Annotated in this window: 50 protein-coding genes and 3 pseudogenes (2 of these 53 cut by a window edge); 30 read left to right on the top strand and 23 right to left on the bottom strand. The window is 73.5% G+C overall.

Annotated features, from left to right (window positions below; translation table 11 throughout):
• From pucD to MID12_RS02325, 6 genes are all read left to right on the top strand, one after another.
• A protein-coding gene (gene pucD, locus MID12_RS02350) for a xanthine dehydrogenase subunit D (RefSeq protein WP_263164556.1) crosses the window boundary here: on the top strand, positions 1-1,254 show its 3' portion. The gene continues 1,146 nt to the left of window position 1, outside the view; the window shows 1,254 of its 2,400 coding nt (coding positions 1,147-2,400); the start codon falls outside the window, past its left edge; it ends in the stop codon at positions 1,252-1,254.
• A 43-nt stretch (positions 1,255-1,297) separates the two neighbouring features.
• On the top strand, positions 1,298-2,440 hold the full coding sequence (locus tag MID12_RS02345; protein ID WP_263164555.1) for an XdhC family protein: 1,143 nt from the start codon (positions 1,298-1,300) through the stop codon (positions 2,438-2,440).
• A gap of 1,191 nt (positions 2,441-3,631) precedes the next feature.
• Positions 3,632-5,983, top strand: a complete 2,352-nt coding sequence (locus MID12_RS02340; RefSeq protein WP_263164554.1) for a glycosyltransferase — start codon at positions 3,632-3,634, stop codon at positions 5,981-5,983.
• The gene (locus tag MID12_RS02335) at positions 5,980-7,221 is read left to right on the top strand and encodes an acyltransferase family protein (protein WP_040246404.1); all 1,242 of its coding nucleotides are present in this window, start codon (positions 5,980-5,982) and stop codon (positions 7,219-7,221) included. Before MID12_RS02340 ends, MID12_RS02335 begins: the two co-directional genes overlap by 4 nt.
• Positions 7,222-7,388: 167 nt before the next feature.
• Positions 7,389-7,817 (top strand): SRPBCC family protein, encoded by a 429-nt coding sequence (locus MID12_RS02330; protein ID WP_040246402.1) that lies wholly within the window; start codon positions 7,389-7,391, stop codon positions 7,815-7,817.
• A gap of 27 nt (positions 7,818-7,844) precedes the next feature.
• Entirely contained in the window at positions 7,845-8,162 is a 318-nt protein-coding gene (locus MID12_RS02325; protein WP_040246401.1) for a hypothetical protein, read from the top strand.
• Positions 8,163-8,243: 81 nt separating this feature from the next.
• Here MID12_RS02325 and MID12_RS02320 read toward each other — a convergent pair whose 3' ends face one another.
• Positions 8,244-9,086 (bottom strand): DUF1206 domain-containing protein, encoded by an 843-nt coding sequence (locus tag MID12_RS02320; RefSeq protein ID WP_263164553.1) that lies wholly within the window; start codon positions 9,084-9,086, stop codon positions 8,244-8,246.
• A gap of 243 nt (positions 9,087-9,329) precedes the next feature.
• On the opposite strand from MID12_RS02320, the gene MID12_RS02315 reads away from it, so the two are divergent.
• The 5 genes from MID12_RS02315 (at position 9,330) to MID12_RS02295 (ending at position 14,300) form a co-directional block, all read left to right on the top strand.
• Positions 9,330-9,710 (top strand): hypothetical protein, encoded by a 381-nt coding sequence (locus MID12_RS02315; protein ID WP_052482055.1) that lies wholly within the window; start codon positions 9,330-9,332, stop codon positions 9,708-9,710.
• Positions 9,707-10,327, top strand: coding sequence for a 2Fe-2S iron-sulfur cluster-binding protein (locus MID12_RS02310; protein WP_263164552.1), 621 nt, complete (start codon positions 9,707-9,709; stop codon positions 10,325-10,327). The genes MID12_RS02315 and MID12_RS02310 overlap by 4 nt, the downstream gene beginning before the upstream one ends.
• Complete coding sequence (locus tag MID12_RS02305; RefSeq protein WP_040246397.1) at positions 10,324-11,313, top strand: FAD binding domain-containing protein; 990 nt, start codon at positions 10,324-10,326, stop codon at positions 11,311-11,313. The genes MID12_RS02310 and MID12_RS02305 overlap by 4 nt, the downstream gene beginning before the upstream one ends.
• Before the next feature lie 79 nt (positions 11,314-11,392).
• A complete protein-coding gene (locus MID12_RS02300) occupies positions 11,393-13,489 on the top strand; it encodes a xanthine dehydrogenase family protein molybdopterin-binding subunit (RefSeq protein ID WP_263164551.1) in 2,097 nt (698 codons plus the stop codon).
• An 85-nt stretch (positions 13,490-13,574) separates the two neighbouring features.
• Complete coding sequence (locus MID12_RS02295; RefSeq protein ID WP_263164550.1) at positions 13,575-14,300, top strand: siderophore-interacting protein; 726 nt, start codon at positions 13,575-13,577, stop codon at positions 14,298-14,300.
• Positions 14,301-14,420: 120 nt separating this feature from the next.
• Here the strand turns inward: MID12_RS02295 and MID12_RS02290 are convergent, their stop codons facing one another.
• Both MID12_RS02290 and MID12_RS02285 read right to left on the bottom strand, forming a co-directional pair.
• Positions 14,421-15,662 carry a S8 family peptidase gene (locus MID12_RS02290; protein WP_263164549.1) on the bottom strand — a complete coding sequence of 414 codons (1,242 nt, stop codon included), beginning with the start codon at positions 15,660-15,662 and terminating at the stop codon, positions 14,421-14,423.
• Positions 15,663-15,852: 190 nt separating this feature from the next.
• Positions 15,853-16,713, bottom strand: a complete 861-nt coding sequence (locus MID12_RS02285; RefSeq protein WP_263164548.1) for a S1 family peptidase — start codon at positions 16,711-16,713, stop codon at positions 15,853-15,855.
• Positions 16,714-17,099: 386 nt separating this feature from the next.
• On the opposite strand from MID12_RS02285, the gene MID12_RS02280 reads away from it, so the two are divergent.
• Positions 17,100-19,967 (top strand): ATP-binding protein, encoded by a 2,868-nt coding sequence (locus MID12_RS02280; RefSeq protein ID WP_263164547.1) that lies wholly within the window; start codon positions 17,100-17,102, stop codon positions 19,965-19,967.
• Positions 19,968-20,496: 529 nt separating this feature from the next.
• On the opposite strand, the gene MID12_RS02275 is transcribed toward MID12_RS02280, so the two are convergent.
• The 12 genes and pseudogenes from MID12_RS02275 to MID12_RS02220 all read right to left on the bottom strand — a co-directional run bounded on the left by MID12_RS02275 (position 20,497) and on the right by MID12_RS02220 (position 31,378).
• Entirely contained in the window at positions 20,497-21,189 is a 693-nt protein-coding gene (locus MID12_RS02275) for a transglycosylase SLT domain-containing protein (protein ID WP_263172805.1), read from the bottom strand.
• A 610-nt stretch (positions 21,190-21,799) separates the two neighbouring features.
• A pseudogene (locus MID12_RS02270) lies at positions 21,800-21,961 on the bottom strand (carbonic anhydrase); the annotation flags it as partial.
• A 71-nt stretch (positions 21,962-22,032) separates the two neighbouring features.
• Complete coding sequence (locus MID12_RS02265; RefSeq protein ID WP_263164546.1) at positions 22,033-23,304, bottom strand: alpha-L-fucosidase; 1,272 nt, start codon at positions 23,302-23,304, stop codon at positions 22,033-22,035.
• 70 nt (positions 23,305-23,374) lie between these two features.
• Complete coding sequence (locus MID12_RS02260; protein ID WP_263164545.1) at positions 23,375-24,226, bottom strand: amidohydrolase family protein; 852 nt, start codon at positions 24,224-24,226, stop codon at positions 23,375-23,377.
• A 4-nt stretch (positions 24,227-24,230) separates the two neighbouring features.
• Positions 24,231-24,542: an L-rhamnose mutarotase gene (locus tag MID12_RS02255; protein WP_040246389.1), complete on the bottom strand. Its 312-nt coding sequence runs from the start codon at positions 24,540-24,542 to the stop codon at positions 24,231-24,233.
• Complete coding sequence (locus MID12_RS02250) at positions 24,539-25,204, bottom strand: lactate utilization protein C (RefSeq protein ID WP_263164544.1); 666 nt, start codon at positions 25,202-25,204, stop codon at positions 24,539-24,541. Before MID12_RS02250 ends, MID12_RS02255 begins: the two co-directional genes overlap by 4 nt.
• Positions 25,201-26,694, bottom strand: coding sequence for a LutB/LldF family L-lactate oxidation iron-sulfur protein (locus tag MID12_RS02245; RefSeq protein WP_263164543.1), 1,494 nt, complete (start codon positions 26,692-26,694; stop codon positions 25,201-25,203). Before MID12_RS02245 ends, MID12_RS02250 begins: the two co-directional genes overlap by 4 nt.
• Positions 26,691-27,431 (bottom strand): (Fe-S)-binding protein, encoded by a 741-nt coding sequence (locus MID12_RS02240; protein WP_040246386.1) that lies wholly within the window; start codon positions 27,429-27,431, stop codon positions 26,691-26,693. Before MID12_RS02240 ends, MID12_RS02245 begins: the two co-directional genes overlap by 4 nt.
• A gap of 4 nt (positions 27,432-27,435) precedes the next feature.
• The gene (locus MID12_RS02235; protein ID WP_263164542.1) at positions 27,436-28,434 is read right to left on the bottom strand and encodes an aldo/keto reductase; all 999 of its coding nucleotides are present in this window, start codon (positions 28,432-28,434) and stop codon (positions 27,436-27,438) included.
• A complete protein-coding gene (locus MID12_RS02230; RefSeq protein WP_040246384.1) occupies positions 28,431-29,180 on the bottom strand; it encodes an SDR family NAD(P)-dependent oxidoreductase in 750 nt (249 codons plus the stop codon). Before MID12_RS02230 ends, MID12_RS02235 begins: the two co-directional genes overlap by 4 nt.
• A gap of 4 nt (positions 29,181-29,184) precedes the next feature.
• Positions 29,185-30,507 carry an L-fuconate dehydratase gene (locus MID12_RS02225; RefSeq protein ID WP_040246382.1) on the bottom strand — a complete coding sequence of 441 codons (1,323 nt, stop codon included), beginning with the start codon at positions 30,505-30,507 and terminating at the stop codon, positions 29,185-29,187.
• A 19-nt stretch (positions 30,508-30,526) separates the two neighbouring features.
• On the bottom strand, positions 30,527-31,378 hold the full coding sequence (locus MID12_RS02220) for a fumarylacetoacetate hydrolase family protein (RefSeq protein ID WP_040246381.1): 852 nt from the start codon (positions 31,376-31,378) through the stop codon (positions 30,527-30,529).
• Positions 31,379-32,011: 633 nt separating this feature from the next.
• On the opposite strand from MID12_RS02220, the gene MID12_RS02215 reads away from it, so the two are divergent.
• The 4 genes from MID12_RS02215 (at position 32,012) to MID12_RS02200 (ending at position 36,650) form a co-directional block, all read left to right on the top strand.
• On the top strand, positions 32,012-33,055 hold the full coding sequence (locus MID12_RS02215; protein WP_263164540.1) for a sugar ABC transporter substrate-binding protein: 1,044 nt from the start codon (positions 32,012-32,014) through the stop codon (positions 33,053-33,055).
• Between the two features lie 112 nt (positions 33,056-33,167).
• Complete coding sequence (locus MID12_RS02210) at positions 33,168-34,745, top strand: sugar ABC transporter ATP-binding protein (RefSeq protein ID WP_263164538.1); 1,578 nt, start codon at positions 33,168-33,170, stop codon at positions 34,743-34,745.
• Positions 34,729-35,766 (top strand): ABC transporter permease, encoded by a 1,038-nt coding sequence (locus MID12_RS02205; protein ID WP_040246379.1) that lies wholly within the window; start codon positions 34,729-34,731, stop codon positions 35,764-35,766. The genes MID12_RS02210 and MID12_RS02205 overlap by 17 nt, the downstream gene beginning before the upstream one ends.
• A gap of 179 nt (positions 35,767-35,945) precedes the next feature.
• The gene (locus MID12_RS02200) at positions 35,946-36,650 is read left to right on the top strand and encodes a FadR/GntR family transcriptional regulator (protein ID WP_040246378.1); all 705 of its coding nucleotides are present in this window, start codon (positions 35,946-35,948) and stop codon (positions 36,648-36,650) included.
• 39 nt (positions 36,651-36,689) lie between these two features.
• Here the strand turns inward: MID12_RS02200 and MID12_RS02195 are convergent, their stop codons facing one another.
• From MID12_RS02195 to MID12_RS02185, 3 genes are all read right to left on the bottom strand, one after another.
• Positions 36,690-38,495: a sigma-70 family RNA polymerase sigma factor gene (locus MID12_RS02195; protein ID WP_263164536.1), complete on the bottom strand. Its 1,806-nt coding sequence runs from the start codon at positions 38,493-38,495 to the stop codon at positions 36,690-36,692.
• 141 nt (positions 38,496-38,636) lie between these two features.
• Positions 38,637-39,038: a DUF4873 domain-containing protein gene (locus tag MID12_RS02190; RefSeq protein ID WP_263164535.1), complete on the bottom strand. Its 402-nt coding sequence runs from the start codon at positions 39,036-39,038 to the stop codon at positions 38,637-38,639.
• The gene (locus tag MID12_RS02185) at positions 38,945-39,862 is read right to left on the bottom strand and encodes a TetR/AcrR family transcriptional regulator (RefSeq protein ID WP_052482051.1); all 918 of its coding nucleotides are present in this window, start codon (positions 39,860-39,862) and stop codon (positions 38,945-38,947) included. The genes MID12_RS02190 and MID12_RS02185 overlap by 94 nt, the downstream gene beginning before the upstream one ends.
• Before the next feature lie 78 nt (positions 39,863-39,940).
• Between MID12_RS02185 and MID12_RS02180 the strand changes: the two genes are divergently transcribed.
• From MID12_RS02180 to MID12_RS02130, 11 genes and pseudogenes are all read left to right on the top strand, one after another.
• On the top strand, positions 39,941-40,849 hold the full coding sequence (locus MID12_RS02180; RefSeq protein ID WP_263164532.1) for an AurF N-oxygenase family protein: 909 nt from the start codon (positions 39,941-39,943) through the stop codon (positions 40,847-40,849).
• A gap of 134 nt (positions 40,850-40,983) precedes the next feature.
• Positions 40,984-42,246 carry a winged helix DNA-binding domain-containing protein gene (locus tag MID12_RS02175; protein WP_263164531.1) on the top strand — a complete coding sequence of 421 codons (1,263 nt, stop codon included), beginning with the start codon at positions 40,984-40,986 and terminating at the stop codon, positions 42,244-42,246.
• A 155-nt stretch (positions 42,247-42,401) separates the two neighbouring features.
• Positions 42,402-44,078 (top strand): AMP-binding protein, encoded by a 1,677-nt coding sequence (locus tag MID12_RS02170; protein WP_263164530.1) that lies wholly within the window; start codon positions 42,402-42,404, stop codon positions 44,076-44,078.
• A complete protein-coding gene (locus MID12_RS02165) occupies positions 44,075-45,682 on the top strand; it encodes an AMP-binding protein (protein WP_263164528.1) in 1,608 nt (535 codons plus the stop codon). The genes MID12_RS02170 and MID12_RS02165 overlap by 4 nt, the downstream gene beginning before the upstream one ends.
• 197 nt (positions 45,683-45,879) lie before the next feature.
• Complete coding sequence (locus tag MID12_RS02160; RefSeq protein WP_263164526.1) at positions 45,880-46,131, top strand: hypothetical protein; 252 nt, start codon at positions 45,880-45,882, stop codon at positions 46,129-46,131.
• 104 nt (positions 46,132-46,235) lie between these two features.
• Entirely contained in the window at positions 46,236-46,556 is a 321-nt protein-coding gene (locus MID12_RS02155; RefSeq protein ID WP_052482993.1) for a helix-turn-helix domain-containing protein, read from the top strand.
• A 121-nt stretch (positions 46,557-46,677) separates the two neighbouring features.
• Positions 46,678-47,181: pseudogene (gene uraD, locus MID12_RS02150) on the top strand (2-oxo-4-hydroxy-4-carboxy-5-ureidoimidazoline decarboxylase); the annotation flags it as partial.
• 208 nt (positions 47,182-47,389) lie between these two features.
• Positions 47,390-47,803 carry a hydroxyisourate hydrolase gene (gene uraH / locus MID12_RS02145; protein WP_263164524.1) on the top strand — a complete coding sequence of 138 codons (414 nt, stop codon included), beginning with the start codon at positions 47,390-47,392 and terminating at the stop codon, positions 47,801-47,803.
• A gap of 69 nt (positions 47,804-47,872) precedes the next feature.
• The gene (gene pucL / locus MID12_RS02140; protein WP_263164522.1) at positions 47,873-48,796 is read left to right on the top strand and encodes a factor-independent urate hydroxylase; all 924 of its coding nucleotides are present in this window, start codon (positions 47,873-47,875) and stop codon (positions 48,794-48,796) included.
• A 19-nt stretch (positions 48,797-48,815) separates the two neighbouring features.
• Complete coding sequence (locus MID12_RS02135; protein WP_263164520.1) at positions 48,816-50,246, top strand: 8-oxoguanine deaminase; 1,431 nt, start codon at positions 48,816-48,818, stop codon at positions 50,244-50,246.
• A gap of 17 nt (positions 50,247-50,263) precedes the next feature.
• Positions 50,264-50,446: a hypothetical protein gene (locus MID12_RS02130; RefSeq protein WP_263164518.1), complete on the top strand. Its 183-nt coding sequence runs from the start codon at positions 50,264-50,266 to the stop codon at positions 50,444-50,446.
• A 25-nt stretch (positions 50,447-50,471) separates the two neighbouring features.
• On the opposite strand, the gene MID12_RS02125 is transcribed toward MID12_RS02130, so the two are convergent.
• From MID12_RS02125 to MID12_RS02110, 4 genes are all read right to left on the bottom strand, one after another.
• Positions 50,472-50,894 (bottom strand): acyl-CoA thioesterase, encoded by a 423-nt coding sequence (locus MID12_RS02125; protein ID WP_263164516.1) that lies wholly within the window; start codon positions 50,892-50,894, stop codon positions 50,472-50,474.
• 96 nt (positions 50,895-50,990) lie between these two features.
• Positions 50,991-51,656 (bottom strand): hypothetical protein, encoded by a 666-nt coding sequence (locus tag MID12_RS02120; protein WP_263164514.1) that lies wholly within the window; start codon positions 51,654-51,656, stop codon positions 50,991-50,993.
• 138 nt (positions 51,657-51,794) lie between these two features.
• Positions 51,795-52,394 (bottom strand): histidine phosphatase family protein, encoded by a 600-nt coding sequence (locus MID12_RS02115; protein WP_263164512.1) that lies wholly within the window; start codon positions 52,392-52,394, stop codon positions 51,795-51,797.
• A gap of 150 nt (positions 52,395-52,544) precedes the next feature.
• Positions 52,545-53,762, bottom strand: coding sequence for a pyridoxal phosphate-dependent aminotransferase (locus tag MID12_RS02110; protein ID WP_040246355.1), 1,218 nt, complete (start codon positions 53,760-53,762; stop codon positions 52,545-52,547).
• Positions 53,763-53,869: 107 nt separating this feature from the next.
• On the opposite strand from MID12_RS02110, the gene MID12_RS02105 reads away from it, so the two are divergent.
• Complete coding sequence (locus MID12_RS02105; protein ID WP_040246354.1) at positions 53,870-54,523, top strand: winged helix-turn-helix transcriptional regulator; 654 nt, start codon at positions 53,870-53,872, stop codon at positions 54,521-54,523.
• Positions 54,524-54,719: 196 nt separating this feature from the next.
• Here the strand turns inward: MID12_RS02105 and MID12_RS02100 are convergent.
• A pseudogene (locus MID12_RS02100) lies at positions 54,720-55,142 on the bottom strand (aldehyde dehydrogenase family protein); the annotation flags it as partial.
• A 209-nt stretch (positions 55,143-55,351) separates the two neighbouring features.
• Between MID12_RS02100 and MID12_RS02095 the strand changes: the two are divergent.
• Positions 55,352-56,323, top strand: coding sequence for an alpha/beta hydrolase (locus MID12_RS02095; protein ID WP_263164510.1), 972 nt, complete (start codon positions 55,352-55,354; stop codon positions 56,321-56,323).
• Positions 56,324-56,597: 274 nt separating this feature from the next.
• A protein-coding gene (locus MID12_RS02090; RefSeq protein ID WP_263164508.1) for an acetoacetate decarboxylase family protein crosses the window boundary here: on the top strand, positions 56,598-56,877 show its beginning. Its footprint extends 638 nt past the window's final position; only the first 280 of its 918 coding nucleotides appear in the window; it begins with the start codon at positions 56,598-56,600; the stop codon falls past the right edge of the window.

The raw sequence follows: 56,877 nt of genomic DNA, 5'->3' as shown, positions 1-56,877 counted from the left end.
GTGCAGGCCTGCTTCGCCTACGAGGCGCAGATGGACAAGGTGGCCGCCGAACTCGGCCTGGACCCGGTGGAGTTCCGCCGGATCAACGCCATGGAGCAGGGCACCGTCATGCCCACGGGGCAGCGGGTGGACTCGCCCGCCCCGGTCGCCGAACTCCTGCGCCGGGTCAAGGCGCGCCCGCTGCCGCCCGCCGAGCCCTGGCGGTCCGAGGGCGCGGACGGCCCCGACATCCGGCTGCTGCCCGGCGGCCTGTCCAACACCACCCACGGCGAGGGCGTGGTGCGCGGGGTGGGCTACGCGGTCGGCATCAAGAACGTCGGCTTCTCCGAGGGCTTCGACGACTACTCCACCGCCCGGGTCCGCCTGGAGGTGCTCGGCGGCGAACCGGTGGCCACCGTGCACACCGCGATGGCCGAGGTCGGCCAGGGCGGCGTCACCGTGCACACCCAGATCGCCCGCACCGAACTCGGCGTCCAGCGGGTGTCCCTGCGCCCCGCCGACACCGCCATCGGCTCCGCCGGGTCCACCTCGGCCTCCCGCCAGACCTACGTCACCGGGGGAGCGGTCCGCGAGGCCTGCGTCCAGGTCCGCGCGGAGGTCCTCGCCCGCGGGCGGCGGCGCTTCGGCGACCGGCACCCCGCCTGGTCCGCGCCCGGCCTCGCCCTGGACGGCGGCAAGGTGGTCACCGCCGAGGGCGAGGTGCTCGCCGCGGTGGCGGACATCCTCGGCGCGGAGGCCGTGGAGCAGGAGGTGGAGTGGCGCCACCGGCCCACCCGCCCCTTCGACCGGCACTCGGGCCAGGGCGACGGCCATGTGCAGTACTCCTTCGCCGCGCACCGGGCGGTCGTCGACGTGGACACCGAACTCGGCCTGGTACGGGTGGTGGAGCTGGCCTGCGCCCAGGACGTCGGCAAGGCGATGAACCCGCAGGCCGTGGTCGGGCAGATCCAGGGCGGCACCGTGCAGGGCCTCGGCATGGCGCTGATGGAGGAGATCCTCGTCGACCCGGCCACCGCCCGGGTGCGCAACCCCTCCTTCACCGACTACCTGATCCCCACCATCCTCGACACCCCCGAGCTGCCCGTCGACGTCCTCGAACTCGCCGATCCGCACGCCCCCTACGGGCTGCGCGGCGCGGGCGAGGCACCCACCCTCTCGGCCACCCCCGCCGTGCTCGCCGCGGTACGCGCCGCCACCGGTCTCGCCCTCACCCGGACACCGGTGCGTCCCGAGCACCTCACCGGCTCCGGCTGACCCAGACTCGGGTACCCGGCCCTCGTACCGACGGGAGAAGCAGATGCTCGACATCGCCGCGGACCTTGCCCGCTGGACCGCCGAGAAGCGCGAGTTCGCGGTGGCCACGGTGGTCGCGGTGCGCGGCAGCGCCCCGCGCGGCCCGGGTGCCGCGCTCGCCGTCGACGCGGCGGGCACCGCGCTCGGCTCGGTCTCCGGCGGCTGCGTCGAGGCGAGCGTCTACGAACTGTGCCGCGAGGTCCTCGACACCGGGGTGCCGGTCCTGACGACCTTCGGCTACGCGGCCGAGGACGCCTTCGCCGCGGGGCTGAGCTGCGGCGGCGAACTCGACGTCTTCGTGGCGCCGCCGCCCGCCGACCCCGCGCAGCGCGAGGTGTTCGCCGCCGCCTACGAGGCCGGGGCCGCCGGGACCAGCGCGGCGCTCGCCCAGGTCACCTCGGGGCCGCCCGAACTCCTCGGCCGGGCCCTGCTGCTGCGCCCCGGCGGCGAGGTGCTCGGGAGCCTCGGCGGCGGGGAGGCGTTCGCGCGCGGCGCCCTCGCCGAGACCCGCGCCCTGCTCGACGCGGGCCGCACCGCCACCGTCCTCACCGGCGCCGAGGGGGAGCGCTGCGGGGAGCCGGTGACGCTCTTCGTGGAGTCCTCCACGCCGCCGCCCCGGCTCCTTGTCTTCGGCGCCATCGACTTCGCGGCGGCGCTGGTACGGGCCGGGAAGTTCCTCGGCATGCGGGTCACCGTCTGCGACGCGCGGCCGGTCTTCGCCACGCCCGCCCGCTTCCCGGAGGCGGACGAGGTCGTCGTCGAGTGGCCCGACTCCTATCTCGCCCGCACGACCACGGACGCGCGCACCGCGGTCTGCGTGCTCAGCCACGACGCCAAGTTCGACGTCCCGCTGCTCGCCCTCGCCCTGCGCAGGCCGCTCGCCTACGTCGGCGCCATGGGCTCGCGCCGCACCCACCTCGACCGGCTCGGCCGGCTGCGCGAGGCGGGGCTGAGCGAGGCCGAACTCGCCCCGCTGCGCTCGCCGATCGGGCTCGACCTGGGGGCGCGCACCCCGGAGGAGACCGCGCTCTCCATCGTCGCGGAGATCGTGGCGGCCCGGCACGGCGGCAGCGGCCGGCCGCTCACCGGGGCGCACACGCCGATCCACCGCGAGGTGCCCGGCGCGGGCAGCGTCCTCACCGGCTGAGCACGGTTCTCCCCCGACTCCTTGCCGCCGGGCAATAGTTGCGCGATAAACCGGGAGTACGCGTGTGCGGGGCGCGGCGAGAAAGCGTGGATTCTGTGTCCATATTTCGAGGCCGGGAACCGGACCCCGTTTTCCCCGTCCTACTCGGGAACGTTTCTGCACGCCGTGCCGGGTGATCCGGGCCGTTTTCGACGGAGAGAAAAGGAGAAAGGCGGACACCGCGCCGGAGTATGTGTGATGGCACACACCCGCAGGATGAAAGGGGCAAACGCCTTGAAAATAAACGCATTTCGAATGGCCGACACAGAGGCCGCCCACGCGTAATGAACGTGTTACGCCGATGTGGGTGTGGTGTCACAGTGGCGAGTGAGGCTAACGTTGCTGCCCGTCACCACCGGGTGTGGTGACCGAGACACCACAACCAGACGGTCCTCCCCCCACAATCCGAACAGGATGGGACCACTCAGATGCAGAATCCACTGGAGCGCGCACGCGCCCTCCGGGGGCCTGTCGTTTCACGCCTCGGTGAGTTGAGGCGTGCGGTGAAGCGCCGGTCCCCGCACCTCGTGCACGCGGGCCCACGACCCGGCGGGCCGGGCACTGTCGCCCAGACCCCGCCGCGGACCGCGGCCTGCGCGCATCCGACCGCGGCAGCACCCCGCAAGGCCTGCTGCCGCGACCGCTCGGCCGCGCGCGCCGCGCAACTGCGGCTCTCCGGCGGCCCGGTGCTCCGTGCCGTCCGCGGGTTCCTCGCCCGCGCCGCGGCCCCGGGCAGCGCAGCCCCCCACCACTGCCCCTCCTGCCGCACCCCGAGGGACGGGCGAAGAAGCAGACCCCGTACCACGCGCTGAGGCACCCAGCCGGGCGCCCGGGCCACCGACCCCGACCCACTCGGTGAGCCCGCCCCGTCGCCGCTGTCGACGACGGCCCCGCCGCACCCCCCGACCCCGGATGCGGCCCGCTCGCCCGGCCCTCGCGCACCTCGACGGACCCCGCAAACCCGGCCGAAGCCCGGCAGCGCCGGAGCATCCGGTGCCTCCCGCCCGCGGGAGCACGCCCGGTACCCCCACAGCCGAGCGGCCCCGCACTCTGTTCCTCCCGGCAACCCCCACATGCCGGTGAGCGCGGTGAAGGAGAGCGCACTCTCCGGGCCTGACGGACTTCGGCGACCGACGTACGGAAGGAATCCAGGTGCTCACTTCGCACCAGTCCGGTCCCCAGACGGCCGCTCCCGCCGCACCCCCGGCACCCCGCCCCCGGCGGGACGGCGGCTCCCAGGCGGGCAGCGTGCTCGCCGTCGGCTTCCCCGGCCCGCGCATGGAGCGCGTGGTCCAGGGCCTCGTCTCCACCGGGCACGAGGTCCGCCAGGCCGTACCGGGCCAGATAGGACCGCAGTTGCAGCAGGCCCCGCCCGACGCCATCGTGGCGCTCGGCGCGCGGCAGCAGGGCATCGAGGTCGTACGGGAGGTGCGCGCCGCCCCCGCGGGACGCGCCCTGCCGCTGCTCGTGCTCAGCAAGGACCCGGCGCCCTCCGAGGTCGTCGACGTCCTCCAGCACGGCGCCGACGACTGCCTGCCCGAGTCCGCCGACCCCTTCGAACTCGCGGCCCGTATCGAGGCCAAGCGGCACCGGGTGCCGGTGCCCGTGGAGAGCCTGCTGCTCGACCCGCGCACCGGCCTCTACTCGCGCTCGCACTTCCTGGACGAGCTGAGCAAGGAGCTGGGCAGGCCCGCCTCCGGCCGCAAGGGCGGCATCGTGGCCGTGGTCGCCGTCGCCGAGATGGCCGCCCTGGAGTCGCGGCTCGGCCCGCGCGTGCGGCGCGAGGTCGCCGAACGCCTCGCCGGGGTCGCCGAGAAGATCGGCAGCGCCTGGGACCGCTTCGGCTGGGACGAGTCGGGCCATCTGCTGATCCTGATGCCCGGCGTCGACGAGGAGAGCGCGCGCCGCGGCCTCCAGCAGTTCGCCAGCGCCGCCGCCGGCACCCGCTTCGTGGTGGCCGACGAGAACGTCCGCCTGACGCCCGCCATCGGCTGGCAGCCGCTGACCGCCGCCCCCGAGGACCCCGAACTCGCCGTGGAGCAGGCGCTCGACGCCACCGCGGAGGCGCTCAGCCACCGCGATCTGCGGCCCGTGATGTACGTCCCCTCGATGCGCGGGCCCCGGCACCGCAGGCACTCCGGGATACGCGGCGTGCGCGCCCTGCTGAACGCGCTCTCCCCGCTGGTCGTCCTCCTGGTCGGGGTCGGCCTGCCCTTCCTCGTCTACACCCAGACCTACCGGCTCGGCTTCGACCTCGGCTCCGCCATGTACTGGGTGGTGGTCGCCGGTCTCATCGTCTCCGCGCTGCTGATCATCGTGGAGTGCCTGTTCTCGCTGGACGCGCCGCCGCGGCCCAGCAAGCCGGGCCAGCCCTATCCGCCCGCCAGCGCCGTGATAGCCGCGTACCTCCCGAACGAGGCCGCGACCATCGTCGACACCGTCGAGTCCTTCCTGGCCCTGGACTACCCCAACCACCTGGAGGTGGTCCTCGCCTACAACACCCCGCACCCGCTGCCGGTCGAGGACACCCTGCGCGAGATGGCCCGCCGCGACCCGCGGCTCGTCCTGATGGAGGTGCAGGGCAGCACCTCCAAGGCGCAGAACGTCAACGCGGCCGTCACCCGGGTGCGCGGTGAGTTCGTCGGCATCTTCGACGCGGACCACCACCCGGCACCGGACTCCTTCCGGCGCGCCTGGCACTGGCTCTCCAACGGCTACGAGGTGGTCCAGGGCCACTGCGTGATCCGCAACGGCGACAGCTCCTGGGTGGCCCAGATGGTGGCCGTCGAGTTCGAGGCCATCTACGCGGTCAGCCACCCCGGCCGCACCCGCCTGTACGACTTCGGCGTCTTCGGCGGCTCCAACGGCTTCTGGCGCACCGACGCCCTGGCCCGCACCCGGATGCACGGCTCGATGCTCACCGAGGACATCGACTCCACCATGCGCGCCCTCAAGGAGGGCACCCGCTTCACCGTGGACCGCACCCTGGTCTCGCGCGAACTGGCGCCCACCAACCTCACATCGCTGTGGAACCAGCGCTCCCGCTGGGCCCAGGGCTGGCTCCAGGTCTCCCTCAAGCACCTGTGGCAGGCGCTGCGTTCCCCGGTCTTCACCCGGCGGCAGAAGCTCGGCCTGCTCGTCCTGCTCGGCTGGCGCGAACTGCAGCCCTGGCTGACCCTCCAGATGCTGCCGGTGCTCGGCTACGCCGTCTGGAAGGAGGGCGGCCCCGCCGACCTGGACTGGGCGGTGCCCATCTGCCTGCTCGCCATGATGTTCACGCTCTCCGCGGGCGTCATCCAGGCGGCCTTCGCCTGGCGGCTCGCGATACCCGAACTCAAGCGCCGCCGCCGGTGGTTCTGGACCTACATGCTGCTGACCACGGTCTTCTACACCCACTTCAAGAACATCCTGGCCCGGCACGCGGCCCTGAAGGAGGCGCTCGGCGAGCGGCAGTGGCGGGTCACCCCGCGCGCGGCCGCCGCGAAGGCGGGTGAGCGGGCGTGACGACCGCCACCAGCACGGCCACCGGCGCGGCACCGCCCCGGGCCAAGGCGGACTCCGGTCCGAAGGCCCCCGGCCCGCGCGGCAAGGCCGACGAGATCCAGGGCTTCCGCGGCATCGCGGCCCTCAGCACCGTGGTCTTCCACGTCTGGCAGCTCTACTACCGCTACGACGCGAGCGGTTCCCACCCGCCGATCGAGAACAAGTACATCGGCTCGCTGATCTCCCTGGAGGTCATCGACTTCTTCTTCGTGACCTCCGGCTACCTGCTGACCATCGCCTACGCGCGGGCGGCGATCGACGGCGGCTCCACCCGCCCCGCGGGGGACTTCCTCTTCCGCCGCGTGATCAGGATCGTGCCGCTGTACTTCCTCGCGGTCCTCTTCGTCTGGTCGACCCGCAACTCCAGCCTGCCCGGCAACTGGCTCGACCTGCTCGAACACCTCACGTTCACGCATGTCTTCGACCGGGAGCAGATCTTCTTCACCCTGGGCCCGGCCTGGTCCCTGTCGCTGGAGGTCGTGTTCTACCTGTTCCTGGTCATCGCCGGGCCGCTCGCGGTACGCGCCTGCAAGCACCTGCGCGCCCGCGCCACCCGGATCGCCTTCTGCCTGGGCGCCTGCGTGCTGCTCTTCGCGGCACCGGTGGCCTGGATCTCGTACGCGCACTGGGTCCTGGAGATCCCGCACACCGACTGGCCGGTCTACTTCGGTCCGCAGGCCCGGTTCGGCGGCTTCGCCGCGGGCATGGCGCTCGCCGTGATCATGGTGGCGCTCGGCAACCGGGGGCTGCTGCGCGGCCGTACCTCGATCCTGCTGTCGGTGCTCGCGCTCGGCGGGGCGTACTGGCTGTCCTTCGTCTCCAAGCCGGAGAACCTGACCTTCACCTTCTACCACCCGCTCACCAGCCTGATGTGGACCGTGCTGATGTACAGCGTCGTGCACACGGCCGCCACCATCCGCTGGCACGCCCTGCTGCGGGTGCGCTTCCTCGGCTACGCGGGCCTGGTCAGCTACAGCCTCTTCATGTGGCACGAGCCCGTGATGCTGTGGATGAACGACTCGGGCCTGCTGCCCGGCTCGCAGAACCTCTACCCGCTCGGCGCCCTGATCGTCGTCGTCTGCGCCTTCGCCGCGGCCGTCGTCAGCTACTGGGTCATCGAGTACCCGTGCAGCATGCTCGCCAAGCTGCGCGACAAGTCCGGCGGCAAGCGCGACTTCTACCCGGAACTCGTGCGGTAGCACTGCCGGTTGCCCCTGGCGAGGGGGCGCCAAGGCGCCCGTGAGGGCGCGCGGCCCGGCCGATGGTCCGCGTACCTGCTGGTACGCGGACCATCGGCGTATGCGGCGGGGATAGCCGGCCCGAGGCGGGGTAGCCGGTGGGGACCGTCGAGTTGTCAGGAGAGAACGTGTCGTCATCGCTTGCCGAAACCGTGGACATCGAGGCACCTGTCGAGGTCAGCTGGGCACTGTGGAGTGACGTCACCCAGTGGCCGAAGTTCCTCAGCCACGTCCGCCTGGTGGAACCCCTGGACGCCCGGCGCTTCGCCTGGCAGCTCTCGCTGCCGGGCGCGGACAAGAACTTCGTCGCGGAGCTGACCGAGGTCCTGCCGCACGAGCGCATCGCCTGGCGGACGACCGAAGGCGTCCACCACGCCGGGGTGGTCACCTTCCTGCGGCTGAGCGACACCGCCACCCGCATCAGCCTGCAGATCGACTACGACCCGCACGGCTTCGTGGAGCACCTGGGCGCGCTGACCCATCTCGACTCGGTCCTCGCCCACCACGACCTCAGCGAGTTCCGCAACCTCGCCGAGACGGCCGCCGCCCGGCCCTGAACGCACCACCGATGCCGAGGAGTTGCTGTGACCACATTCGTCATCACCGTGCCCGGTACGTTCCTCAAAGAGCTGACCGGCCCCGCGCGCGCCGAACTGCTCAGGGGCCTGCGCCCGAGGGACCCGCAGCGCACCGAGCTGGGCGCCGAGGAGGACCTGGACATCCTGACGGTGCGCGAGGGCGGCACCTTCAGCCTGCGCCTGGAGGTCGAGGCGGAGAACGCGCACGCCGCCGAGACCGCGGCCAAGGAACTCGCCGCCCGCGCCCTCGCGGACATCGGCTTCACCGAGGAGGAGGCCCCCCTCGGGCCGACCGCGGTCACCGGCATCGACAACGACGCCTGAGCCCGCGGGACCGTCGGTCCACAGCGGATCGGGGCCGCCACCCTTCGCGGGTGGCGGCCCCGATCCGTTCCCGCCGGGTGCTCAGACCTTGCGCCACCTGGCGCTGAGGAAGGAGAAGACGCCGAAGGCCCCGAGGCCCACCGCGATCAGGGCGAGCAGCCAGGGCCCGGCCGGCATCTCCACGAAGGACCGCAGGGTGTCGTCCATGCCCTTGGCCTGCCCCGCCTTGTGCTCGACGGCCGCCCGCACCGCGAAGCCGCCGGCGCTCGCGAAGAGCAGACCGCGCGCGACACCGCCGACCACCCCGGTGATGTCCACGGCCCGCCGGACGGGACGGGACATCTCCGAGAGCTTCAGATGCTTGTGGAACTTGCGCAGGGCCGCGCGCACGGCGATGGTCAGCCCGGCCCCGATCACCGCCGCACCGGCGAGGCCGACGATCCACTGCCCGCCCGTCCACTCCAGGGCCCGCGCGGTCACGTCCTGCGACTGGTCGTCGCTCTCCCCGCTGCCGCTGTCCTTGCTGCCGACCGCGTAGGACAGCACCGAGTAGCAGACGAAGGCGTAGAACAGGCCCCGCGCGGCGGCCAGCGCCCGGCCGCGTGCCTTGTGCTCGGTGCCGGTGGTGGCGAAGGCCGCCTCCGAGAAGCGCCACAGGGCCATGCCGCCGAGGGCGATGCCCAGCGTCCACAGCAGGACGCTGCCGAAGGGCTGGCCGGAGAGTTCCTTCAGGGCGCCGCCCCGGTCGGCCTGCTTGCCCCCGCCGTCGGCGAAGGCGATGCGCAGGGACAGCACCGCGATCAGGAGGTAGAGGGCGCCGCGGGCGGCGAAGCCCGCCCGGGCGCCGGTCCTGACCGCGGTGCTGTCCGCCGCTCTCCGCGCTTCGGAACGGGCACGTCTGCTGGATGCTCTCGCCGTCTTCATCTCTCCCGGATGCCCCCGATTCCGGCCCGGACACGCGGCCCGGTCTCACCCTCCCGGCCGCACCCCCCGGGTGCGCCGGTGGCGCCTGCCACCGGGCGGCCGCCGCCCGCGCGCCCTCCTTCCGGTCGCAGACTCGGCGCGCGGGCCCGAGCCTGGAGGGGGATCCGCGCGGCCGCGCGGTACGGCGCCCGCCGGTCCACGACCGGAGCGAGCGGCCCCGAGGGAGCAGCAGCAGAGGGAAGGATGCACCCCGTGAACCGAGCGGACGACCCCGCGAGCCAGGTCGTGGTGGAGATCGGCGGCAGGGCGGGCGGCGACGCGCACACCGTGTTCTGCGCGCTGCGCACCGCCTACACCTCCGACCGGGAGGCCGACGACAAGCCCCAGGAGTCCGCGGACGGGCGCACCACCGTGTGGACGGCCACCTTCGACGTCTCCGAGGTCCACGAGCGGCCCGCACCGGCCCGCCTCGGCGCGGCGGTGACGGCCACCGTCCAGGGCGGCTACGCGGCCGTCGAGAGCCTGCGCTCCACGCTGACCTCGGCCTTCGCGGTCCGCGTGGTCGGCACCGCGGCCGGTGACCAGGAGAAGGAAGTCCAGCTGGAACTGGAGAGCCACGCATGAGCCGGACCACCCCGCTGATGGGCACCGAGAGCAGGCCGGGCAACCGCTCCCGGGTCGTCCTCCACGTCAACGGCGTCCGCCGCGAACTGGACCTCGACCACCGCACCACCCTCCTCGACGTGCTCCGCGAGCACCTGGACCTGACCGGCTCCAAGAAGGGCTGCGACCACGGCCAGTGCGGCGCCTGCACGGTCCTGCTCGACGGGGTGCGGGTCAACAGCTGCCTGGCGCTGGCCGTCGCGCACCAGGGCGCCCGGGTCACCACCGTCGAGGGCCTCGCGGACGGCGAGCGGCTGCACCCCCTCCAGGAGGCCTTCGCCGAACGGGACGCCCTCCAGTGCGGCTACTGCACACCCGGCCAGATCTGCTCCGCGCTCGGCATGCTCGACGAGGCGCGGCGCGGCCACCCCTCGCACGTCACCCCGCCCGCCGAGGCCGCCCGCGCACCCGGAGCGCTCAGCCCGGAGGAGATCCGCGAGCGGATGAGCGGCAACCTCTGCCGCTGCGGCGCCTACCCGCGCATCGTCGAGGCGATCGAGTCCGCCGCCCGGAGCGCCGAACTCCCGGGCGCCACCGAGCCGTTCGGGACAGTCGGGGAACCGGAGGACGCCGCGTGAAACCCTTCGCCTACGTCAAGGCCGCCACCCCCGACGAGGCCGTCCGGGCCTGCGCCGGGCACCCCGGCGCCCGCTATCTCGCGGGCGGCACCAACCTCGTCGACCTGATGAAGCTCGGCGTGGAGACCCCCGAGTTCCTGGTCGACGTCAGCGGGCTCCAGCTCGACGTGGTCGAGGAGCTGCCCGACGGCTCGCTGACCGTCGGCGCGACGGTACGCAACAGTGAACTGGCCGCGCACCCGGCCGTGATCGACCGCTATCCGGTGCTCTCCCAGGCCCTGCTCTCCGGCGCCTCCGGCCAGCTGCGCAACGCGGCCACCACCGCGGGCAACCTCCTCCAGCGCACCCGCTGCCCCTACTTCCAGGACACCTCCAAGCCCTGCAACAAGCGCCTGCCGGGCTCCGGTTGCCCCGCGATCGACGGGGCCCACCGGGAGCTGGCCGTCCTCGGCCACTCGGCGCACTGCGTGGCCACCAACCCCTCCGACATGGCGGTGGCGCTCGCCGCCCTGGACGCCGCGGTGCAGCTGCACGGGCCCGAGGGCGACCGGACGGTGCCGGTCACCGAGTTCCACCGGCTGCCGGGCGACAGCCCCGAGCGGGACACCGTGATCCGGCCCGGCGAACTGATCACCGCCGTGCGGCTGCCGCCCGCGAACCCCGCCGCGCTCTCGCACTACCGCAAGGCCCGCGAGCGCGCCTCGTACGCCTTCGCGCTGGTCTCCACCGCCACCGTCCTGGAGGTGCGCAACGGGGTCGTGCACCACGCCGCCCTCGCCTTCGGCGGGCTCGCGCCCCGGCCCTGGCGCGCGCACGCCGCCGAGGAGGTGCTGCTCGGCGCGCCCGCCACCCGGGAGACCTTCACCGCGGCCGTCGACGCCGAACTGGCCGCCGCGCGCCCGCTGCGCGACAACGGCTTCAAGGTGACCCTGGCCCGCAACCTCGCCGTGGACGAACTCGCCGCGCTCGCCGCCCGCGAGCGATGAGCGCCACCGGCCCGGCCGCGCCGGCGGGCCGCCGCCGGACCCCCACGACCCGCCGCAAGGCCGCTACCGAAGGACCGCCATGAGCCCCACACCGCACGCCCTCGGCGAGCCGGTCGTCCGCCACGAGGCCCGGCTGAAGGTCACCGGAGCCGCCCGCTACGCCGCCGAGCACACCCCGCCCGGCTGCGCCTACGCCTGGCCGGTACCCGCCGGGGTCGCCCGGGGCCGGGTCGTATCGGTGGACACCGCGGACGCCCTGGACATCCCCGGCGTCCTGACCGTGCTCACCCCGCACAACGCGCCCCGCCTCGCGCCCGCGGACGACCCCGTCCTCGCGGTGCTCCAGGACGACCGGGTGCCGCACCGCGGCTGGTATGTCGCGCTGGTCGTCGCCGACACCCTGGAAGCGGCCCGGGAGGGAGCCGCCGCCGTGCACCTCGACTACGACATCGAGGCGCACGAGGTGGTCCTCGACGCCGGGCACACCGCGCTCTACGTCCCCGAGGAGGTCAACGGCGGCTTCCCTGCGGTGCGCGAGCGCGGGGACTTCCGCTCCGGTTTCGCCGAGGCGCCGGTGCGCCTGGACGCCTCGTACGGGGTGGGCCCGCTGCACAACCACCCGATGGAGCCGCACGCCTGCACCGCCGAGTGGCGCGAGGGGCGGCTTCGGGTGCACTACTCCAGCCAGGGCGCCACCCTGGCCGGAGAGACCGCCGCCGCGCTCTTCGGCCTCGAACCGGAGCAGGTGACCGTGGTCTCCGAGCACGTCGGCGGCGGCTTCGGGTCCAAGGGCACGCCCCGGCCCGAGCTGGTCCTCGCGGTGATGGCCGCCCGGGAGACCGGCCGCCCGGTCAAACTCGCCCTGCCCCGGCGCCAGTTGCCCGCGGTGGTCGGCCACCGGGCGCCCACCCTGCACCGGGTGCGGCTCGGCGCCGATGCCGACGCCTCGCTCACCGCGGTCGGCCACGAGATCGCCACCCACACCTCCACCCTCAAGGAGTTCGTGGAGCAGGCCGCCGTCCCCGCCCGGATCATGTACGCCTCCCCGCACAGCAGCACCGTGCACCGGGTGGCCCCGCTCGACGTGCCGAGCCCCTCGTGGATGCGGGCCCCCGGCGAGGCGCCCGGCATGTACGCGCTGGAGTCGGCGATGGACGAACTCGCCCAGCTCCTCGGCGTGGACCCGATCGAGCTGCGGCTGCGCAACGAGCCCGCGGAGGAACCCGACAGCGGCCGCCCGTTCAGCAGCAGGCACCTCGCCGACTGCCTGCGCGAGGGCGCCGAGCGCTTCGGCTGGGAGCGGCGCGACCCCCGGCCCGGCGCCACCCGCGAGGGCCCGCTGCTGCTCGGCACCGGGGTCGCCGCCGCCACCTACCCCGTCTATCTGAGCCCTTCCCACGCCGAGGCGCACGCGAGCCCCGAGGGCGGCTACCGGGTGCGGATCAACGCGACCGACATCGGCACCGGGGCCCGCACCGTGCTCACCCAGATCGCCGCCGCGGCCCTGGAGACCCGGGTGGAGAACGTCGAGGTGGAGATCGGCCGCAGCGATCTGCCCAGCGCCTCGCTGGCCGGGGGCTCCTCGGGCACCGGCTCCTGGGGCTGGGCGGTGCACAAGGCCTGCGAGGCACTGCGCGCCCGGTTCGCCGAACTCGGCGGCCGGATCCCGGCCGAGGGCGTCACCGTCACCGCCGACACCGAGCAGGAGACGCGCCGCGGGTCCGCCTACTCCCGGCACGCCTTCGGGGCGCACTTCGCGGAGGTCCAGGTGGACACGGTCACCGGGGAGGTCCGGGTGCGCCGCCTGCTCGGGGTCTACGCGGCCGGGCGCATCCTCAACTCCCGTACGGCGCGCTCCCAGTTCACCGGCGGTATGACCATGGGGCTCGGCATGGCGCTGACCGAGCACAGCGGCATGGACCCCCTCTTCGGCGACTTCACCGAGAGCGATCTCGCCTCGTACCACGTGCCGGTGCACGCGGACGTCCCGGCGATCGAGGCGCACTGGATCGAGGAGGAGGACCCGCACCTCAACCCGATGGGCAGCAAGGGCATCGGGGAGATCGGCATCGTCGGCACCGCCGCGGCCGTCGCCAACGCGGTCTGCCACGCCACGGGCGCACGGATCCGCGACCTGCCCCTGACCCCGGACAAGGTCCTCGCCCGGCTGGGCTGAGCGGCCCGGCCGCCCCGGGGCTGCCCCTGAACCCGAGAGTAGGTTAGGTTAACCTAACCAAACTGTCTCAGGGGAGGAGAACGACGTGGGGCACGGTTGGGAGGGCGCTGTCCTCAAGCTGTTCCGGGGCAAGGACTTCGTGTTCACGGTCACCGGCAGCGAGCAGGTGACCGGGAACTTCCTGCGGCTGCACTTCACCGACGGCGGCATGCTCCGCCAGACCGGAGTGCACCCCACGATGTGGGTACGGCTCTGGTTCCGCAACGAGGGCAAGCCGCACCAGCGCGCCTACACCCTGGTCGACCCGGACCCCGAACAGGGCACCTTCAGCATGGCGTTCGCCCAGCACGAGGGCACCGCCGTGCGCTGGGCGCGCGCCGCGAAGGAGGGCGACACCATCGAGGCCACCCTCCAGGGCACCGGCTTCGAGGCGCCGGACCCCGCGCCCGGCCGGATCTTCGTCATCGGCGACCCCGCCTCGCTGCCCGCCATCAACTCCCTGCTCACCGCGCTCGACGGGACCCCGGCCACCATCTGGTTCGAGACCTCCCACGAGGGGGACCGCGAACTGCCCTTCCGCGTCGACCCCGTTCAGCACGAGCTGCACCACGTGGCCCGCAAGAACGAGGGCCGCCACCTCGTCGACACCGTCAAGTCCGCGCTCCCGGCGCTGATTTCGGACCCCGCCGAGGCCTACGTCTGGATCGCCTGCGACACCGCCACCACCCGCGCCCTCAGCAGCTGGGCGCGCAAGGAACTGGGCGTGCCCAAGCAGCGGGTCAACTCCCTCGGGTACTGGCGGGCCACGTAACCGCCTCACCGCTCGCGCAGGGGCGCGGCGTTCCTCCCCCACGGAGGAACGCCGCGCGTCCCGGAGCGCGGCGGCCGCCGGGGTGCGCACCGCCCCGCGACCGCCCGCGGGCTCCGGGGCTCAGGGGGCGAGGGCGCCGAGGCCGGTGACGTCCAGGAACTTGTCCGGCGAGCCGCTGCCCGGGTCGGTCACCGCCCCCTCCTCGGCCGCCGCGACCACCGCCGCGGTCGCCTCCTCGGCGGTGGCCTCCGGGTGCGCCTCCAGATACAGGGCGAGGGCGCCCGCCGCGTGCGGTGAGGCCATCGACGTACCGCTCATGGTGGCGCTGCCGCTGTCCGAGGAGTACCCGGCGGAGGTGATGTTGCCGCCGGGGGCGAAGAGGTCCAGGCAGCTGCCGTAGTTGGAGAACCCGGACCTGCCGCCGCCCTCGTCGGTGGAGCCCAGGGTCAGCGCCTCGGGGGTGTCGCCGGGGGAGGTGCCGCAGGCGTCGGTGCCCGCGTTCCCGGCGGCGACGGCGGCCGGGATGCCCGCGGCCACCGCGCGCCGGGTCGCCTCGCGCAGGCCCTCGGGGTCGGCGCCCTCGCCGCCGGAGGTCAGGCTCATATTGATCACCGCGGGCCGCTTCGCGTTCTTGACCACCCAGTCGATGCCCGCGATGGTGGCCGCGTCCGGCCCGTTGCCCGTGCAGTCCAGTACGCGCACGGCCACCAGGTCCGCCTCCTTGGCGACCCCGTACTCCTTGCCGCCGACGGTGCCCGAGACATGGGTGCCGTGGCCGTTGCAGTCGCTCGCGTCCTCGTCCTCGTCGATGAAGTCGTACCCGGAGGAGGCGCGGCCCTCGAAGGTCCGGTGCGAGAAGCGGGCGCCGGTGTCGATGACATACGCGGTCACGCCCTTGCCGGTGCCCGGGTAGGCGTACGCCTCGTCCCGGCCGCCGTCCACCGCGTCCAGGCCCCAGGAGGGCGGGTTCGGCTGGCTGCCGCCCTCGGCGGTGTGCACCAGGACGGACTGCTGGACGTAGCGGACCTCGGGATCGGCGGCGAGCGCCCGGGCCTCGGCGGCGGACATCCTCGCGGAGAAGCCGCGCAGCGCCGCGCTGTAGACGTGTTCGCGGGTGCCGCCGTAGCGGGCGAGCAGCGTCGAGGCCTGCGCCGAGACGCGGCTCTCGGCCGCCGGGGCGAGCGAGGTGCCGCCCTTCAGGGCGACGATGTAGCGGCCCGCGAGCGCGCCCGGGGCCCCTTCGTTCACTACGGTGCCCTGCTGGGCCCGGGCGCTGCCGCCGCTGAGCGCGAGGGCGGCGGTGGCGGCGAGTGCGGTGGCGCAGGCGGTGAGCCAGTGCCGGGTCCGGTGGTGGTGGGTCATCCTCGGCCTTCCGTCGCGGTGGGTGGGGCCACGCGTGGTGGTCCCACCCACGATCGGCTCGGGCACCGCCCCGAACAATCCGTGGTGCGCTACGTACCGCTACCCGAGGTGCCCCCGAACGGGCCGTCCGCGGTGGGTGGTTGAGCCCCTCCGGAGGTGTCCGGCGGCCCGGGGGCGCGGGCCTCCCGGCTCACCGGGTGCCGGGCAGCTGGCTGCTCACCCAGTCGCCCATCTCGTTGGTGAGCCGCCCCCAGGCGCCGTAGCTGCCGCAGCCGGTCCTCACCCAGGAGGCCACCCCGATCACCGTCCCGTCCACGACCAGCGGGCCGCCGCTGTCGCCCTGGCAGATGCCGTCGTGCCCGTCCGCGTACCCGGCGCACACCATGTACGCCGCGTCGAAGTTCCCGAAGGAGCCGCAGGTGCCGCCGCCCTCGACCACCGGCAGCTCGGCCTTCTTGACGTGGGCGGTGGTGTTCTCCCCGTCGCTGGTCCGCCCGTAGCCGATGGCGGTGGCGCTCCGCCCCGGCCGGGAGAGGTCCTCGTCCGCCGAGGTGGCGAACTTCGCGTACCCGCCGTCCGGGACCGGGATGTCCTGCTCGGTCTGGACGACGGCGACGTCGTAGCCCGTCTGCCAGCCGTTCGGCGGCTGGTACTTCGGGTGCTGGGTGTAGGAGGCGACGTCGATCCGGGTGCCGCCCTCGGGCGCGGTCAGGTCGTCGGCGCCGTAGAAGAAGGACTTGGCGCCCTCACCGTCCTTGCAGTGCGCGGCGATCAGGATGGTCCGCGGGCCGATCACCGCGCCCGTGCAGGTCTGCCCGAGCGGGCGCGGGCCGCCCTCCCGCAGGGCCGCGACGATGTACGGGTACTCCGCCACGCTCGTCTGCTCACCGCCGATGATCCGCTCCCGGGGGCTCGCGGAAACCGCCGCGGTGCCGGTCGGGGCGGCCGCCCCGCCGGGTGTGCCGTCGGCGCCCGCCGCGGTCAGGGGAGTGCTCAGGAGCGCTGCCGCCGCCAGTACGCCGGCGCGGCCGAGCCAGGTGGTTCCTCTCATGCCCTGCCTTCCTCTCGGATCGTGCGAAGTCCCGTTCCTGGGGCGCCTTTTCCGCCGCCCGCGAGGGTTCTCGGGTGCGGCGGAAGGGGGTGCGTGCGCCGCCCGGAACCGGGGGAGTCAGCGCCACCCTGGGGCGGCCCGGCAGGGCGGGCAATCCGCAGCGCGATCCGTAGCCCCACGCAGAATTCCCCCCGGCGGGACGGATCCGGATCCGGTACGGGGGCGCGGGCCCGTTCCGGCCAATCGGCGCCCGGCACCGCCGGGGCCCTGCGCCCTCTCTTGCCGGAGCGGGCCATGACAAGTACGTTCAAGCGTCAACCGGCGTGCACCCGCGGTGACCACCGTGCCGCGGCCCCCCCACGCACCGTCCGGCAGGGAGTCGCACCATGACCATGTCCGTCTTCCGGCCTGCGGGAGCCCCCGTTCTGGTGGGCAGAGCCGAGGAGTTGGCCGCCCTCGCGGGCGCCCTGGACCGGACACCCTCCGTCACCTTCGTCGAGGGCGAGGCGGGTATCGGCAAGACCCGGCTGATCCGCGAGGCCCTGGAACGGCCCGCCCGCCGCGGCCGCCGCGTCCTCACCGCCACCTGCCTCCCGCTGCGCGAACCCTTCCCGTACGGACCCGTCTTCGACCTGCTGCGGCAGCTCGCGGGCCGGGTGCCGGGCGCGCTGAACCCGGTCTGCGGGGCGCTGCGCCCCTATCTGCCCGAGCTCGGCGAGAGCCTGCCGCCCGCCCCGGAGCCGCTCCAGGACCACCGGGCGCGCCAGCACCGGCTGTTCCGCGCGGTACGGGCGCTGCTCGACGCCCTCGGCGACGCGGTCCTCGTCGTCGAGGACCTGCACTGGGCCGACGACGGCACCCGCGACCTGCTCCGCTTCCTGGTGGACGAGCCCCCGGCGGGGACCGCCACCGTGCTCAGCTACCGGCGCGAGGACCTGCCCGGCGGCGGCCTCCCGCTCGGCCGCGCCTTCCGGCACGCCCCCGGCACCACGGTCGTCCTGCTGCCGCTGCTGCCCCTGGACGTCGCGGCGGTGCGCAGCCTCACCGAGGCCATCACCGAGGGCGGCGGAGTCCCGGCGGCCCTCGCCGCCGAACTGCACGCGCGCACCGCGGGCATCCCCTTCGTCCTCGAGGAAGTGGTCCGCGCCCTCGACGGGCCCGGGCTGCTCGGCCGGGGCACCGACCGGCAGTCCCTGGACGCCATGGCGGTACCGGCGCTGCTCCGGGACGCCATGGCCGACCGGATGCGCGGACTCGGCCCGGCCGCCGTCGCCGTGGTCCACGCCGCGGCCGCCCTGCGGGTACCGGTCGGCGAGGAACTGCTCGCCGCCACCGTGGGCGGCGACCTTGGCGAGGTGGAGGGCGGACTGCGCGAGGCCCTGCTCGCCGGAGTCCTCTACGACCTGGGCGACCACCGCTACGGATTCCGCCACACCCTCGCCCAGCAGGCCGTCTACGAGGCCCTGCCCGGCGTCGACCGGCGCCGCCTGCACCGCGGGATCCTCACCGTCCTGAGCGCCGCCGAGCGCCCCCCGACCGTCCAACTCGCCTACCACGCACGGCAGTCCGGCGATCTCAAGGCCTGGCTCGACTACGGCGGGGCCGCCGCGAGGGGCGCCCGCGACATGGGCGACACCGCCACCGCCGTGGAACTCCTCGAAGGGCTGCTCTCCGACCCCCGGCTGCACCCCGGCGACCGGGCCGGGCTCGCCACCGAGCTGAGCCGGGCCGCCGTCATCGGCCTCGCCCACCGCCGCGCCACCGCCCTGCTGCGCCGTGTCATCCGCGACGGCGGCCTGCCGGACGCGGTACGCGGCGAGATCCGCCTCAACCTCGGCCTGCTCCTCAACAACCAGGCCGGCGCCTACGAGGCCGGCCGCCGCGACACCGAGACCGCCGTCGGCGAACTCCACGAACGCCCCGCCCTCGCCGCCCGCGGCATGGCCGCCCTGGCGATGCCCAGCTGGGGCGAGGACTCCTACGCCGTCCACCACGACTGGATCACCCGCGCGGAGCGGCTGGTCGCGGACGAACCGGACGGCGCCCTGCGGCTGGCCGTACGCGTCAACCACCTGGCGCTGCGCCTGAGCAGGGGCGAGCACGCCGTCCTCGCCGAGGCCGAGGCGGAGCTCGCCACCGGGCGCGGCACCGCCGAGCGGCTCCAACTCGCCCGGCTCTGCGGCAACTTGGCGGAGGCCGCCGCCTGGCTCGGGCACTTCTCGCGGGCCGAGCGCTTCCGCGGGCAGGGCATGCGCCTCGCCGAGGAGTGCGGGGCGCCCTTCCTGCAGGGCATCATCGACGGCACCGCGCTGCGGCTCGCCTGGCACACCGGGCGCTGGGAGGGACTCGCCGAACGCGCCCGCCACCTCCTGGACATGGTGGAGGGGGCCTCCGGGATCGCCGCCGACGCCCATCTCGTCCTCGGCCTGCTCGCCGTCGCCCGCGGTGAATGGGAGGAGGCCACCGCCGAGTTGGGCGCCGCCGCCCTCGACGACCCGGCCAACGCCCCCGCCCCGATCCTCGCCGCGGCCTCCGGTGCCATGGCCCGGGTGCACCTGGCCCGCGGCGCGCTCGCCGAGGCCTGCGCGGAGTCCGGGCGGGCACTGGAACGCCTCGGCCGCAAGGACATCTGGGCCTGGGGCGCCGCGCTGGTCCCGATGGCGGTGGCGGCCCTGGTCCGGGACGGGCAGCACGCCAGGGCCCACGCGGTGTGCGCCGAGTTCGCCGAGGGGATCGCCGCGGCGGACGCCCCCCAGGCCACCGCCGCGCTACGCGCCGCCCAGGGCACCGTGGCCACCGCCACCGGGCGGCACCTGGAGGCCGCCGCCCACTTCGAGGCGGCGGGCGAGCTGTACGCCGCCCTGCCGCACCCCTATGCCGCGGACCGCGCCGCCGAGGCCCGGGTGCGCTGCCTGGTCGCCGCCGGGCAGACCGGGGCCGCCCCCGAACTCGCCGCCCTGGCCGACCGGTTCACCGCGCTCGGCGCCACCCGGGACGCGGCGCGCTGCCGCCGGGTGCTGCGGGGCTGCGGCGTCGTCACCCCCTCGCGCCGCGGACGCCGCGGCTACGGCAGCGAACTCTCCCCGCGCGAGGCGGAGGTGGCGCGCCTGGTCGCCCTCGGCCGGACCAACCGGGAGATCGCCGCGGTGCTCTTCCTCTCCCCGCGCACCGTCGAACAGCACGTGGCCAAGGTGCTCCGCAAGCTGGGCGCCGCCTCCCGCGAGGAGGTCCCCGCACCCTCCACCGGGGCCTGAACCCCCTTTGGTACGTGGCCCGTTGGCCGGGGGCGGAGATTAATACGTACCCGTACCTGCCGCACCACGGATTGTTCCGCCGGGCCCGGGCGGCGAGAGTCGGGGTGTCACCGCGGCGCGGTCCGCCCCAGACGGCGCACCGGTGGCGGCCCCGTCCCGCCCCGGCCTCCACCCGGGGGCGGGACACACGGCGCACCGGCCGTGGACCCAGGCGGGATCCGCCGCCGGGTCCGCGCCGGGGCGGACCTCTGCCTCCGGGCAGCCGAAGCCACCACCCCCCACAGCCGCGCGCCCCGGGAGCCGGCCGGACTGCACCCCGGCCGGTACCGGAGGACGCGCGGCGGCACGAGGCGGGGCCCGGACGTCCTGTCCGGGCCCCGCCTCGTCGTCTTCGCTCCGTCCCCGGGAGCCGCGCGCGGTGCGCGCCCTGCCTCCCTGCCACCGGCCGCCGGTACGGCGCGGTGTCACGCCGTGGCGATGCCGCCGGGTTGTTCGGTTCGTGGTGTCGGTTGCAGTGCGTGTGGTGGGGTCAGTACGCGCTGTCGACGTTGTCCATGGAGCCGTACTTGTCGGCGGCGTAGTTGGCGGCGGCGGTGATGTTGGCGACGGGGTCGTAGATGTCCTTGGGGGTGCCCTTGACGTGGTAGGCGTCGAAGGTCGGGGGGATCACCTGGAGGAGGCCCTTGGAGGGGACGCCGTTGATGGCGTTGATGTCCCAGTCGTTGATGGCCTTGGGGTCGCCCGCGGACTCGCGGATGATGTTGCGGTGCAGGCCCTCGTAGGAGCCGGGGATGCCCTTGTCCTTCATGATGGCGAGGGATTCGCGGATCCAGCCGTCGAGGTTGTCGGCGTAGGTGGGCTTGCGGTCGGCGGAGCGGTTGGCGGCGGGCTTGTCCTTGCGGTCGGCCTTCGCCTTGCTCTCGGCCTTGTCGCCCTTCTTCTCCGACTTCTCGGTCTTCTCCGCCTTCTCGGAGTCGGCGTCCTTCTTCTCGGCCTTCTCGGTCTTCGTGCCGAGCTTGGCGGTGGCGTCCTTGACCTTCTGGTCGGCACCGGCGTTCTGATTGGTGATGTCGGTGTGCGTCTCCTTGACCTGGGTGGCCGAGGCGGGCGCGGCGTCGGTGGTGCTGGTGCTGCCGCCGTCGGTGGTGGCCAGGCCGAGGGTGAGGGCGGCGGCGCCGAGGGTGGCGACTCCGGCCATCGTGTACTTCTGGGCCCGGTTCATGTCACGCGTATAGGCGGCGGTGGCGTCCTTGGCCTGGACGGCCTTTGCCTGCGTGTAGTTCTGGGCCTTGGCGAAGTGCTTTCCGAGACCGTGAATCGTCGTGTTCTTGGGCATGGGGGAGACCTCTTCTTCAGGTACGGAGGAGGTCGCTCTCTCTGTCCGGGGGACGGTTCCGGCGTAAACGGCCTGGGGTTTTCCCAGTGGCGCCGAGCGACATGGACCAGTTGTAGCGAGCGGATTTGTGCTTGGCAAAGGTGTGTCATACGAAGCCGCCTAGTGGGAATCGGGGTGGCCGAAAGTCCCGGGACCACCGTGAATGACCGGCGCCTTTCGGGAGCGCGCCCACTAAAGGGTTTCGTACGTGACGTGGCTCCTATTGCGCAGCTCACATCCGCCTCCTTTCGCAAGGACAATGCGCTGCCGATCCGTCGCGCGCGGTGAAAGGGCGGCGGGACCTGTGGTGCCGCAATTCCGGGACTTATGGCCCTGCCGCGGCGGGGCAGGAATGCCGATCGCCGTCCCCGCGGGAGTGCGGGAACGGCGACAGGGGTGTGCGGCGCTTTCGGGGGACGGTCCAGCCCTGCGTCGGGCTCGGGCGCCCTGGGTGTGCTCAGTCCACCTCGCGCAGGCGCCCGGTGGCGACATCGAAGACGAAGCCGCGGACGGAGTCCTGGTGCGGCACGAAGGGGCTGCCGGTGATGCGCCGGACGGACTGGCGCACATCCTCGTCCAGGTCGGGGAAGGCCTCGCTGGACCAGTTCGGGCGGACGCCCCGCCACGAGACCGCAACACCCGCGCAACGAGCGGCACGCGACCGCGACCCCTCAATCCCGCCCCTGTCCCTCAGTCCCGCCCCTGTCCCTCGTACATCTCCAGCTCCCCGTCCAGTTCGACCGCGAGCACCGTGCCGTGGGCGGCGAGGTCCTCTGGCGCGGGGGCGTCGATCCAGAGCACCCCGGGGACCTCGTGCAGCCCGCCGGTGACCCGGTGGCCGAGCGGCGTACCCGTGCCGAGGACGCTCACCCGCCGTACCGGGGTGCGCAGCCCGCGGACCGACACGGTCTCGGCCGGGGGGTCGAAGCAGACCAGGTAGAGGGTCCTGCGGTCCGCGGACAGGGTGCTCGGGCCGTAGTGGTGGCCGGGCGGCAGTCCGCCGGTGGTGCCGTACACCGCCTCCGCGTGCCGCCGCACCCAGGCCCCGAGGCCCTCCAGGGGCGCGACCGCCTCCTCGGGGATCGAGCCGTCCTCGCGCGGGCCGACCCCGAGGAGCAGATTGCCGCCCATCCCGACGGTCTCCGCGAAGCAGCGCACCAGCATCCCGGGGGTCTTGTGGTTGCGGTCCGAAGGCCGGTGCCCCCAGGAGTCGTTGAGGGTCAGGCACAGCTCCCAGGGGGGCTTCGGGGCCCGCATCGGCAGCCCCTGCTCGGGGGTCGCGTAGTCGCCGTGGCCGAGCAGGCGCGCGTTGCAGACGGTACGGGGCGAGCACGCGCGGATCCGGGCGGCCAGCGCGGCCATGGCCCACTGCTCCTCGGAGCGCTCCCACTCGCCGTCGAACCAGAGCAGGTCCGGGGCGTACCCGTCCATCAACTCCTCCACCTGCCGGTCGCGGTAGGCCAGGTAGCGGGCCCAGGCCTCCGGGTCCTCGCGGCCCTCGGGCGGGGTGACATAGGGGCTGTCCACCAGCTCCGGGTGCGGCGGCCGGGGGTGCCGGACGCTGGCGTAGTCGGGGTGGTTCCAGTCGGAGAGCGAGTAGTACAGGCCCACCTTGAGTCCGTGCTCGCGCATCGCCCGCGCGTACGGGGCCAGCAGGTCGCGGCCGGCCGGGGAGTGCCGTACGACGTCGAGCCCGCCCGCCGCCGAGTCCCACAGGGCGATGCCGTCGTGGTGCCGGGCGGTGAGCACCGTGTAGCGGGCGCCCGCGCGGCGGAAGAGGTCCGCCCAGGCATCCGGGTCCCAGGCCGAGGCGGTGAAGCCGTCGAGCTGCGCCAGGTACCGCTCCCGCGGCACCACCCCGTCGAAGAAGGCCCAGGACTCGGGGACCCCGTCCACCGCGTAGACGCCCCAGTGCAGGAAGACGCCCAACTTGGCGTCGGTGAACCAGTCTTGCATCGTCATCGTGGCCGTTGCGCTCTCTCGGTGGTGCCCTCTTCGGGGCCGATTGCGGTGCGGGGGAGGGGTGTTGCGGTCAGAGGTTCAGCCCGTACACCCGGGTGGCGGTGCCGCCGAAGACGGCCGCCCGCTCGTCCTCGCCGAGCCCGCCGGTCAACACCCGCGCCGCCTCGACGACTTGGCCGTAGGAGGCGGCCAGGGTGCACACCGGCCAGTCGGAGCCGAACATCAGGCGCTTCGGGCCGAAGGCCACCAGAGCGGTCTCGGCGTACGGGCGCAGCCCGGCCGTGGTCCAGCGCTGCCAGTCGGCCTCGGTGACCAGCCCGGAGAGCTTCGCCACGGTATTGGCCTCGGCGGCGAGGCGGCGCAGCTCCGCCGCCCAGGGTTCGAGGGTGCCCGCGGCGATCGGCGGCTTGCCCAGGTGGTCCAGGACGAAGGTGAGGTGGGGCAGGGCCCGGGCGGCTTCCACGGCGGCGGGCAGCTGGTGCGGCAGCACGACCAGGTCGTAGACGAGCCCGGCCGCGGCCACCGCGGCGAGTCCGCGCAGGACCTCCGGGCGCAGCAGCCAGCGCGGGTCCGGCTCGCCCTGCACCTGGTGGCGGATGCCCACCAGGCGCGCCCCGCCCGGGAGTTCGCGCAGCGCGGCGAGGCGGTCCGCGACGGCCGGGTCGGTGAGGTCCGTCCAGCCGACCACGCCCCGCACCAGCGGATCGGCCGCGGCGAGCCGCAGGAACTCCGGGGTCTCCTCGGCCACCGCCACGGTCTGCACCAGGACGCTCGCGCCCACCCCGGCCGCCTCGGCGTCCGGCCGCATCCCGTCCAGGGTGAAGCTGCGCCGCAGCGGTGCCAGGCCCTCGCCCGCGAGCCACTCCTGCGGGCGGACGGCCAGGTCCCAGACGTGGTGGTGCGCGTCCACGAGCACGCTCATCGCCTCACAGCTCCCAGACCACCGGGAGCCCGGCACCGGCCCCCTCGGCGGAGTAGTCGTGCCCCACGTCGAGGAGTCCGGCCATCCGCGCCTGCCAGGCGACATTGACCGGGAGCTGCTCCAACTCGGCGAGGAGGCGGGCGTAGTCCTCGCAGTCGAGGAGGTGGAAGAGGTCGGTGCCGCTGCGCCAGATCGTCCAGGAGCGGGTGCCCGCCGCGCGGATCGCCGCCGTCAGCTCCGCGGGCACCTCCCGGTGCGCCCGCTCGTACTCCTCGATCCGGTCCGCGCGGACCCGGGTGTGCAGAGCGACCCTCATCGGCTCGCCTCCTTCTCGCCGATCTCGCCGATCTCGCCGACGAGGACGACGTCGAGGCGGCGCGGGCCGTGTACGCCCTCCACCCGGTTGAGTTCGATGTCGCTGGTGGCCGAGGGGCCGGAGACGAAGGTGAGCGGCCGGTACGGGTCGAGCAGGCGCAGCGCCTCGGGGACGTCGCCCACGATCTGCCCCGCGCGCAGTACGCAGATGTGGTGGTCCGGCAGCAGGGTCAGCACCCGGCGGCCCTGGCCGGGGCCCGCGTCGAGGACCAGGGTCCCGGTGGCGGCGATACCGAGGGCCGCGGTGGTCAGCACCGCGTCGGCCGCGTCCAACTCCGCGACGCCGAGCGGCGGTCGGTCCCGCAGCCAGCTCCGCTCACCGGGCGGCAGGAAGTCCGCGGGGAAGCCCTCGGGCAGCACCACTCTCCGGGCGCCCCGCTCGCCGAGCAGCCGGGCCACGGCCGCCGGTGCCCCGGCCGGGGCGCAGGTGACCACCCGCGCCCGGTAGTCGGCCACCCGCTCGGCGAAGACGGCGGCCTCCTCGCCGCGTACATGGCTGTCGCGGTAGGCGCGGGGCACGGCCACGTCCCCGGGCTCCTCGGTGCGCGGCACGTCCGCGAGCGCGCTCCGCACCCGCCGCAGGATCTCCGTACGGGAGCTCATGTCCCCTCCTCTTGGGCCTTCTTGCCCTTCTCGTCCTGCCGGCCGCCGTCGGTCCGCTTCCACCAGGCGCGGAAGGACTCCGCGGGCGGCACCGGCAGGTCCCGGGAGTCCGTCCAGCCGGAGAGCGGCCCCGGCAGCCGCCGTACCGAGTGCCCGAGGAGGCGCCCGGCCAGCGAGGCCGCCTTCTGCGCCGCGGCGAGGCGGGCGGGGGAGGCGAGCACGGACCCCGCGGCCTTCATCACCACGGCCTCGGCGGTCGGCAGCCGCCGGCGGGCGCGCTCGGCCTCCACCACCTCGGCGCGCAGATGGGTCAGCACCTCCGGGATGTTGATCTTCACCGGGCAGGCGTCGTAGCAGGCCCCGCAGAGGGTGGAGGCGAAGGGCAGCGAGGCCGCGTTCTCGACGCCGACCAGCTGCGGGGTGAGCACCGCCCCGATCGGCCCCGGGTACACCGAGCCGTAGGCGTGCCCGCCGGTGCGCTCGTAGACCGGGCAGACGTTGAGGCAGGCGGAGCAGCGGATGCAGTGCAGGGCCTGGCGGCCGTGCCGGTCGGCGAGGGTCGCGGTGCGGCCGTTGTCCAGCAGCACCAGATGGAAGGCCCGGGGCCCGTCGCCCGCTGTCACCCCGGTCCACATCGAGGTGTACGGGTTCATCCGCTCGCCGGTGGAGGAGCGCGGCAGGAGCTGGAGGAAGACCTCCAGGTCGGCGAAGGAGGGCACCAGCTTCTCGATGCCCATCACCGTGATCAGGGTCTCCGGGAGGGTCAGGCACATCCGCCCGTTGCCCTCCGACTCCACCACGGCGACCGTACCGGTCTCGGCGACGGCGAAGTTGGCCCCGCTGACCGCGACCTTGGCGCGCAGGAACTTCTCCCGCAGATGCAGCCGCGCGGCCTCCGCGAGCGCCTTCGGCTCGTCGCTCAGGTCCTCGGGCGCGGGGCGGCCGTAGCGGGCCATCGCGGTGCGGAAGATCTCCCGGATCTCCGCGCGGTTGCGGTGGATCGCGGGGACCAGGATGTGCGAGGGCCGGTCGTCGGCGAGCTGCACGATCAGCTCCGCGAGGTCGGTCTCGTAGGCGCTGATGCCCGCCTCGGCCAGGGCCTCGTTGAGGCCGGTCTCCTGGGTGGCCATCGACTTGATCTTCACCACCTCGCGCTCGCCGGTGGCGTGCACCAGGTCCGCGACGATCCGGTTGGCCTCCGCGGCGTCGGCGGCCCAGTGCACCTGGCCGCCCGCCCGGGTCACCGACTCCTCCAACTGCTCCAGATAGCGGTCGAGATGGCGCAGGGTGCGGCGCTTGAGGGCCTCTCCGGCCGTGCGCAGCTCCTCCCAGTCGTCGAGCTCCCCGGTGACCGCGAGGCGGCGCTCGCGGATGGTCGTGGTGGCGCGGCGCAGATTGCCGCGCAGCTGCTCGTCCTCGAGGAGCGGGCGGGCCGCCTCGGGGAAGGAGGGCGAGCCGAGCCAGACCACATTGGTCCCGGACCCCGTCATACGGCGGCCTCCTCGGTCGAGGCGAGGATCTCCGCCAGATGGACGGTGCGCACCCCGCTCCGCAGCCGGGCGAGACCGCCGCCGATGTGCAGCAGGCAGGAGTTGTCGGCGGCCGAGAGCACCCCGGCCCCGGTGCCCCGCACCTCGCGCATCTTGTCGGCGAGCATCGCGGTGGAGGTCTCGCTGTTCTTCAGCGCGAAGGTCCCGCCGAAGCCGCAGCAGGAGTCCGCGCCCGGCAGCTCCACCAGGTCGATCCCCCGTACGGCGCGCAGCAGTTGGAGCGGTTTGTCGCCGACCCGGAGCATCCGCAGCGAGTGGCAGGTCGGGTGGTAGGTGACCCGGTGCGGGTAGTACGCGCCCACATCGGTGACCTTCAGCTCGTCGACCAGGAACTCGGAGAGCTCGTACACCCGCGGCACCAGGTCCGCCACGGCGGTGCGCAGCCCTTGGTCGCCGTACTGCGCCGCGGTCACCGGATGGCCCTCGCGCACCATGCCCGCGCAGGAGGCGGAGGGGGTGACCACGGCGTCGTAGTCCGCGAAGACCTCCGCGAAGCGGCGGACCAGCGGCAGGGTCTCGGGGCGGTAGCCGGTGTTGAAGTGCATCTGGCCGCAGCAGGTCTGCTCCAGGGGGAAGTCGACCCGGTGGCCGAGCCGCTCCAGGAGCCGTACCACGGCCTTGCCGGTCTGCGGATGGAGCGTGTCGTTGAAACAGGTGAGGAACAAGGCGAGGCGCATCTGCTCATCTCCTCGACGGGACGGGGACGCCGGGCTCCAGTCGGCCATGCTCGGCGAGTTCCGACCAGAGGGCCCCGGGTACTTCGGTGGCCATCATGACGGCCGCGTCCCGTACCTCGGCGGCGCTGCGGGCCCCGGTGAGCACACTGGCCACCGCCGGGTGCCCGAGCGGGAACTGCAGCGCGGCGGCCCGGAGGGGCACCCCGTGCCGGGCGCAGATCCGCTGCAACTCCACCGCGCGGCACAGGAGTTCGCGCGGGGCGCGGGCGTAGTCGAAGGTGGCTCCGGGGCGCGGGTCGGCGAGCAGCCCGGAGTTGTAGACCCCGCCGAGGACCACGTCCACCCCGCGCGCCTCGGCGAGCGGCAGCAGTTCGGCGAGGCCGCTCTGGTCGAGGAGGGTGTAGCGGCCCGCGAGGAGCACCACGTCGAGGTCGGTCTCGCGCAGGAAGCGGGCGGGCAGCGCGCACTGGTTGACGCCGATGCCGACGGCGCCGAGCACGCCCTCCTGCCGCAGCCGCTCCAGGGCCGGATAGGCCTCGTCCAGGGCCTGGGTCACATGGTCGTCCGGGTCGTGCAGATAGGCGATGTCCACCCGGTCCAGGCCCAGCCGGGTCAGCGACTCCTCCAGGCTGCGGCGCACGCCCTCGGCGCTGAAGTCCCAGCGGCGCCGGTGGGTGGCGGGCACCGCGAAGCCGTTCGCGAGGTCGTCGCCCCTGGCGCGGGGCCGGGGTTCGAGCAGCCGCCCCACCTTGGTGGAGAGCGTGAAATCGGCGCGCGGCAGCCCCCGCAGCGCGGCGCCGAGCCGCCGCTCGGACAGGCCGAGTCCGTAGTGCGGGGCGGTGTCGAAGTAGCGGATGCCCGCCTCCCAGGCGGCGGCCACGGTCTCCTCGGCCTCCGCGTCGGTCACCGGGGTGTAGAGGTTGCCGAGGGAGGCCGCGCCGAAGGAGAGGGCGCCGAGGGCGGTCCTGCGGGGGCGCGGTGCCGGGTGGTGCGGGAGGGTCACGGCCGCGGCTCCGGTCGCAGCCGCAGCCCGGCCATGCCGCCGTCCACGGCGAGCGCGGTGCCGGTGGCCGAACCCGCCGCCGGGCTCGCCAGATAGACGATGGCGGCGGCGACCTCCTCGGGGCTGACCAGGCGCCCGGTGGGCTGGCGGGCGCTCAGCGCGCGGCGCTCGGCGGCGGGGTCCTCGGCGGCGTCCAGGAGCCGCCCCACCCAGGGGGTGTCCACGGTGCCGGGGTTGACGCAGTTGACGCGGATGCCCTCGCGGATGTGGTCGGCGGCCATGGCCAGGGTCAGCGAGAGCACCGCGCCCTTGCTCGCCGAGTACAGGGCGCGCTGCGGCAGTCCCGCCGTCGCGGCGATGGAGCAGGTGTTGACGATCGCGGCGTGCGGGGAGCGCCGCAGCTGGGGCAGGGCGGCGCGGCTGGTGCGGACGATGCCGAGGACGTTCACGTCCAGGACCCGGTGCCACATCTCGTCGGGGTTGTCCTCGACGGTGCCCGCCGCCCCGATGCCCGCGTTGTTGACCAGGACGTCGATCCCGCCGAGCGCCGCCGCGGCGCCCGCGACCGCCTCACGCACCGAGGCGTCGTCGGCGACATCGGCGGTGAAGCCGAGGGGCGCCGCGCCCGGGTCGAGGTCGAGTACGGCCACCCGGGCGCCCCGGGCGGTGAGCGCCCGCGCGGTGGCCTCGCCGATGCCGGAACCGCCGCCGGTGACCACGGCCCGTACTCCGCTGAGCTCTGTCATGTCCCTACCGTCCTTCCGCAAGAGCGTCCGCCGCCCAGAACGCGCCGTCCGGGTAGCGGTAGGTGTCCAGTGAGCGCGGGTGCATCTGCGCCGAGAAGCCGGGCGCGGTCGGCGCGAGGTAGTGGCCGCGGGCCAGGGCCACCGGGGTCACGAAGTGCTCGTGCAGATGGTCGACGTACTCGATGACTCGGTTCTCGGTGGTGGCGGAGAGGGCGAGGTAGTCGAACATCGAGAGGTGCTGGACGAGTTCGCACAGGCCCACCCCGCCCGCGTGCGGGCAGACCGGCACCCCGAACTTCGCGGCGAGCAGCAGGATCGCCAGGTTCTCGTTGACCCCGCCGACGCGGGCGGAGTCGAGCTGGAGCACATCGATGGCCCCGGCCTGGAGCAGCTGCTTGAAGATGATGCGGTTCTGCACGTGCTCGCCGGTGGCGACCTTGACCGGGGCGACGGCGCGGCGCACCGCGGCGTGCCCGAGGACGTCGTCCGGGCTGGTCGGCTCCTCGATCCAGTACGGGTCGAACTCGGCGAGCGCCTTGGTCCACTCGATGGCCTCGGCCACGCTCCACCGCTGGTTGGCGTCGACGGCCATCCGGATGTCCGGGCCGATCACCTGCCGGGCGACCCGGCAGCGCCGGATGTCGTCCTCCAGGTCGGCGCCCACCTTCAGCTTGATCTGGGTGAAGCCGTCCGCGAGCGCCTGGCGGGCGAGCCTGCTGAGTTTCTCGTCGCTGTAGCCGAGCCAGCCGGGCGAGGTGGTGTACGCCGGGTAGCCCCGCTCCCGCAGCAGGGCCTCGCGCTCCGCGCGGCCCCGGCGCCCCGCGCGCAGCAGCTCCTCGGCCTCGGCCTCGGTGAGCGCGTCGGTGAGGTAGCGGAAGTCGACCTGGGAGACCAGCCAGTCCGGTTCGGCGTCGGCGAGGAAGGCCCACAGCGGCTTGCCCGCGCGCTTGGCCGCCAGGTCCCAGACCGCGTTGACCACGGCGCCGATCGCCATGTGCATCACGCCCTTCTCCGGGCCGAGCCAGCGCAGTTGGCTGTCCCCGATCAGGTCCCGGTTGAGGGTGCCGGGGTCCGCGCACAGGGCCGCGACCTCCCGGCCGAGGACATGCTCGCGCAGCGCGTTGATCGCGGCGACCTGGACCTCGTTGCCGCGTCCGATGGTGAAGGTGAAGCCGTGCCCCTCCAGGCCGTCGGCGGCGTCGGTGCGCACGATGACGTAGGCGGCGGAGTAGTCGGGATCGGGGTTCATGGCGTCCGAGCCGTCCAGCTCCCGGGAGGTCGGGAACCGGATGTCGAAGGTGTCGAGTGCGGTGATCCGCGCGGTCACGGAGTTCTCCTCGTTCTCTTCAGGCCCGGGCGAAGGTCTGGCGCTGGCGGCCGAGGCCGTCGATGCCCAGCTCGACGCTGTCTCCCGGGCGCAGGTAGGGAGTTCCGGGCAGACCGAGGGCGACTCCGGCCGGGGTGCCCGTGTTGATGACGTCTCCGGGGCGCAGGACCATGTACTGGCTCAGGTACCAGAGGACATGGGCGATGTCGAAGATCATGTTCCTGGTGTTGCCGTCCTGCCGCCCCACGCCGTTGACGGACAGGTGCAGCCCGAGGGCCTGGGGGTCGGCGATCTCCTCGGGGGTGACCAGCCACGGCCCGAGCGGATTGAAGGTCTCGCAGGACTTCCCGAGGTCCCACTGACCGGAGTGCTCCAGCTGGAACGCGCGCTCGGAGACGTCGTTGCTGACGGCGTATCCGGCGACGGCGGCGAGGGCCTCGGCGGGGCTTTCGAGATAGCGGGCCTCCCGGCCGAGGACGACCGCGAGTTCCACCTCCCAGTCGGTCTTGGCGGAGCCGCGCGGGATGAGCACGGTGTCCTCGGGGCCGACGACGGTGCCCGGGTCCTTGAGGAAGACCACCGGCCGCGGCGGGATCGCGGCGCCGGTCTCCTCGGCGTGGTCGCGGTAGTTGAGCCCGATGCAGACGATCTTGCCGGGCCGGGCCACGGGGGCGCCGATCCGCAGCCCCCGCGGGTCCAGCTCCGGCAGGGTGCCCGCGGCCAGGGCGGCGGCCGCCCGGGCGGGGCCGTCCGCGGCGAGGAAGGCGCCGTCGATGTCCCCGGTGATCCCGGACAGGTCGCGCAGGGCGCCCTCGGCGTCCAGTACGGCGGGGCGTTCGGAGCCGGTCCGGCCCACCCGAAGCAGCTTCATCGCTCGGCTCCTCGTCTGTCGGGAGGGCCTGACCGCCGCCGGAGAGCGGCCGCAAAGACCTCCGATGTTTCTCGGGAATGTCGGGACTCTACGACCGATCGCTGGTGCTGGCAAGCAGCTCACCGCCGTGCGGTCGCATCCCGTACCTCCCTTGTGTGGGTGGGGAATTGCCTGCTGGGCCGGGAAGTCGGCCTTGGTCGCCATGACGTGCGCGGGAAATTTTCCGGGTGATCCCCGAGGTCAGGCATCGGAGGAATGAGGCGGCTTCCAGAGGTCGCCGCAGCGAGTCCGGCGTCCGACGGGAGCTTCTGACCCGCGACGAAGAATTCGCAGGTCAGGCGGCTCTCTCATCGCCACCATTCATCCGATGACTCATTCTGCATCCCTGAGTCCTGTCTGTATACATCCCATGGCGGAGGAACTGCTTCCGGTGTCTCGGCGGGGCAGGGGCGGAGCTGGGCCCCGATCGCATTGCCGAATCGTTCCCGGTGCCCCTATTGCCAGCGGGGGGCATCCAAACGTAACGTCCACGACCACAGCGATACATCCGATGACTCGGTTGAGCGGCGACGCTCCCGCAGCACGGATCCGCCCGAGCCGCCCCTACACATCCCCCCGAGAGGACCACGGACGATGAAGCCTCGTACCGCCCGCGTCTCCGCGGCTGTCGCCGCGGCCGGACTGCTCGCCGCGACCGCCACCGCCTGCAACCGCGACGGCAACGACGGCGGCGGCAAGCCCTCGATCGGGATCGACCTGCCCCGGGCCGACTCCGACTTCTGGAACGCCTACGCCGACTACATCAAGGCGGACGTGAAGGCGGGCGGCCTCAACACCCAGCCGGTCAGCAACTCGCAGAACGACGTGACCAAGCTGATCAGCAATGTGCAGGTGATGGAGCAGACCGGGGCGAAGGCCGTGGTGATGGCGCCGCAGGACACCGGGGCGATCACCAGCACCCTCAACCGCCTTGCCGAGAAGAAGATCCCGGTGGTCAGCGTCGACACCCGGCCCGACAAGGGCGAGGTCTACATGGTGGTGCGCGCCGACAACAAGGCCTACGGCACCAAGTCCTGCGAGTACCTCGGCAAGCAGCTCGGCGGCAAGGGCAAGGTGGCCGAACTGCAGGGCGATCTGACCTCGATCAACGGGCGCGAGCGCTCCGAGGCCTTCGCCGCCTGCATGAAGAAGAAGTTTCCCAGGATCAAGGTCTTCGAGCTGCCCACCAACTGGGACGGCGCGGTCGCCTCCAGCAAGCTGCAGACCCTGCTCTCCCAGCATCGCGACCTGAACGGCATCTACATGCAGGCAGGCGGCGTCTTCCTCCAGCCGACGCTCTCCCTGCTGCGGCAGAAGGCGCTCCTGAAGCCCGCGGGCGCCGCGGGCCACATCACGGTCATCTCCAACGACGGCATCCCGCAGGAGTTCGCGGCCCTCCGCAAGGGCGAGATCGACGCCACCATCTCGCAGCCCGCCGACCTCTACGCCAAGTACGCGCTGCACTACGCCCAGGCCGCCGCCGAGGGCAAGACCTTCGAGCCGGGTCCCACCGACCACCACTCCGAGATCGTCAAGATCCCCGGCGGCCTGGAGGACCAGCTGCCCGCGCCCCTGGTGACCAAGGAGAACGTCGACGACCAGGAGCTGTGGGGCAACTCCGTCGACAAGAAGAAGTGACGGCGGCCCGCCCGGACCACCGACAGCCCCAACTCCCCATAGAGCCCCAACTCTCCATAGAGCCCCACCGACCCACAGAGACCCACCGACCCACAGAAAGGACGGCCCCGTCATGCCGGACACGGTGACTGCCGCCGCGGTGCCCGTGGTCGAGGCGGCCGGAATCTCCAAGCGCTACGGAGCGACCGTCGCCCTCAGCGACGCCCGCATCGCCGTCGCCCCCGGGGAGTCGCACGCCCTGGTCGGCCGCAACGGCGCCGGAAAGTCGACCCTGGTCTCGCTGCTCACCGGGATCCAGAAGCCCGACACCGGAACCCTGCGCTTCTCCGGCGAACCCGCCCCCGCCTACGGTGACACCGACGCCTGGCGCGCCAGGGTCGCCTGCGTCTACCAGAAGTCGATGGTCGTCGGCGAACTGACCGTCGCCGAGAACCTCTTCCTGCACCGCCAGAGCACCAGCGGCCTCAGGCCCATCCGCTGGCGGGAGCTGCGCCGCCGCGCCGCCGACCTGCTCGCCGAGTACAGCGTGGACGTGGACCCCGCCCGCAAGGTCAAGGAACTGACCGTAGAGCAGCGGCAGTTCGTGGAGATCGCCCGGGCGCTCTCCTTCGGCGCCCGGTTCATCATCCTCGACGAGCCGACCGCCCGCCTCGACGCCCGCGGCATCGAGCGCCTCTTCACCCGGCTCCGCGACCTCCAACGGCAGGGCGTGGCCTTCCTGTTCATCTCGCACCACCTCCAGGAGGTGTACGAGCTGTGCGCGAGCGTCACCGTCTACCGCGACGCCCGGCATGTGCTCACCGCGCCCGTCGCCGCACTCGGCCACGACGACCTCGTCGAGGCGATGACCGGCGAGAGCGCGGCCAGGCCCGCCCCCGGGCGCAAGACCAGGCCGCTGCCCGCCGATGCCCCCGAGGTGCTCAAGGTGGACCGGCTCGCCCACGGGGACCACTTCTCCGGGGTCTCGCTCTCGGTGCGGGCCGGTGAGGTGGTGGGCCTCGCGGGAGCCGCCGCCAGCGGCTGCGTCCAGGTCGGCGAGACCGTCGCCGGTCTGCGCCGGGCCAGTGCCGGGAGCGTCGAGGTGGCCGGGCGCCGGGTGCGCAACGGCGATGTGCCCGCCGCCCTGGCGGCCGGGGTCGGCTTCGTCCCCGAGGACCGGCACCTGCAGGGGCTCGTCCACCACCGCAGTGTCGCGGAGAACGCCACGCTCACCGTCAACGACCAGCTCGGCCCCTACGGCACCGTGCTGCCCTCCCGCACCCGCGCCTTCGCCCGGCGGATGATCGCCGAACTCGACGTCAAGACGCCGGACGCCTCGACCCCGGTCTCCGCGCTCTCCGGCGGCAACCAGCAGAAGGTCGTGGTGGCCCGGGCGCTGGCCACCGACCCGCACGTACTGATCGCGATCCGCCCCACCAACGGGGTGGACGTGAAGTCCAAGGAGTTCCTGCTCCGCCGGATCCGGCAGATCGCCGAGGAGGGCCGCGGCGCGGTCGTCGTCTCCGACGAGCTGGACGACCTGCGCGGCTGCGACCGCGTCCTGACCATGTTCCACGGCCGGATGGGGCCCGAGTTCCGCCGGGGCTGGAGCGACGAGCAACTCGTCGCCGCCATGGAGGGCATGGCCGGACCGGACGCCGGGACCGGGCACAGCCAGCACAGGAAGGAAAGCGATGTCCGTCACGACTGACCTCAACGCACCGGAGCGCGGACCGGGCGTCAAGGAGACGGGCCGCGGCCGGCGGCGGATCGACTTCGCGCAGTACCGCGACCTCTCCCTGGTGCCGGTGCTGCTCGTGCTCTGCCTGATCGGCTTCATCGTCTCCCCGGCCTTCCTGACCACCGACAACCTGCTCGGGGTCGCCCAGCAGTCCACCGAGCTGAGCCTGCTCGTACTGGCCGCCGCGCTGATCCTCATCGTCGGCCGGATGGACCTCTCCCTGGAGTCGACCATCGGCCTCGCCCCGGTGATCGCGGTCTGGCTGGTGCTGCCCGACGCGGGCCGCTTCGCGGGCCTCGGCCTGCTGCCGGTGTGGACGGCGATCCCGCTCTGCCTGCTCGTCGGCGCCGCCGTCGGCGCCCTCAACGGCTTCCTCATCCTGAAGCTGCGGCTCAACGGCTTCATCGTCACGCTCGGCGGGCTCACCATGCTGCGTGGACTCCAGGTCGCCATCTCCAAGGGCAAGTCCATCGTCGACGTACCGCCCTCCTTCCAGTACCTCGGCAGCGCCACCTGGCTCGGGGTGCAGGCCGCGATCTGGATCTGCATGATCCTCTTCGCCCTCGGCGGCTGCGCGCTCGCCTGGCTGCGGCACGGGCGCGCCCTGTACGCGATCGGCGGCAACCCGGAGGCGGCCCGCGCGGCGGGGATCCGGGTCGACCGGCTCACCTGGATCGTGCTGATCATCGGCAGCGTGCTCGCCGCCTTCGCCGGGATCCTCTACACCGGCCACTACGGCTCCATCTCGGCCGACCAGGGCAACGGCTGGATCTTCCAGGTCTTCGCCGCCACCGTGATCGGCGGGGTCAGCCTCAACGGCGGCCGCGGCACCCTCTTCGGCGCCCTGACCGGCGTCCTCACCCTGCAACTCGTCGTCAACGTCATGACGCTGGCCGGGGTGCCGCCGCTGTGGAACCAGTTCCTCAACGGCGCCATCATCATCGTCGCGCTGATCATCTCCCGCTTCGCCTCCGGCGAGAAGCAGGAGTAGCCGGGCCCCTCGCCGCCGCCCGGTCCGCCCTTCGCGGCGACCGGGCGGCGCCGTTCGCGGTACGGTTCCGCAGCCGCCCGCGGCAGGTGCGCGGCGGTCGTTCACACCCCTCGCCCGAGGACGGCGGCCGGGCTTCGCCTGGCTATGCTGAGGGCAGTTCAGGTCCAGGGAGGATCCGCGTGCCGGTCACCGACGAGGCGATCGAGAAGATCAAGGGAATGATCGTCAGCGGTGAGCTGCGCCCCGGGATGCGGCTGCCCAAGGAGGCCGACCTCGCCGAGCGGCTCGGCCTGTCCCGCAACTCGCTGCGCGAGGCCGTCAAGGCGCTCTCCCTGATCCGGGTGCTCGATGTGCGCCAGGGCGACGGCACCTATGTGACCAGCCTCGAACCCCGGCTGCTCCTGGACGCCCTCGGCTTCGTCGTCGACTTCCACCAGGACGACACCGTCCTGGAGTTCCTGGAGGTACGCCGCATCCTGGAGCCGCAGGCCGCCGCCATGGCCGCCCGCGCGATGCCGGACGCCGAGATCACCGAGCTGCGCCGGGTCCTGGACAGCCTGCCGCCGGACGCCTCCCTCGACCAACTCATCGACAACGACCTGGAGTTCCACCGCAAGCTGGCCCTCGGCTCCGGCAATACGGTGCTCTGCTCGCTGCTGGACGGGCTGAGCGGACCCACCACCCGGGCGCGGGTCTGGCGCGGGCTCACCGAGGAGGGCGCGGTGGCCCGTACCGTCGAGCAGCACCGCGCGATCTGCGATGCCATCGCCTCCCGCCGCCCGGACCTGGCCCAGGCCTGGGCGACGGTGCACATCGCCGGGGTCGAGGAGTGGCTGCGGCAGATGCTCGGCTCCGCCGACTCGGCGCTGCCGCCCACCTCCTAGCCGCCCCGCCCGGTCTCCCGTCCCCCGGCGGCCGGGGCCTCAGAGCGCGGTGCCGAAGTTCTGGGTCCAGATCGGGCCGCTCGCGTCCTTGCGCAGGCCGACGCCGATCTCCTTGAAGCCGCAGTTCAGGATGTTGGCGCGGTGGCCCTCGCTGTTCATCCAGCCCTCCATGACCTGCGAGGGGGTCTGCTGGCCCGCGGCGATGTTCTCGCCGTAGGTGCTCCAGCGGTATCCGGCGGCGGTGATGCGGTCGCCCGGGTCTCCGCCGTCCGGGTCGGTGTGCGAGAAGTAGTCGCGGTCGGCCATGTCGTCGGAGTGGCTCTGGGCCGCGGACTGGAGCTTCGGGTTGGCCGTCACCGGGCCGCAGCCGTTCTTCGCGCGCTCGGCGTTGACGAGCCGGGTGACCTGGTCGACCTGCGAGCCGCCGCCGGGCTCGGACTTCGGCTCGGCGGTCGGGGTCGGCTTCCTGGTGGGCGAGGGCTTCGCGGAGGACGGCTTCGGCTTGGGCTTCGGCTTCTTCGAAGGGCTCGGTGAACTGCTCTTGCTGGGGCTCTTGCTCGGGCTCGGCGAGGCGGAGGCGCTCGCCGAGGTCACCGGCGCCGAGGCCGGCGTCCTGGCCTCCTTGCCGTTGTCCTCGGAGGACCGGGTGCTGGTGTAGACGACCCCGCCCACGGCGAGCAGCAGCACCACCGAGGCGCCCACGGTCACGGCCTGACCGCCCCGCTTGCGCCGGTGCTTGCCCGCACCGGCGGCGGCGTGCGTACCGCCGGTTCCCGCGTGCGTACCGCCGCCGGTACCGGCAGATGAAGCGCCCGCGTGCCCCCCGCCCGCGTGCCCGCCGGTCCCCGCCGGGGCCCCGCTCTGGGCCGCGTACGTCCCGTCGGCGGGCGGGTGGCCGCCCGCCGATCCGCCGGAGAAGGGATCACCCGGTGTCCCGGCCTGGCCGCCGGGTATCGCGCCGCCGGATACCGGATCCCCGGGTATCGCGCCGCCGGAGGCCGGATGGACGGGTACCGGTCCGCCCGGCATTCCGGTCGCCGCCGCGGCCTGGGCGCCGTGGAAGAGTCCGGGCGCGGCGGCGAGGCCCGCGCCGAGCGGCACCAGGGCGAGGCCCACGAGGAGGCGTTCGGCGACGACGAGTCCGGCGCCCTGCTCCGAGCAGAGCGGGCAGTCGCGTACGTGCCGGGCGAGCCGCTTGCGCCAGAGCGCCGAGGGCGAACCGTCCCAGGCCTCGGCGACCTGGCCGAGACCCGGGCAGAGCGGGCGCAGCGCGAGGGCGCGCACCACCGTGCGCGCGGTCTCCAGCTGCGCCTTCATCCGCTGCACGCGTACCGCGGTGTGCTGCGGGGAGAGCCCCATGGCGGCGGCCACCTCGGTGCGGCTCAGGCGGCCCGAGACCTCCAGCCACCACAGCGAGAGCAGGGCGTTGTCGTCGGGGTCCAGCCAGCGCGTCGCCTCGGCGGTCTCGCGCCGCTGCCCGGAGAGGCCGAGCCGCAGGATGGTCAGATCCACGAAGTCGGCGCCGGGGTCCGCGATCTCGCGGGTCTCGGGCAGCGGGCCAGGACCCTGCTCCGCGGGGCTCTGCCAGTGGCGGCGCAGTTCGTTCATCGCGATGGCGAGCAGCCAGGACTGGAAGCTGGCCGGATCGCGCAGGCTGCCGAGCGAGCCGAGCGCGCGCAGCATCGTCTCCTGGACGATGTCGTCGGTGTCGGCGTGCCCGTGCAGGGCGCGGCCGACCACGTTGTACAGGAGTGGCAGGTACGCGCCCACCAGTTCGTCCTGTGCCCGCTGGTCCCCGGTCTGCGCGGCCCGCACCAGGGCAACGGCATCGTATTGGCTGCTCACGGCCTCGTCCCCACTCGCTCTCGTCTCGCCTCGGTGGCCCTACACCTTGGGAGACCCCACGGGTGTGCGCGGATAACAGAAAACAGCATCCGGGTCGTGGAAGAACAGAGCGGACGGCGATACGAAGTCCCTGAGCGGGCGTCAGCCCTGTCCGTCTCCGGCGCCCCCGGCCCGGCCCCGCGGTGCGGCTTCGCCCTGCTCCTCGCCGACCGGGAACGGCGGCCGGCCGGTGCCGGTGATCCGGTAGCGGTGCCAGAGGTCGGGGTCCGCGAGCTCGCCCTCGGACTCGCCGTACGGGGTGCGCAGCGCGCCCTTCGCCCGCTTGCCCTGGAGCAGGTCCGCGAGTCCGGAGTCGGCGGCGATCCGCCCGTACCAGTGGTACTTGCCGTCGATGGGCTGGAAGTGCCCGCGCAGGTCCACCTCGACGGGGTGCTCCGCACCGGCGACCGTCAGCCGCGCCGGGCCGCGGTATCCCTCGTCCGGCTGCTCCGCGCCGTGCTCCCCGGCGGGGAGGTCCGGCGGGGCGAGGGGGGAGTCGGGCATGACGGGTCTCCTTCGTCGGGGCCGGACGGCTCGGCGGACGTGGGGGCGGCGGGAGCGGCGGGCGGCGCCGGGAAGGAGGCGGACGGGGCGGACCCGGCGGCAGCGGACCTCGGCGGCGCTGCGGCCCGGGTCGCCTGGATGTCGGGGGCGTTGACGGCGACCTCGGGGTCGAGCTGCACGCCGTGGCGGCGGAGCACCCCGTCGATCAGCGACCAGATGAAGCCGACCAGGTGTTCCTCGACCTCGGCGCGGTCGCTGCGCGGGTCGGTGGTCCACCATTCGGCCGTGCTCTGCACCATGCCGACGATCGCGTGGGCCATCGGCGCGGCGGCCCGTTCGGTGATGCCGAAGGCGAAGAGGTACTCGTCGAAGGCGTGGGCGAGGGTGGCGGCGATGACGCTCTTGCCCGCCTCCACCCCGCTGTCCCCGGCCTCGGCTCCGCCCGGCTGGGTGCGCCGGATGAACCAGTAGAGGTTGGGCTGCTCCTCGATCAGCGAGAGATAGCCCCGTACCGCGGCCCTGATCCGGTCCCGGGGCGAGGCGGTGTCGTCCAGGGCGGGGGCGAGCCGGGTCACCAGGAGCTCGGCGCCGCGCTCGTGGATGGCGTCCTGGAGTCCGGCCTTGTCCTCGAAGTGGCGGTAGAGCACCGGCTTGCTGACCCCGGCCTCCGCGGCGACCTGCTCGACCCGCAACTCGGGCCCGTGCCGGGCGAAGGCGCGCAGGGCGGCATCGACGAACTCGGCGCGGCGGGCCGCCCGGTGGGTGCGCCACCGCTCCCGCCGTCCGTCCCTGGTTCTGCCGGACTGTCCGCTCTTGACTACCACGGCCCCGAGACTACATGCTACCGAGGGTAAGCGTTACCTAGAAGTAACGGTAAACGCGAGGAAATGGGGACGAGCCGCATGGCCGACACAGCGTCCGCAGCGAACGTCAGCGACCGGGAGAAGACCGCGGCACGGCTGCTGTCCTCCTCGGCCAGGAAGTTCTACGACCCCGAGATCGACCTGGACTGGAACGCCCCCCTCGTCGAGGGCAAGGGCTATATGGTCCCCGAGCGCATCTCCCTCTACGGCACGGACCTGTGGCGGCGCCTGTCCGAGGAGCAGCGCCTCGAACTGGGCAGGCACGAGATCGCCACCGTCGCGAGCGTGGGCCTGTGGTTCGAGGTCCTGCTCATGCAGATGCTGCTCAAGGCGGTCTACAACGGCGACCCCGGCAGGCAGCACGAGCAGTACGCGCTGACCGAGGTGGCCGAGGAGTGCCGCCACGTCACGATGTTCGCCAAGATGGTCAAGCGCATCGACGCCCCGGCCTACGGCCCGCCCGCCTATGTGCACCGGCTCGCCAAGGTGCTGCCGACCCTGGCCTACGGGCCCGCGATGTTCGGCTCGATCCTGGTCGCCGAGGAGATCCTCGACCGACTGCAGCGCGAGATGGCGGCCGACGAGTCCCTCCAGCCGCTGATCCGCATGGTCAACCGGATCCACATCATGGAGGAGGCCCGGCACGTCACCTTCGCCCGCGAGGAGGTGGTCCGCGGCATGGGCGCCCTCGGCCCCGCCGAACTGCGCTACCAGCGGCTGATGATCGCCCTGGTCTCCTTCTTCATCACCCGCAGCCTGATCAACCCCCAGGCGTACGCCGCCGTCGGGCTCGACCCGAAGGAGGCCTGGCGGGCCGCGCACCGCAACCCGTACTACCGGGAGACGATGCGGTACTCGGGCGAGCGGATCATGTCCTTCCTGGACGAGAACGGACTCGTCGGCGCCCCCGGCATGAAGCTGTGGCGCCAGACCCACCTGCTGGGCTGAGGCCTGCTGGGCTGAGCCGGGGAGGGGCCGCGGCGGGGCCCGGGGAACGCGTCAGGGGTGCGCTCCCCGGGCCCCGCGCACGGACGGGGGAGTCGCGGACAGCAGAGGTCCGCGAGGGCGGTTAGCGTGCCGCCATGACGAGCAGGCAGCAGCGGGCCACCGCGACGACCGGGCGGCAGCCGGCCGGACCGACCGGACGGAAGGCCACCGGACGGGAGGCCACCGGGCGGCAGACGAGCGGACGGAAGAAGCCGGGGACGGCAGCCGGGGGTGCGGGCGGAGAGCCCGAGGTGCTCTCCGCCCGCGCCCTCAACCGGGCCACCCTCGCCCGCCAACTCCTTCTGGAACCGGCCGAGTCGACGGTGCCCGAGGCCCTGGAGCACCTGCTCGGCCTCCAGGCGCAGAACGTCCGGCCGCCCTACTTCGCCCTCGCCGCGCGGCTCGCCCGCTTCCGGCCCGAGGACCTCTCGGCGCCGATGGCCGGGCGTCAGGCGGTCCGGAGCGCCACCCTGCGCTCCACCCTGCACACCCACACCGCCCGCGACCTCCTGCGGCTGCGGCCCTTCGTCCAGCCGGCCAAGGACCGCGAACTGCACCATTTCCGCAAGGGCCTGGTGGGCGTGGACCTGGACCGCCTGAGCGCGCTGGCCCGCGAGCTGGTGGAGGACGAACCGCGCACCATGGCCCAGCTGCGCACCGCCCTGGGCGCCGCGTGGCCCGATGCCGAGCCCCGCGCCCTCGCCATGGCGGCCCGCTGCCTGCTGCCGCTGATCCAGGTGACGCCGCGCGGCCTGTGGGGGCGCGGCGGCCAGGTCGCCCTGACCACCGCGGAGAAGTGGCTCGGCCGGGCGGCGGCCGAGGCGGTCGAGCCGCTCGGCGCCGGGGAGGCCGTCCGCCGCTATCTGGCCGCCTTCGGGCCCGCCTCCGTCAAGGACATGGGGACCTGGTGCGGGCTGACCGGGCTGCGCGCCGGGTTCGAGGAACTGCGGCCCGCGCTCCGGGTCTTCCGCGACGAGCACGGCACCGAGCTCTTCGACCTCCCCGAGGCCCCGCGGCCCGACCCGGACACCCCCGCGCCGCCCCGCTTCCTGCCCGAGTACGACAACCTCCTGCTCTCGCACGCCGACCGGACCCGGGTCATCCCGCCCGTCCACCGGCACCGCCACGTACGCGGCAACCAGGCCTTCCGGACCCTCCTCCTGGACGGCTTCCTCGCCGGGCTGTGGCGGCTCGACGAGAGTGGGGAGCGGCCGCTGCTCACGGTGGAGCTGTTCGAGGGGGCGAGCCGCGCCGCGCGCAGCGGGATCGAGGAGGAGGCCGGGCGGCTGATGTCCCGGATGTGCGCGGCGGGTACCGGAGAGGTCCGCTTCGCCGCGGTGGCCGGGCCGCCCGGCTGAGGCGGCGGGCCCGCGCGCCCGGTCCGCGCCTGACCTGGAGGGCAGGCGTTCCGGCCGCCGGACGGACAGCCCCGGCCAGGGGCTGGTGATCGGCCCGCCCGGGGACCACGATGGGGGCCAGCGCCGGAGCAGGGACCCGGCGAGGAGGAGGACTGATGACGCCCACTGGCGCCACGGAGGCATTCCGCAGCGCACGCGACTTCCTGCTGGCGAACCGCGAGGACTACCGGGCCGCGTACGAGGGCTTCCGGTGGCCGCGTCCGGCGCACTTCAACTGGGCCCTCGACTGGTTCGACACGGTGGCCGAGGGCAACGACCGCACCGCGCTGCACATCGTCGAGGAGGACGGGGCCGAGACCCGGGTGTCCTTCGCCGAGATGTCCGAGCGGTCCGCCCGCACCGCCAACTGGCTGCGCGCACAGGGGGTTTCGGCGGGCGACCGGATCCTCGTCATGCTCGGCAACCAGGCCGAGCTGTGGGAGACCGCCCTCGCCGCGATGAAGCTGCGCGCGGTGGTCATCCCGGCGACGGTGCTGCTCGGCCCCGCCGACCTCGCCGACCGGGTGGCGCGCGGCCGGGTGTCCCATGTCCTGGTCCGGGGCGAGGACACCGGGAAGTTCGCCACCGTGCCCGGCGACTACACCCGGATCGCGGTGGGGGAGCGCACCCAGGGCTGGCTCCGCTACGCGGACAGCGCCGGGGCCCCGGCCGACTTCGTCCCGGACGGGCCGACCCGCGCCGAGGACACCCTGATGCTCTACTTCACCTCGGGCACCACCGCCCAGCCCAAACTGGTCGAGCACACCCATGTCTCGTACCCCGTGGGCCACTTGGCGACCATGTACTGGATCGGGCTGCGGCCGGGCGATGTGCATCTGAACATCTCCTCGCCGGGCTGGGCCAAGCACGCCTGGTCCAATCTCTTCGCCCCCTGGAGCGCCGAGGCCACCGTCTTCCTCTACAACTACACGCGCTTCGACGCCGCCGCGCTGATGGCGCAGATGGACCGCGCGGGCGTCACCACCTTCTGCGCCCCGCCGACCGTCTGGCGGATGCTCATCCAGGCCGACCTCGGTCAGCTGGAGCGGGCCCCGCGCGAGGTGGTCGCCGCGGGCGAGCCCCTCAACCCGGAGGTCATCGAGCAGGTCCGCCGCGCCTGGGGCGTCACCATCCGGGACGGCTTCGGGCAGACCGAGACCGCCGTGCAGGTCTCCAACAGCCCCGGCCAGCGCCTCAAGCCCGGCTCCATGGGCCGCCCGAGCCCCGGCTTCCGGGTGGAGCTGCTCGACCCGGAGACCGGCGAACCCGGCGCCGCCGAGGGCGAGATCGCCCTCGACCTCGCCGCCCGCCCGGTGGGCCTGATGACCGGCTACCACGGCGACCCGGAGCGCACCGCCGAGGCGATGGCGGACGGCTACTACCGCACCGGCGACATCGGCTCCCGCGACGCGGAGGGCTACCTCACCTACGTGGGCCGGGCCGACGACGTCTTCAAGGCCTCCGACTACAAGATCTCCCCCTTCGAGCTGGAGAGCGCACTGCTCGAACACGAGGCGGTGGCCGAGGCCGCCGTGGTGCCCGCCCCCGACGAGGTGCGCCTCGCCGTGCCGAAGGCGTACATCGTGCTCGCCGCGGGACACACCCCGGGCCCGGAGGCCGCGAAGGAGATCTTCGCGCACTCGCGGGCCGTGCTCGCCCCCTACAAGCGGCTGCGGCGGCTGGAGTTCGGCGCCCTGCCCAAGACGATCTCCGGCAAGATCCGCCGTATCGAGCTGCGCGAGCAGACCGCCGCCGGATCGGACCAGGAGTACCGCGAGGAGGACTTCCGGTGACCGCACTCAGCTACGCCCACGGCACCAGCGACACCCCGCTGCTCGGCCAGACCATCGGGGAGAACCTGGCCCGTACGGTCGCGGCCTTCCCGGACCGGGACGCGCTGGTCGACGTCCCCACGGGGCGCCGCTGGACCTACGCCCAACTACACGCCGAGACCGAGGTGTTGTCGCGGGCGCTGCTCGCCAGGGGAGTGGCCAAGGGCGACCGGGTCGGCATCTGGGCGGTGAACTGCGCGGAGTGGGTGCTGGTGCAGTACGCCACCGCCCGGATCGGCGCCATCATGGTCAACATCAACCCGGCCTACCGGGCACATGAGTTGGAGTTCGTCCTCCGGCAGGCGGGCATCGGCCTGCTGATCGCCTCCACCGGCCACAAGAGCAGCGACTACCGCGCCCTGGTCGCCCAAGTGCGGGACAACTGCCCCGAGTTGCGCGAGACCGTCTTCCTCAGCGACCCCGGCTGGGAGGAGCTGACCGCGGCCGCCCCGGCGGTCAGCGCGGAGCAACTGGCCGCCCGCGAGGCCGAGTTGAGCTGCGACGACCCGATCAACATCCAGTACACCTCGGGCACCACCGGCTTCCCCAAGGGCGCCACCCTCTCCCACCACAACATCCTCAACAACGGCTACTGGGTGGGCGAGACGATCGGCTACACCGAGCAGGACCGGGTGTGCGTGCCGGTGCCCTTCTACCACTGCTTCGGCATGGTGATGGGGAACCTGGGCGCCACCTCGCACGGCGCCTGCATCGTCATCCCCGCGCCCTCCTTCGAACCGGCCGCCACCCTCCGGGCCGTCGCGCAGGAGCGCTGCACCTCGCTGTACGGGGTGCCCACCATGTTCATCGCGGAGCTGAACCTCCCGGACTTCGCCACGTACGACCTCAGCTCGCTGCGCACCGGCATCATGGCCGGCTCGCCCTGCCCGGTGGAGGTCATGAAGCGGGTCGTCACCGAGATGCACATGTCCGAGGTCTCGATCTGCTACGGCATGACCGAGACCTCGCCGGTCTCCTGCCAGACCCGCCGCGACGACGACCTGGAGCGCCGCACCGCCACCGTGGGCCGCGTACTGCCGCACATCGAGGTCAAGGTGGTGGACCCGGCCACCGGTGTCACCCTGCCCCGGGGCGAGGCCGGGGAGCTGTGCACCCGCGGCTACAGCGTGATGCTCGGCTACTGGGAGGAGCCGGAGAAGACCGCCGAGGCCGTCGACGCCGGGCGCTGGATGCACACCGGCGACCTCGCCGTGATGCGCGAGGACGGCTGCCTGCAGATCACCGGCCGTATCAAGGACATGATCATCCGCGGCGGCGAGAACATCTACCCGCGCGAGATCGAGGAGTTCCTCTACGGCCACCCCAAGATCGCGGACGTCCAGGTGGTCGGCGTCCCGCACGAGAAGTACGGCGAAGAGGTCCTGGCCTGCGTCATCCTGCGCGACCCGGCGGAGAGCCTGACACTCGCGGAGATCCAGGACTTCTGCCGCGAGCGCCTCGCGCACTACAAGGTCCCGGCCCGGCTGCGGACCCTGGAGAGCTTCCCGATGACGGTCAGCGGCAAGGTCCGCAAGATCGAACTGCGGGAGCGGTACGGCTCCTGACGGACCCGGCCCGGCCCGGACGGCGCCGCGCCGGGCCGGGTCCGGACCGTGCCCTTCCGGGTCGAGTCGGGCCGGGTCAGGTCGAGTCGGGTCGGGTCGTACGGAGTCCACCGGCCGTGCGCCCCGGCCGCCGCCCCTCGGTTAGGGTCGCCCGCAACGGCCGGTGGACCGGATCCGGCCCGGCAGGAAGGGGCACCGTGCGACTGCGCCTGGAGTTCACCACCGAGCCCTTCGACCTGGAGGAGACGCCGGAGCACGCCCGCGCCACCCGGACGGTGCTCGACGGCGCCGCGCTCGACTCGGTGGACGTCGGCCCCTTCGGCAACACGGCGGAGGGCACGCCGGAGGCCGTACTCGAAGCCGTCTCCGCGGTACTGCGCAGCGGCCTCGATTCCGGCGCCACCCGGATCTCGCTCCAGGTCAACGTCCTTGAGGGGGAGGGCCGTTGACCGCGGACCGAGCCCAGGGGCCCGCCGGGACGGCGGACGGGGCCGACGCGGGTTCCCTCGCCGGTGAGCCCTTCGCGGCGGCCGTGCGCCCCCTCGTCGAGGCCATGGGCGGCACGATGCTCCCGCCCGCCGAGGCCCGCGGCGAGGACGTCGTCCTCAGCTGGGAGGGCCGCGAGGTCCTCGCGGTCCGGCTGCCGGGACTCGCCGACTCCCTGGAGCGCATCCTGGCGGCCCTGGAGCAGCAGCACGGCACCCCGCTCTCCGGGCTCGACCGCCGGACCAAGCAGGAGATCGTACGGAGCCTGGAGGCGCGCGGCGCCTTCACCGTGCGGCACGGGGTGGAGCGGGCGGCGCAGGCGCTCGGCGTCAGCCGGTTCACCGTATACAACTACCTGAACAGGCAGAACAGCCCCGATCAGGGGTGAATCCCTTGCGGGACAAGGGGTGCGGACGATCTTCCGGCCCCGACTTCAACAAACTGTTGACGCGGCGCCGCTTCCCCGGCTTAGCTGTGGGCGCCGCCCGGTATCAGGCACAGGAGGCACCATGACGTCCGACCCGGCCCTCGGCCTCGACCGCTTCAACGCGCTGCCGCCCGAGGAGGCGGCCGATCTGCTCCTGGAGATCTGCGCGTCCCCCGCCTGGGCCTCGGCCGTGCTCGGCGGTCGCCCCTTCGCGGCCAGAGCGGACCTGTTCGAGGCCTCGGACGCCGCCCTCGACCTGCTCTCCGAGTCGGACCTCGCCGAGGCGATGGCGGCCCATCCGCCGATCGGCCGCCCCAAGGAGGGCGACCCGGTCTCCGCCCGCGAGCAGCGGGGCGCCGCCTCGGCCAGCGAGGAGATCAAGGCCGAACTCCTCGACCTCAACCTCCGCTACCAGGACCGCTTCGGCCATGTCTTCCTGATCTGCGCCACCGGACTCGGCGCCGAGCAGCTGCGCGACGCCCTGCGCGAGCGCCTGGACAACACCCCCGAGCGCGAACTCCAGATCGTCCGCCGCGAACTCGGCCGGATCAACCACATCCGGCTCACCCGCCTCGCCGGTCCGGACACCTCGGCCCGATCGGACACCCCTACTCGTCCGGACACCTCGGCCCGATCGGACACTCCGGCCCGACCGGACGGCGCGGACCGGCCGAAGGATCCGGGGAACGGGACGGCGGACCGGGCGCCGGAAAGGCCGGAAGAGCCGGAAAAGCCGGAAGAGGCCGAGGCGACGGCCGAGGCGGACAAGCCGAAGGACGGGGGAGAGTGACGCCATGAGCGAGCAGCAGCACCCTGGGGCCGAGACCGCGGCGAGCAGCGAGCCCCCCGCCGCCCCCCTCACCCCGACCACCGTCTCCACCCATGTCCTGGACACCGCTGCGGGCCGCCCCGCCGAAGGCATCCCGGTGGCGCTCTCGGCGCAGGCCGCCGACGGATCCTGGCGGGCGGTCGGCGACTCCCGCACCGACGGGGACGGGCGCTGCCGCGAGCTGCCGCCGCTGCCCCCGGGGACCGGCGCCGCGCGGCTGGACTTCACCACCGGGCCCTACCTCGGCGGCCCCGACCCCGAGGCACCGGCCGGTTTCTTCCCGGAGGTCACCGTCACCTTCGAGGTGCGGCCCGGCGAGCACTTCCACGTACCGCTGCTGCTGAGCCGGTTCGGCTACTCGGTCTACCGGGGCAGCTGACGGCGGCATCCGCGCGCCCGCGGCAGGCGGGCGCGCGGCACCTCGATCCGACCGAAGGGGGCGTACAGCATGAGCCAACAGGACCGGCCGCGGCCGGTGGTGCTCGGCCAGAACCAGTACGGCAAGGCGGAGACCCGCGTCGTACGCGTCACCCGGGACGGGCCGGTGCACCGGCTGAAGGACCTCAGCGTCTCGGTGGCCCTCTCCGGCGACATGGACGCGGTCCACCTCAGCGGCTCCAACGCGCATGTGCTGCCGACCGACACCATGAAGAACACCGTCTTCGCCTTCGCCAAGGAGCACGGCATCGCCTCCGCCGAGGAGTTCGGCATCCGGCTGGCCCGGCACTTCACCGACTCGCAGGAGGCGATACACCGGGCGCGGATCGGCATCGAGCAGTACGACTGGGAGCGTCTCACCGACGCCGAGGGCAGCGGGCTGCCGCACTCCTTCGTCCGCAAGGGGCAGGAGACCAGGACGGCCCGCCTCGACTACGACGGCGGTCGCTGCGAGGTCGTGTCCGGCCTCAAGGACCTGGTCGTCATGAACACCACCGACTCGGAGTTCTGGGGCTTCGCCAGGGACCGCTACACCACCCTCGCCGAGACCCGGGACCGGGTGCTCGCCACCGAGGTCCACGCCCGCTGGCGCCACGCCTGGAGCACCGACGAGGACCCGCTGCCCGACTGGGAGGCCTCCTACGCGGCCGTACGCGCCGCGCTCCTGGACGCCTTCGCCGGTACCCACTCCCTCTCGCTCCAGCAGACCCTGTACGCGATGGGCGCCCGGGTCCTCGAAACCCGGGACGAGATCGAGGAGATCCGCCTCTCGCTGCCGAACAAGCACCACTTCCTCGCCGACCTGGAAGCCTTCGGCCTGGACAACGAGAACGAGGTCTACTTCGCCGCCGACCGCCCCTACGGGCTCATCGAGGCGACCGTGCTGCGCGAGGGCGGCAGCCCCCGCATCCCCACCGAGCCCACCCAGGGCTGAGCCCCCCTTTGGAGCCCCCATGCCGCGCGAGGAACACCCCGAGCCGGGAGGCGAGGACCGCTCCGGGCAACTGCCGCCGGGCGGCGAGCGCCTCGTCATCGAGAACTGCGCCGTCGCGACCGTCGACGCCGAGGGCACCGAGTACCCGAGCGGGCACCTGGTCCTCGCGGGCGGGCTGATCGAGTCCCTCGGGCCCGGTCCGGCGCCCGAGGACCTGCCCGGCCCGGTGCGCCGCATCGACGCCGCCGGGCATCTGGCGACCCCCGGACTCGTCAACACCCACCACCACTTCTACCAGTGGCTCACCCGCGGACTCGCCACCGACCACAAGCTCTTCGACTGGCTGGTGGCGCTCTACCCGACCTGGGCGCGCATCGACGAGCCGATGGTGCACGCCGCCGCCGGGGGCTCGCTCGCGATGATGGCGCGGGGCGGTGTCACCACCGCCATGGACCACCACTACGTCTTCCCGCGCGGCACCGGCGACCTGTCCGGCGCGATCGTACGGGCCGCCGGGGAGACCGGCGTCCGGCTGACGCTGGCCCGGGGCTCGATGGACCGCGGCGAGTCGGCGGGCGGACTGCCGCCCGATTTCGCCGTGGAGAGCCTGGACCAGGCCCTCGCCGCCACCGAGGCGACCATCGACGCCCACCACGACGCCTCCTTCGGCGCCATGACGCAGATCGCGGTGGCCCCCTGCTCGCCCTTCTCGGTGAGCACCGAACTGATGCGGCAGGGCGCGGAGTTGGCCCGCCGCAAGGGGGTGCGGCTGCACACCCACGGCTCCGAGACGCGGGAGGAGGAGGCCTTCTGCCACGAGCTGTTCGGGATGGGGCCCACCGACTACTTCGAGTCCACCGGCTGGCTCGGCGAGGACGTGTGGATGGCGCACTGCGTCCATATGAACGACTCCGACCTGGCGGCCTTCGCCCGCACCCGCACCGGCGTCGCGCACTGCCCCTCCTCCAACGCCCGCCTCGCCGCCGGGATCGCCCGGGTCCCGGACATGCTGGCCGCGGGCATCCCGGTCGGCCTCGGCGTCGACGGCACCGCCTCCAACGAGTCCGGCGAACTCCACACCGAACTGCGCAACTCCCTGCTGGTCAACCGGCTCGGCCCGCACCGCGAGGCCGCCCTCACCGCCCGCGAGGCCCTGCGCCTCGCCACCTTCGGCGGCGCCCAAGTCCTCGGCCGGGCGCGGGAGATCGGCTCCCTGGAGCCCGGGAAACTGGCCGACCTGGTGCTCTGGCGGATGGACACCCTCGCCCACTCCACGATCGCCGACCCGGTGAGCGCCCTGGTCCTCGGCGCACCCGCCCCCGTCACCCTGTCCCTGGTCGGCGGCCGCGCCGTGGTCGAGGACGGCAGACTGCTCGGCGTCGACGAGGAGGCCCTGGCCCGACGCACCCGCGCCGAGGCCCAGCGCCTCGCCGGTCTGGGGACTGTTTGAGAGGGCGCGTCTGCCGCATGACGCTGTGCACGCCCTCTCGCCGCACCGGCGACCCCGCTGGGCTGTCGGTGCGGCCCGACAACGCCGCCGCCCTCGCCCTCTACACCCGCTGCGGCTTCGGGCACACCGCCGAGCCGGGTGAGCTGCTGCCGGACGGCTCCCGGGAGCTGGTCATGGCCAAGCCGCTGGGAGTCGGCTGACTGCCCCCGCCGTGGCGGTCCTCGCTCAGAGCCCGAGCAGCTCCGGCTTCCGGGCCAGCGCCCGCATCCGCGCGGCCGGGTCCGGTACGAGCTTGCGCGCCGTCAGGTCGAGGATGCCGCCGACCGCCGTCACCTGCGCCGAGAGGGTGCCGTCCCGGAGGGTGATCGACTGCTCCAGGGTGAAGGTCTTGCCCTCGCCCCAGACGAAGGCGCAGCTGACCTCGACCTCGTCGCCCGCGTGCAGTTCCCGGCGGTACTTGATGGTGGTCTCCAGCGCGGCCGGACCGATGCCCTGCGCGAGGAGGTCGCTCTGCCGGATGCCCGCCTCCTGGAGCAGGGACCAGCGGGCGTGTTCGGCGTACTGGAGGTAGACGGCCTGGTTCAGATGGCCCTGGGTGTCGGTCTCGTATCCGCGGACGGTGACCGGGACGGAGTAGGGCTGTGCCACAGCGAAGTGCCTCTCGGAACGGGGGAGCTGAGCCTGTGCTCACCTCATTCAACAGCGGGAAACGGCGGCTGCCGGGGTGACGCCCGCCACGCGCGCTCAGCTCCGGCGCGGGGAGGCAAGCAGGTACCGGGATCTTCGGCGCGGCTCGGTGTGCTCGCCGGTCTGCCAGCCCGCCGCCACCAGCGCCTCGGCGCAGGAGCGCAGGCGCTCCGCGTCCGGCTCGTGCACGGCGACGGCCTCCGGCTGGGGCGTGCCGAGGACGCGGTAGCCCTCGCCCGCGGTGGAGGCGGGGCGGCAGCCCGCCGCCTCCAGGGCGAGGGCGGCGGCCGGTATCAGATGGGCGCGCTCCCAGCCGCAGGGGCGGTTCGCCTCGCCCGCGGGGTTGGTCATCCGGCGCAGTTCCAGGAGGCCCTGCCAGGCGGTGCGCACCTCGTGCCGCCGGGCCGGGCCGTCGGCCGGGGCGGGCGGGTCCCCCGTACGCGCGGCGAAGACACCGGGGGCGGCGGCCGGGGCGGTGGACTCGGCGGCTGTTCCCGGTGGGCCGCCGGGTCCGGTCGTCGGGGCGGGCTCCGGTGCGGGTGCCTCGCGCAGCCGGTGGCCGGCGGGGGAGAGGTAGCGGTCGTGCGGCGGGCGGGGGTGGACGAAGGCGAGCCCGAGCCGCACCAGGGCGTCGAGTTGCCGTTCGGTGCCCTTCAGCCGACCGGTGAGCGGATCGGCGGCCTCGATCAGGCGCAGCTGGGCGGCGCTCGGCGGCCGTGCCATGGTGTCTCCTTCCTCTGCTTCTCCGCGTACCCGTGCCTCCGCGTACCCGTGCCCGCGAGGGCGGGGCCCCGGATCCGGAACCTGCCCCCGATCCGGAACCCTCCCTACGCACTCCCTCGCGTACGCACTCCTCGGAGACTACGAGGGGGGTCTGACATTCCAGGCGGCGAGGACCGGGCGGCCGTGCTCGGTGCTCAGCCGTCCGACCGTCCCGGTCGCCAGCTGGAACAGCGCGCCCGAGGACGGCGGCAGCCCGAGCCGCCGGGCGGTCAGCACCCGCAGGTAGTGGCCGTGCGCGACCAGGACGACGCTGCCCTCCTCCTGGGCGAGCGCGGCGTCCGCCTTGGCGAGCACCCGGTCGGCCCGCGCCCCGACCTGCTCCGGGCTCTCCCCGGGGTGCTCCGGCGGCCCGGCGGCCACCCCGTCCCGGAAGAGGAACCAGTCGGGCCGCTCCCGCTGGATCTCGGCGGTGGTCACGCCCTCGTAGGCGCCGTAGTCCCATTCGCTGAGGTCCTCGTCCAGGCGCGGGCTGCCGAGTCCGGCGAGGGCGGCGGTCTCCCGGGCGCGCAGGCGCGGGCTGCAGAGGACCGCGGCGATGCGGTGCGAGGTCAGCAGGGGGCCCAGGGACCGGGCCTGGGCGCGGCCGTTCCCGGTCAGCGGCAGCTCGGTCCAGCTGGTGTGCTGCCCCGTCAGGGACCACGCGGTCTCGCCGTGCCGCACCAGGAGCAGGTCACCCATGTCGTGCGTTCCGTTCTGTCGGTGCCGGGCCGTTCGCGTCCCGTGCCTGGGCACCGAGCCTGCCACCGCCCGGGCCGGGTACGGTGTCGGCGCCGCCCGGCGGGTCGCCCGTCGGGGCGGTCGGCTCGCGTCCGGCGGCCCCGGTCGCCGCTACTGCCGGTAGCTGCCGAGGAAGCGCCCGATGCGTCCGATGGCGGCGTCCAGGTCGTCCGCGTGCGGCAGGGTCAGGATCCGGAAGTGGTCCGGGCGCGGCCAGTTGAAGCCGGTGCCCTGGACGACCTGGATCTTCTCGCGCAGCAGCAGGTCCAGGACGAAGCGCTCGTCGTCGTGGACGGCGTGCACCTTCGGGTCGAGCCGCGGGAAGGCGTACAGCGCGCCCTTCGGCTTGACGCAGCTGACCCCGGGTATCTCGTTGAGGCGCTGCCAGGCCCGGTCGCGCTGCTCGTGCAGGCGTCCGCCGGGCGCGGTGAGCGCCTGGATCGACTGCCGCCCGCCGAGGGCCGCCTGGATCGCGTACTGCGCGGGCGCGTTGGGGCACAGGCGCATCGAGGCCAGCATGGTGAGGCCCTCCAGGTAGTCGCGGGCCTGCTCCCTGGGTCCGGTGACGACCAGCCAGCCCGAGCGGAAGCCCGCCACCCGGTAGGTCTTGGAGAGGCCGCTGAAGGTGAGCACCACCAGGTCACCGGACTCGGCGGCGAGCGCGGCCGCCGAGTGGTGGACGGCCCCGTCGTAGAGGATCTGGTCGTAGATCTCGTCGGCGAAGACCATCAGGTGGTGCCTGCGGGCGAGTTCGAGGATGCCCTCGACGATCTCCTTCGGATAGACCGCCCCGGTCGGGTTGTTGGGGTTGATGAGGACGACGGCCCGGGTGCGGTCGGTGATCTTGGCGGCCATGTCGGCGAGGTCCGGGTACCAGTCGGCGGACTCGTCGCAGAGGTAGTGCACGGGCCGGCCGCCCGAGAGGGTGGTGACGGCGGTCCACAGCGGGAAGTCCGGTGCGGGGATGAGGACTTCGTCGCCGTCCTCGATCAGCGCCTGCACCGCCATCGAGACGAGTTCGGAGACGCCGTTGCCGAGGTAGACGTCCTCCACGTCGACGTCCAGGCCGAGTTGCTGGTAGCGCTGGGCCACCGCGCGCCGGGCCGGGAGGATGCCGCGCGAGTCGGTGTAGCCGTGCGCCTGCGGCAGCATCCGGATCATGTCCTGGACGATCTCCTCCGGCGCCTCGAAGCCGAACTGCGCCGGGTTGCCGGTGTTCAGCCGCAGCACGCTGTGCCCGGCCTCCTCCAGGGCGTTGGCCTGTTCGATGACCGGGCCGCGGATCTCGTAGCAGACCTCGCTCAGCTTGCTCGACTGCCGGAACTCCATGCCGCGCCCCTCCCCGGTGCACACGGCCGGTCCGTATGCCCTCTACTGCTACTTGGTTTTACCAAGTTCGAGCTTGGAAAGTCCAACAACATGTCTAGACTGCTGCCATGCCACGACCGCCACGCAAGGAGGGGCGCCGCAGTTACGACCAGTTCTGTGCCGCGGCCCGCGCGCTCGACGCCATAGGGGACCGCTGGAGCCTGCTGATCGTGCGCGAACTCCTCGCCGGACCGCGCCGGTACACCGATCTCCACGCCGACCTGCCGGGCGTCAGCACCGACGTACTCGCCTCCCGTCTGAAGGATTTGGAGCGCGAGTCCCTCGCCACCCGCCGCAGGCTCCCGCCGCCCTCCTCCGCCCAGGTCTACGAACTCAGCCCGCGCGGACGGCAGTTGCTCCCGGTGCTCCAGGCCCTCGGCGAGTGGGGCGCCCCGGCTCTCACCGAGCCCCGCCCCACCGACGCGGTACGGGCGCACTGGTTCGCGCTGCCCCTCCTGGCCCGGATCGAGGCCCTGCACACCGGCCCCGGCACCGTCCAAGTCGACCTGGACCAGGGCGAGTTCCATCTCCACCTCGGTACGGACGGCGGCCCGGTCTACGGCGAGGGCCAGGCGGAAGCCCCGGCGGCCCGGCTCCGCCTCGACGCCGCCACCTGCGCCGCACTCAGCCGCGCCGAGCTGACCTTCCCGGAGGCGGTGGCCCGGGGGCGTCTGGAGGTGGCGGGCGAAGGGGAGTTGGCGCGAGTGCTGGGCGGCGGCTGAGGCAACTCCCGCTCCGTGGGCCGCCGTTGAGCAACCGCCGGGGCTGCATGGTACGGAGCCCGATCTCGGCGCAGGCCCGGCGCAGGGTGTCGAGACCGTAAGCCTCGGTGGGGCCGATGACTCCGGGAGTGAGGGCGGGGCGGGTGCTGGGGTGCTCGGCGGCCCGGGCCATCGGTTCGCCGGAGTCCCGGGCGCCCGGGGTGGCCAGTACGTAGTCGGGGGCGACGCGGGTCTGCCCGGCGTTGGTGAACGTGCCCCACACCAGGCGGTGTGCGGTGCCGGCCATATCGGCGCTTTCGTCCACGAACACCGGCGATTTGCCGCCGAGTTCGAGGGTGGTCGGGGTGAGGTTCCGCGCGGCAGCGGCGGCCACGATCCGCCCGACCGCGCCGTTCCCGGTGCAGAAGAGGTGGTCGAAGCGCCGCGTGAGCAGAGCCGTCGTCTCCTCGGCGGCTCCCTCGACGACGGCGACGGCCTCCACAGGGCGGGGCAGCAGCTCGGCGAGCAGGGCCCTGGTGGCGGGTGCCAGTTCGCTCGGCTTGACCACGGCGGCGTTTCCCGCGGCCAGGGCGCCGACCAGGGGGTTCAGGGTGAGCGTCAGCCGATAGTGCGCGGGCGCCTGACCTGATCGGTGCCTGAGTCGGCCGATGCCCGAACCGGTCGCTGCCCGGTGCGGCCGGTGCCTGGCCCGGCCCCGGCCCGGGTTGCACTCCCCAAACCGGGCGAGACCATGGCATGGGGGGCGTTTCTGCCTGAGAGCGAAGACACCTCGCGGCCGATCGGGGCCGCTCGAACAGGGCACGCAAGTGTTCGTGACATGGAGTGAACATGACCGAGCTTCCGCCGCCTGTGACGCCGTACCTCGAACCCGCAGCGAAGGAGCTGGCCGAAGCGACCGACCCGCACCCCCGGATCTACGAGGTGCCCCCGGAGAAGGGGCGCGACATCCTGCTCGGCCTGCAGACCGGCGAGGGTGTGCCCCGGCCCGAGGTCGACGAGGAGTGGGTCGACGTGGACGCGGGCAAGTGGGGCACGGTCCGTACGCGCCTCATCAAGCCCAAGGGGGCGAGCGGGCCGCTGCCCGTGGTCTTCTACATCCACGGCGCCGGCTGGGTCTTCGGCGACGACCGGACCCACGACCGCCTCTTCCGCGAACTCGCCGTCGGCGCGGGCGCCGCCGGGGTCTTCCCCGTCTACGACCGGGCGCCCGAGGCGAAGTACCCGACCCAGGTGGAGCAGAACTACGCGGTGGGCCAGTGGGTCCTTCAGCACGGTGCCGAGCACGGCCTGGACACCTCGCGCATCGCCGTCACCGGGGAGTCGGTCGGCGGCTGCATGTCGGCGGTCTTCGCGCTGATGAACAAGGACCGCGGCGGGATCGACCTCAAGGCCCAGGTGCTGCTCTACCCGGTGGCCGACGCCGACTTCGACACCCCGTCCTATCTGCAGTTCGCCGAGGGCTACTACCTGACCCGCGACGGCATGAAGTGGTTCTGGGACGCCTACACCACCGACTCCGCCCAGCGCGCCGAGCCGTACGCCTCCCCGCTCCAGGCACCCCTGGAGCACCTGCGGGGCCTGCCCACCACCCTGGTCATCACCGACGAGGCGGATGTGCTGCGCGACGAGGGCGAGAAGTACGCCAACAAGCTGCGCGAGGCCGGGGTGGACGTCACCTCGGTCCGGGTCGCCGGCATGGTCCACGACTTCCTGCTCCTGGACAGCCTCCGCGACACCCGCGCCGCCAACGTCGCCCGCAAGCTCGCCGTGGACGCCCTGAAGGCGGCGCTGCACGACTGACGGCGGCTGAGCAGGGCGGCCTGTGGGCGGCCGCACCGCCCGCGCCACCCGAAGTGCGGGCGGCCGCACGATCCGGGCCCGTCGGCGCCTTCCCGGCGCGGGCGGGCCCGGACGTTTCGCCTGTCCGGGCCGCGCGCCCGGGCGAGCCCGCCGGGGCCTGGGAGGGAGAGAGGGCCCGGGAAGGACAGGGGGAGCGGCCCCAGTGTTGACGGTGCTTACATTCCCCTCTACGCTCATGTATGCACCGTAAACATACGAGTCGGGAGCACCGCAGATGTCATCGCCCCAGCAGGAAACAGTCAAGGTCGACCTGGGTGGCCGCACGGTCACCGTCCCCAAGGGCGGTCTCTACGACCGCTACCGGATGGACACCGACCTCGACGAGATCGCCCGCGACCCCCGCGTCAGCGGCGTGGACTTCTTCCGCAGGCTGCCCAAGACCCGGGTCGACTCCCCGATCGGGTCCACCCTCACGCCCAACTTCTACTACCGCGTCTCGACCGCGAGGCTCACGATGCTCGCCCGCTCCCGCGACATCCGCTCCCGTCTTCCCG

Source organism: Streptomyces sp. SCSIO ZS0520 (genome assembly GCF_025643355.1).
Classification (GTDB): domain Bacteria; phylum Actinomycetota; class Actinomycetes; order Streptomycetales; family Streptomycetaceae; genus Streptomyces; species Streptomyces physcomitrii.
This window is presented reverse-complemented; position numbering and strand designations above follow the sequence as displayed.

Coding starts and splice junctions, on each gene's coding strand:
- MID12_RS02255 (WP_040246389.1), bottom strand. CDS start 24,542: ATGAGGGTCGCTCTGCACACCCGGGTCCGCGCGGACCGGATCGAGGAG.
- MID12_RS02245 (WP_263164543.1), bottom strand. CDS start 26,694: ATGACGGGGTCCGGGACCAATGTGGTCTGGCTCGGCTCGCCCTCCTTC.
- MID12_RS02130 (WP_263164518.1), top strand. CDS start 50,264: ATGACGCTGTGCACGCCCTCTCGCCGCACCGGCGACCCCGCTGGGCTG.
- MID12_RS02095 (WP_263164510.1), top strand. CDS start 55,352: ATGACCGAGCTTCCGCCGCCTGTGACGCCGTACCTCGAACCCGCAGCG.
- MID12_RS02155 (WP_052482993.1), top strand. CDS start 46,236: ATGGGCGGCACGATGCTCCCGCCCGCCGAGGCCCGCGGCGAGGACGTC.
- MID12_RS02280 (WP_263164547.1), top strand. CDS start 17,100: ATGACCATGTCCGTCTTCCGGCCTGCGGGAGCCCCCGTTCTGGTGGGC.
- MID12_RS02180 (WP_263164532.1), top strand. CDS start 39,941: ATGGCCGACACAGCGTCCGCAGCGAACGTCAGCGACCGGGAGAAGACC.
- MID12_RS02260 (WP_263164545.1), bottom strand. CDS start 24,226: ATGAGCGTGCTCGTGGACGCGCACCACCACGTCTGGGACCTGGCCGTC.
- MID12_RS02320 (WP_263164553.1), bottom strand. CDS start 9,086: ATGAAGACGGCGAGAGCATCCAGCAGACGTGCCCGTTCCGAAGCGCGG.
- MID12_RS02315 (WP_052482055.1), top strand. CDS start 9,330: ATGCACCCCGTGAACCGAGCGGACGACCCCGCGAGCCAGGTCGTGGTG.
- MID12_RS02105 (WP_040246354.1), top strand. CDS start 53,870: ATGCCACGACCGCCACGCAAGGAGGGGCGCCGCAGTTACGACCAGTTC.
- pucL (WP_263164522.1), top strand. CDS start 47,873: ATGAGCCAACAGGACCGGCCGCGGCCGGTGGTGCTCGGCCAGAACCAG.
- MID12_RS02230 (WP_040246384.1), bottom strand. CDS start 29,180: ATGACAGAGCTCAGCGGAGTACGGGCCGTGGTCACCGGCGGCGGTTCC.
- MID12_RS02275 (WP_263172805.1), bottom strand. CDS start 21,189: ATGAACCGGGCCCAGAAGTACACGATGGCCGGAGTCGCCACCCTCGGC.
- MID12_RS02170 (WP_263164530.1), top strand. CDS start 42,402: ATGACGCCCACTGGCGCCACGGAGGCATTCCGCAGCGCACGCGACTTC.
- MID12_RS02115 (WP_263164512.1), bottom strand. CDS start 52,394: ATGGGTGACCTGCTCCTGGTGCGGCACGGCGAGACCGCGTGGTCCCTG.
- MID12_RS02300 (WP_263164551.1), top strand. CDS start 11,393: ATGAGCCCCACACCGCACGCCCTCGGCGAGCCGGTCGTCCGCCACGAG.
- MID12_RS02175 (WP_263164531.1), top strand. CDS start 40,984: ATGACGAGCAGGCAGCAGCGGGCCACCGCGACGACCGGGCGGCAGCCG.
- MID12_RS02310 (WP_263164552.1), top strand. CDS start 9,707: ATGAGCCGGACCACCCCGCTGATGGGCACCGAGAGCAGGCCGGGCAAC.
- MID12_RS02205 (WP_040246379.1), top strand. CDS start 34,729: ATGTCCGTCACGACTGACCTCAACGCACCGGAGCGCGGACCGGGCGTC.
- MID12_RS02110 (WP_040246355.1), bottom strand. CDS start 53,762: ATGGAGTTCCGGCAGTCGAGCAAGCTGAGCGAGGTCTGCTACGAGATC.
- MID12_RS02240 (WP_040246386.1), bottom strand. CDS start 27,431: ATGCGCCTCGCCTTGTTCCTCACCTGTTTCAACGACACGCTCCATCCG.
- MID12_RS02290 (WP_263164549.1), bottom strand. CDS start 15,662: ATGACCCACCACCACCGGACCCGGCACTGGCTCACCGCCTGCGCCACC.
- MID12_RS02190 (WP_263164535.1), bottom strand. CDS start 39,038: ATGCCCGACTCCCCCCTCGCCCCGCCGGACCTCCCCGCCGGGGAGCAC.
- MID12_RS02215 (WP_263164540.1), top strand. CDS start 32,012: ATGAAGCCTCGTACCGCCCGCGTCTCCGCGGCTGTCGCCGCGGCCGGA.
- MID12_RS02135 (WP_263164520.1), top strand. CDS start 48,816: ATGCCGCGCGAGGAACACCCCGAGCCGGGAGGCGAGGACCGCTCCGGG.
- MID12_RS02285 (WP_263164548.1), bottom strand. CDS start 16,713: ATGAGAGGAACCACCTGGCTCGGCCGCGCCGGCGTACTGGCGGCGGCA.
- MID12_RS02120 (WP_263164514.1), bottom strand. CDS start 51,656: ATGGCACGGCCGCCGAGCGCCGCCCAGCTGCGCCTGATCGAGGCCGCC.
- MID12_RS02220 (WP_040246381.1), bottom strand. CDS start 31,378: ATGAAGCTGCTTCGGGTGGGCCGGACCGGCTCCGAACGCCCCGCCGTA.
- MID12_RS02210 (WP_263164538.1), top strand. CDS start 33,168: ATGCCGGACACGGTGACTGCCGCCGCGGTGCCCGTGGTCGAGGCGGCC.
- MID12_RS02265 (WP_263164546.1), bottom strand. CDS start 23,304: ATGACGATGCAAGACTGGTTCACCGACGCCAAGTTGGGCGTCTTCCTG.
- MID12_RS02250 (WP_263164544.1), bottom strand. CDS start 25,204: ATGAGCTCCCGTACGGAGATCCTGCGGCGGGTGCGGAGCGCGCTCGCG.
- MID12_RS02345 (WP_263164555.1), top strand. CDS start 1,298: ATGCTCGACATCGCCGCGGACCTTGCCCGCTGGACCGCCGAGAAGCGC.
- uraH (WP_263164524.1), top strand. CDS start 47,390: ATGAGCGAGCAGCAGCACCCTGGGGCCGAGACCGCGGCGAGCAGCGAG.